At 41.1% G+C, this 51,705-nt stretch carries 60 protein-coding genes, 1 tRNA gene, 1 rRNA gene and 2 other annotated features (1 of these 64 cut by a window edge); of the genes, 3 read left to right on the top strand and 59 right to left on the bottom strand.

What is annotated here, in order from left to right; genetic code table 11:
* From rpsM to rpmG, 44 genes are all read right to left on the bottom strand, one after another.
* On the bottom strand, nucleotides 1–75 hold the 5' end (the start) of the coding sequence (gene rpsM / locus B6F02_RS10595; protein ID WP_080147310.1) for a 30S ribosomal protein S13. Its footprint begins 291 nt before the window's first position; only the first 75 of its 366 coding nucleotides appear in the window; the start codon lies at nucleotides 73–75; its stop codon lies off the left edge, out of view.
* Nucleotides 76–93: 18 nt separating this feature from the next.
* On the bottom strand, nucleotides 94–207 hold the full coding sequence (gene rpmJ / locus B6F02_RS10600; protein ID WP_034299928.1) for a 50S ribosomal protein L36: 114 nt from the start codon (nucleotides 205–207) through the stop codon (nucleotides 94–96).
* Nucleotides 208–241: 34 nt separating this feature from the next.
* Nucleotides 242–460: a translation initiation factor IF-1 gene (infA, locus tag B6F02_RS10605; RefSeq protein ID WP_080147311.1), complete on the bottom strand. Its 219-nt coding sequence runs from the start codon at nucleotides 458–460 to the stop codon at nucleotides 242–244.
* A 175-nt stretch (nucleotides 461–635) separates the two neighbouring features.
* Nucleotides 636–1,280 carry an adenylate kinase gene (locus tag B6F02_RS10610; protein ID WP_080147312.1) on the bottom strand — a complete coding sequence of 215 codons (645 nt, stop codon included), beginning with the start codon at nucleotides 1,278–1,280 and terminating at the stop codon, nucleotides 636–638.
* Nucleotides 1,281–1,412: 132 nt separating this feature from the next.
* On the bottom strand, nucleotides 1,413–2,708 hold the full coding sequence (secY, locus tag B6F02_RS10615) for a preprotein translocase subunit SecY (protein ID WP_080147313.1): 1,296 nt from the start codon (nucleotides 2,706–2,708) through the stop codon (nucleotides 1,413–1,415).
* 3 nt (nucleotides 2,709–2,711) lie between these two features.
* Nucleotides 2,712–3,152, bottom strand: a complete 441-nt coding sequence (rplO, locus tag B6F02_RS10620) for a 50S ribosomal protein L15 (RefSeq protein ID WP_080147314.1) — start codon at nucleotides 3,150–3,152, stop codon at nucleotides 2,712–2,714.
* A gap of 37 nt (nucleotides 3,153–3,189) precedes the next feature.
* Nucleotides 3,190–3,369 (bottom strand): 50S ribosomal protein L30, encoded by a 180-nt coding sequence (rpmD, locus tag B6F02_RS10625; RefSeq protein WP_080147315.1) that lies wholly within the window; start codon nucleotides 3,367–3,369, stop codon nucleotides 3,190–3,192.
* Between the two features lie 14 nt (nucleotides 3,370–3,383).
* Nucleotides 3,384–3,887 (bottom strand): 30S ribosomal protein S5, encoded by a 504-nt coding sequence (rpsE, locus tag B6F02_RS10630; RefSeq protein WP_080147316.1) that lies wholly within the window; start codon nucleotides 3,885–3,887, stop codon nucleotides 3,384–3,386.
* Between the two features lie 21 nt (nucleotides 3,888–3,908).
* On the bottom strand, nucleotides 3,909–4,274 hold the full coding sequence (gene rplR, locus B6F02_RS10635; protein ID WP_080147317.1) for a 50S ribosomal protein L18: 366 nt from the start codon (nucleotides 4,272–4,274) through the stop codon (nucleotides 3,909–3,911).
* Between the two features lie 207 nt (nucleotides 4,275–4,481).
* Nucleotides 4,482–5,018, bottom strand: coding sequence for a 50S ribosomal protein L6 (gene rplF / locus B6F02_RS10645; RefSeq protein WP_080147319.1), 537 nt, complete (start codon nucleotides 5,016–5,018; stop codon nucleotides 4,482–4,484).
* A gap of 31 nt (nucleotides 5,019–5,049) precedes the next feature.
* A complete protein-coding gene (gene rpsH, locus B6F02_RS10650) occupies nucleotides 5,050–5,448 on the bottom strand; it encodes a 30S ribosomal protein S8 (protein WP_080147320.1) in 399 nt (132 codons plus the stop codon).
* Nucleotides 5,449–5,484: 36 nt separating this feature from the next.
* Entirely contained in the window at nucleotides 5,485–5,670 is a 186-nt protein-coding gene (locus tag B6F02_RS10655) for a type Z 30S ribosomal protein S14 (protein ID WP_080147321.1), read from the bottom strand.
* A gap of 33 nt (nucleotides 5,671–5,703) precedes the next feature.
* On the bottom strand, nucleotides 5,704–6,243 hold the full coding sequence (rplE, locus tag B6F02_RS10660) for a 50S ribosomal protein L5 (RefSeq protein WP_080147322.1): 540 nt from the start codon (nucleotides 6,241–6,243) through the stop codon (nucleotides 5,704–5,706).
* A 27-nt stretch (nucleotides 6,244–6,270) separates the two neighbouring features.
* Nucleotides 6,271–6,576, bottom strand: coding sequence for a 50S ribosomal protein L24 (gene rplX, locus B6F02_RS10665; protein WP_080147323.1), 306 nt, complete (start codon nucleotides 6,574–6,576; stop codon nucleotides 6,271–6,273).
* A 34-nt stretch (nucleotides 6,577–6,610) separates the two neighbouring features.
* The gene (gene rplN / locus B6F02_RS10670) at nucleotides 6,611–6,979 is read right to left on the bottom strand and encodes a 50S ribosomal protein L14 (protein WP_080147324.1); all 369 of its coding nucleotides are present in this window, start codon (nucleotides 6,977–6,979) and stop codon (nucleotides 6,611–6,613) included.
* 74 nt (nucleotides 6,980–7,053) lie between these two features.
* On the bottom strand, nucleotides 7,054–7,317 hold the full coding sequence (gene rpsQ, locus B6F02_RS10675) for a 30S ribosomal protein S17 (protein ID WP_080147325.1): 264 nt from the start codon (nucleotides 7,315–7,317) through the stop codon (nucleotides 7,054–7,056).
* A gap of 35 nt (nucleotides 7,318–7,352) precedes the next feature.
* Nucleotides 7,353–7,547, bottom strand: coding sequence for a 50S ribosomal protein L29 (gene rpmC / locus B6F02_RS10680; RefSeq protein ID WP_080147326.1), 195 nt, complete (start codon nucleotides 7,545–7,547; stop codon nucleotides 7,353–7,355).
* Entirely contained in the window at nucleotides 7,537–7,968 is a 432-nt protein-coding gene (gene rplP, locus B6F02_RS10685; RefSeq protein WP_080147327.1) for a 50S ribosomal protein L16, read from the bottom strand. Before rplP ends, rpmC begins: the two co-directional genes overlap by 11 nt.
* Before the next feature lie 3 nt (nucleotides 7,969–7,971).
* Nucleotides 7,972–8,628, bottom strand: coding sequence for a 30S ribosomal protein S3 (gene rpsC / locus B6F02_RS10690; protein ID WP_080147328.1), 657 nt, complete (start codon nucleotides 8,626–8,628; stop codon nucleotides 7,972–7,974).
* A 3-nt stretch (nucleotides 8,629–8,631) separates the two neighbouring features.
* The gene (gene rplV / locus B6F02_RS10695; RefSeq protein ID WP_080147329.1) at nucleotides 8,632–8,988 is read right to left on the bottom strand and encodes a 50S ribosomal protein L22; all 357 of its coding nucleotides are present in this window, start codon (nucleotides 8,986–8,988) and stop codon (nucleotides 8,632–8,634) included.
* A 21-nt stretch (nucleotides 8,989–9,009) separates the two neighbouring features.
* The gene (rpsS, locus tag B6F02_RS10700) at nucleotides 9,010–9,285 is read right to left on the bottom strand and encodes a 30S ribosomal protein S19 (RefSeq protein WP_080147330.1); all 276 of its coding nucleotides are present in this window, start codon (nucleotides 9,283–9,285) and stop codon (nucleotides 9,010–9,012) included.
* 48 nt (nucleotides 9,286–9,333) lie between these two features.
* Nucleotides 9,334–10,170, bottom strand: coding sequence for a 50S ribosomal protein L2 (rplB, locus tag B6F02_RS10705; RefSeq protein WP_080147331.1), 837 nt, complete (start codon nucleotides 10,168–10,170; stop codon nucleotides 9,334–9,336).
* An 83-nt stretch (nucleotides 10,171–10,253) separates the two neighbouring features.
* Nucleotides 10,254–10,547, bottom strand: coding sequence for a 50S ribosomal protein L23 (gene rplW, locus B6F02_RS10710; protein ID WP_080147332.1), 294 nt, complete (start codon nucleotides 10,545–10,547; stop codon nucleotides 10,254–10,256).
* On the bottom strand, nucleotides 10,547–11,170 hold the full coding sequence (gene rplD, locus B6F02_RS10715; protein ID WP_080147333.1) for a 50S ribosomal protein L4: 624 nt from the start codon (nucleotides 11,168–11,170) through the stop codon (nucleotides 10,547–10,549). Before rplD ends, rplW begins: the two co-directional genes overlap by 1 nt.
* A gap of 26 nt (nucleotides 11,171–11,196) precedes the next feature.
* The gene (gene rplC / locus B6F02_RS10720) at nucleotides 11,197–11,835 is read right to left on the bottom strand and encodes a 50S ribosomal protein L3 (protein ID WP_080147334.1); all 639 of its coding nucleotides are present in this window, start codon (nucleotides 11,833–11,835) and stop codon (nucleotides 11,197–11,199) included.
* A 32-nt stretch (nucleotides 11,836–11,867) separates the two neighbouring features.
* The gene (gene rpsJ / locus B6F02_RS10725) at nucleotides 11,868–12,176 is read right to left on the bottom strand and encodes a 30S ribosomal protein S10 (RefSeq protein WP_080147335.1); all 309 of its coding nucleotides are present in this window, start codon (nucleotides 12,174–12,176) and stop codon (nucleotides 11,868–11,870) included.
* 611 nt (nucleotides 12,177–12,787) lie between these two features.
* A complete protein-coding gene (gene tuf, locus B6F02_RS10730; protein ID WP_080147336.1) occupies nucleotides 12,788–13,972 on the bottom strand; it encodes an elongation factor Tu in 1,185 nt (394 codons plus the stop codon).
* Between the two features lie 132 nt (nucleotides 13,973–14,104).
* Nucleotides 14,105–16,198, bottom strand: coding sequence for an elongation factor G (gene fusA / locus B6F02_RS10735; protein ID WP_080147337.1), 2,094 nt, complete (start codon nucleotides 16,196–16,198; stop codon nucleotides 14,105–14,107).
* A gap of 149 nt (nucleotides 16,199–16,347) precedes the next feature.
* Nucleotides 16,348–16,818 carry a 30S ribosomal protein S7 gene (gene rpsG / locus B6F02_RS10740; protein ID WP_080147338.1) on the bottom strand — a complete coding sequence of 157 codons (471 nt, stop codon included), beginning with the start codon at nucleotides 16,816–16,818 and terminating at the stop codon, nucleotides 16,348–16,350.
* A gap of 58 nt (nucleotides 16,819–16,876) precedes the next feature.
* Nucleotides 16,877–17,287 carry a 30S ribosomal protein S12 gene (rpsL, locus tag B6F02_RS10745; protein ID WP_080147339.1) on the bottom strand — a complete coding sequence of 137 codons (411 nt, stop codon included), beginning with the start codon at nucleotides 17,285–17,287 and terminating at the stop codon, nucleotides 16,877–16,879.
* Nucleotides 17,288–17,683: 396 nt separating this feature from the next.
* Complete coding sequence (gene rpoC, locus B6F02_RS10750; protein WP_080147340.1) at nucleotides 17,684–21,313, bottom strand: DNA-directed RNA polymerase subunit beta'; 3,630 nt, start codon at nucleotides 21,311–21,313, stop codon at nucleotides 17,684–17,686.
* 165 nt (nucleotides 21,314–21,478) lie between these two features.
* Nucleotides 21,479–25,075, bottom strand: a complete 3,597-nt coding sequence (gene rpoB, locus B6F02_RS10755) for a DNA-directed RNA polymerase subunit beta (RefSeq protein ID WP_080147341.1) — start codon at nucleotides 25,073–25,075, stop codon at nucleotides 21,479–21,481.
* A gap of 324 nt (nucleotides 25,076–25,399) precedes the next feature.
* The gene (locus B6F02_RS10760; protein WP_080147342.1) at nucleotides 25,400–26,008 is read right to left on the bottom strand and encodes a class I SAM-dependent methyltransferase; all 609 of its coding nucleotides are present in this window, start codon (nucleotides 26,006–26,008) and stop codon (nucleotides 25,400–25,402) included.
* Nucleotides 26,009–26,013: 5 nt separating this feature from the next.
* A complete protein-coding gene (gene fumC / locus B6F02_RS10765; RefSeq protein ID WP_306293718.1) occupies nucleotides 26,014–27,489 on the bottom strand; it encodes a class II fumarate hydratase in 1,476 nt (491 codons plus the stop codon).
* A gap of 93 nt (nucleotides 27,490–27,582) precedes the next feature.
* Nucleotides 27,583–28,875: a uracil-xanthine permease family protein gene (locus B6F02_RS10770; protein WP_080147343.1), complete on the bottom strand. Its 1,293-nt coding sequence runs from the start codon at nucleotides 28,873–28,875 to the stop codon at nucleotides 27,583–27,585.
* A gap of 336 nt (nucleotides 28,876–29,211) precedes the next feature.
* On the bottom strand, nucleotides 29,212–30,369 hold the full coding sequence (locus B6F02_RS10775) for an FtsW/RodA/SpoVE family cell cycle protein (RefSeq protein WP_080147344.1): 1,158 nt from the start codon (nucleotides 30,367–30,369) through the stop codon (nucleotides 29,212–29,214).
* 43 nt (nucleotides 30,370–30,412) lie between these two features.
* Nucleotides 30,413–31,603, bottom strand: a complete 1,191-nt coding sequence (locus B6F02_RS10780; RefSeq protein ID WP_080147345.1) for an FtsW/RodA/SpoVE family cell cycle protein — start codon at nucleotides 31,601–31,603, stop codon at nucleotides 30,413–30,415.
* Between the two features lie 264 nt (nucleotides 31,604–31,867).
* Nucleotides 31,868–32,233, bottom strand: a complete 366-nt coding sequence (gene rplL / locus B6F02_RS10785) for a 50S ribosomal protein L7/L12 (RefSeq protein WP_080147346.1) — start codon at nucleotides 32,231–32,233, stop codon at nucleotides 31,868–31,870.
* 88 nt (nucleotides 32,234–32,321) lie between these two features.
* Nucleotides 32,322–32,828, bottom strand: a complete 507-nt coding sequence (rplJ, locus tag B6F02_RS10790) for a 50S ribosomal protein L10 (protein ID WP_080147347.1) — start codon at nucleotides 32,826–32,828, stop codon at nucleotides 32,322–32,324.
* A gap of 28 nt (nucleotides 32,829–32,856) precedes the next feature.
* Nucleotides 32,857–32,991, bottom strand: a sequence feature (ribosomal protein L10 leader region).
* Between the two features lie 111 nt (nucleotides 32,992–33,102).
* Complete coding sequence (gene rplA, locus B6F02_RS10795) at nucleotides 33,103–33,795, bottom strand: 50S ribosomal protein L1 (protein WP_080147348.1); 693 nt, start codon at nucleotides 33,793–33,795, stop codon at nucleotides 33,103–33,105.
* Nucleotides 33,796–33,941: 146 nt separating this feature from the next.
* Nucleotides 33,942–34,367: a 50S ribosomal protein L11 gene (gene rplK / locus B6F02_RS10800; protein ID WP_143745290.1), complete on the bottom strand. Its 426-nt coding sequence runs from the start codon at nucleotides 34,365–34,367 to the stop codon at nucleotides 33,942–33,944.
* 169 nt (nucleotides 34,368–34,536) lie between these two features.
* Nucleotides 34,537–35,091, bottom strand: a complete 555-nt coding sequence (gene nusG, locus B6F02_RS10805; protein ID WP_080147350.1) for a transcription termination/antitermination protein NusG — start codon at nucleotides 35,089–35,091, stop codon at nucleotides 34,537–34,539.
* 145 nt (nucleotides 35,092–35,236) lie between these two features.
* Complete coding sequence (secE, locus tag B6F02_RS10810) at nucleotides 35,237–35,413, bottom strand: preprotein translocase subunit SecE (RefSeq protein ID WP_080147351.1); 177 nt, start codon at nucleotides 35,411–35,413, stop codon at nucleotides 35,237–35,239.
* 58 nt (nucleotides 35,414–35,471) lie between these two features.
* Nucleotides 35,472–35,621: a 50S ribosomal protein L33 gene (gene rpmG, locus B6F02_RS10815; protein WP_080147352.1), complete on the bottom strand. Its 150-nt coding sequence runs from the start codon at nucleotides 35,619–35,621 to the stop codon at nucleotides 35,472–35,474.
* A gap of 271 nt (nucleotides 35,622–35,892) precedes the next feature.
* Here rpmG and B6F02_RS10820 point away from each other — a divergent pair, with 271 nt between their 5' ends.
* Nucleotides 35,893–36,453, top strand: coding sequence for a Gx transporter family protein (locus tag B6F02_RS10820; RefSeq protein WP_080147353.1), 561 nt, complete (start codon nucleotides 35,893–35,895; stop codon nucleotides 36,451–36,453).
* 112 nt (nucleotides 36,454–36,565) lie between these two features.
* On the opposite strand, the gene B6F02_RS10825 is transcribed toward B6F02_RS10820, so the two are convergent.
* From B6F02_RS10825 to B6F02_RS10885, 13 genes are all read right to left on the bottom strand, one after another.
* The gene (locus tag B6F02_RS10825) at nucleotides 36,566–37,198 is read right to left on the bottom strand and encodes a sigma factor (protein WP_080147354.1); all 633 of its coding nucleotides are present in this window, start codon (nucleotides 37,196–37,198) and stop codon (nucleotides 36,566–36,568) included.
* A 272-nt stretch (nucleotides 37,199–37,470) separates the two neighbouring features.
* The gene (locus B6F02_RS10830; RefSeq protein ID WP_080147355.1) at nucleotides 37,471–38,034 is read right to left on the bottom strand and encodes an NYN domain-containing protein; all 564 of its coding nucleotides are present in this window, start codon (nucleotides 38,032–38,034) and stop codon (nucleotides 37,471–37,473) included.
* 31 nt (nucleotides 38,035–38,065) lie between these two features.
* Nucleotides 38,066–38,932 carry a 23S rRNA (guanosine(2251)-2'-O)-methyltransferase RlmB gene (gene rlmB, locus B6F02_RS10835; protein WP_080147356.1) on the bottom strand — a complete coding sequence of 289 codons (867 nt, stop codon included), beginning with the start codon at nucleotides 38,930–38,932 and terminating at the stop codon, nucleotides 38,066–38,068.
* Between the two features lie 28 nt (nucleotides 38,933–38,960).
* Nucleotides 38,961–39,371: a Mini-ribonuclease 3 gene (locus B6F02_RS10840; RefSeq protein ID WP_080147357.1), complete on the bottom strand. Its 411-nt coding sequence runs from the start codon at nucleotides 39,369–39,371 to the stop codon at nucleotides 38,961–38,963.
* Nucleotides 39,368–40,792, bottom strand: coding sequence for a cysteine--tRNA ligase (gene cysS / locus B6F02_RS10845; protein ID WP_080147358.1), 1,425 nt, complete (start codon nucleotides 40,790–40,792; stop codon nucleotides 39,368–39,370). Before cysS ends, B6F02_RS10840 begins: the two co-directional genes overlap by 4 nt.
* Before the next feature lie 58 nt (nucleotides 40,793–40,850).
* Nucleotides 40,851–41,077: a binding site (T-box leader), on the bottom strand.
* Nucleotides 41,078–41,082: 5 nt separating this feature from the next.
* Nucleotides 41,083–42,555, bottom strand: a complete 1,473-nt coding sequence (gltX, locus tag B6F02_RS10850; protein WP_080147359.1) for a glutamate--tRNA ligase — start codon at nucleotides 42,553–42,555, stop codon at nucleotides 41,083–41,085.
* Nucleotides 42,556–42,653: 98 nt separating this feature from the next.
* Nucleotides 42,654–43,352 (bottom strand): 2-C-methyl-D-erythritol 4-phosphate cytidylyltransferase, encoded by a 699-nt coding sequence (ispD, locus tag B6F02_RS10855; protein WP_179128578.1) that lies wholly within the window; start codon nucleotides 43,350–43,352, stop codon nucleotides 42,654–42,656.
* Nucleotides 43,349–44,470: a PIN/TRAM domain-containing protein gene (locus B6F02_RS10860; RefSeq protein ID WP_080147361.1), complete on the bottom strand. Its 1,122-nt coding sequence runs from the start codon at nucleotides 44,468–44,470 to the stop codon at nucleotides 43,349–43,351. Before B6F02_RS10860 ends, ispD begins: the two co-directional genes overlap by 4 nt.
* A 19-nt stretch (nucleotides 44,471–44,489) precedes the next feature.
* A complete protein-coding gene (gene radA, locus B6F02_RS10865) occupies nucleotides 44,490–45,860 on the bottom strand; it encodes a DNA repair protein RadA (protein WP_080147362.1) in 1,371 nt (456 codons plus the stop codon).
* A gap of 173 nt (nucleotides 45,861–46,033) precedes the next feature.
* On the bottom strand, nucleotides 46,034–46,570 hold the full coding sequence (locus B6F02_RS10870; protein ID WP_080147363.1) for a dUTP diphosphatase: 537 nt from the start codon (nucleotides 46,568–46,570) through the stop codon (nucleotides 46,034–46,036).
* A gap of 375 nt (nucleotides 46,571–46,945) precedes the next feature.
* Complete coding sequence (locus B6F02_RS10875; RefSeq protein WP_080147364.1) at nucleotides 46,946–48,052, bottom strand: ABC transporter ATP-binding protein; 1,107 nt, start codon at nucleotides 48,050–48,052, stop codon at nucleotides 46,946–46,948.
* 146 nt (nucleotides 48,053–48,198) lie between these two features.
* Nucleotides 48,199–48,759, bottom strand: a complete 561-nt coding sequence (locus tag B6F02_RS10880; RefSeq protein WP_080147365.1) for a sugar O-acetyltransferase — start codon at nucleotides 48,757–48,759, stop codon at nucleotides 48,199–48,201.
* A 33-nt stretch (nucleotides 48,760–48,792) separates the two neighbouring features.
* Nucleotides 48,793–49,923 carry a glycerate kinase gene (locus B6F02_RS10885; protein ID WP_080147366.1) on the bottom strand — a complete coding sequence of 377 codons (1,131 nt, stop codon included), beginning with the start codon at nucleotides 49,921–49,923 and terminating at the stop codon, nucleotides 48,793–48,795.
* 157 nt (nucleotides 49,924–50,080) lie between these two features.
* Here B6F02_RS10885 and B6F02_RS10890 point away from each other — a divergent pair, with 157 nt between their 5' ends.
* Both B6F02_RS10890 and B6F02_RS10895 read left to right on the top strand, forming a co-directional pair.
* Nucleotides 50,081–50,938: an SDR family oxidoreductase gene (locus B6F02_RS10890; protein ID WP_080147367.1), complete on the top strand. Its 858-nt coding sequence runs from the start codon at nucleotides 50,081–50,083 to the stop codon at nucleotides 50,936–50,938.
* 62 nt (nucleotides 50,939–51,000) lie between these two features.
* Nucleotides 51,001–51,300, top strand: a complete 300-nt coding sequence (locus B6F02_RS10895) for a HesB/YadR/YfhF family protein (RefSeq protein ID WP_080147368.1) — start codon at nucleotides 51,001–51,003, stop codon at nucleotides 51,298–51,300.
* 82 nt (nucleotides 51,301–51,382) lie between these two features.
* Here the strand turns inward: B6F02_RS10895 and B6F02_RS10900 are convergent.
* Nucleotides 51,383–51,455 (bottom strand) — tRNA-Asn (locus tag B6F02_RS10900).
* A gap of 30 nt (nucleotides 51,456–51,485) precedes the next feature.
* Nucleotides 51,486–51,601 (bottom strand): 5S ribosomal RNA (gene rrf / locus B6F02_RS10905).
* Nucleotides 51,602–51,705 lie beyond the last annotated feature (104 nt).

A 51,705-nucleotide genomic window follows, 5' to 3' on the forward strand; every position in this document is an offset into this window, starting at 1 on the left:
GATACCATAGATGTATGTTAATGAAATTACCACATGTTTATCACGTGGAATATCTACTCCTGCTACACGAGCCATTAAAGCACCTCCTTCTTATTAGCCTTGACGTTGCTTATGCTTAGGATTCTCGCAGATAACCATTACACGGCCGTTACGACGAATCACTTTACATTTGTCACACATTTTTTTGACTGATGGTCTTACTTTCATGAACTTTCCCTCCTTGGTTGTACGGAGTCTTAAGTTATTTGAATCGATACGTAATGCGTCCACGAGTTAGATCGTATGGAGACATTTCAACTGTTACTTTATCTCCAGGCAGGATACGAATATAATTCATACGAATTTTACCCGATACATGTGCTAGAATTTCATGTCCATTTTCAAGTTCTACTTTGAACATTGCATTTGGAAGAGTTTCTAGTACTTTTCCTTCAATCTCAATAACATCGTCTTTTGCCACGTTGAGTTTCCTCCTTCGATGACTCTCTTTTGTACGCATGAAATTGCGAGGGCAGACTGCTCTCACATTTCTTTATAACATTTATTGAATGATTTAACCGTCATGCCAACACGACGCTCGAAATATTATACCATGCAAAGTTGATAAGCACAAGGCTTTTTCAAATATAAAATGGTTATTCTAAAATATTTCTTATATCTTCAAATACTGAGTCTGGATCTTGTTCTCCGTTGATTTCTTTTACGATTCCTTCTTCTTCGTAATATGCAGCCAGTTCTTTTGTCTGAGCTTCATTTACGTCGATACGTCTTTCAACTGTTTCCGGTTTATCGTCTTCTCTTTGATAGAAGTCGTGTCCGCCGCATTGATCACAAGTGCCCTCCACTTTAGGTGGGTTGAACAATTTATGATACGTTGCGCCGCATGTCGCACAAATGAAACGACCTGTAAGACGTTCCATCAAGATACTTTTATCGACTTTGATGTACAACACGCTGTCGAGTGAACGACCGTTGCTGCTTAACGCTTCTTTCAAAGCATTGGCTTGATTCAACGTACGAGGATATCCATCCAATAAGAATCCTTTTTGAGCATCGGCTTCTTCCAGACGCTCTTTCACGATTCCATTGGTTACTTCGTCAGGTACGAGATCTCCAGCATCTATATACTTTTTCGCTTCCTTGCCTAAGGGCGTTTCGTTTTTCATCGCTGCACGGAACATGTCACCTGTTGAGATATGCGGGATATCGTAGGTTTCAGTGATTCGTGAAGCTTGAGTTCCTTTCCCTGCTCCAGGAAGTCCTAAAAGAATAAGATTCATGTTTGCTTCCTCCTTGACTGATTCCCAATCATTTACGCTTAGGAAAAAAAGATCGATTTACCCATTGATGAGTATACAGCTGCATGCGGGGCAAATCGTCTATTTTTGTACAAAGGATAAGACTCATTCACTTTATCTTTGAATAAATCCTTGATAACTCTTCTTACTCAGCAATCCTTCAAGTTGTCTCATTGAATCAAGCGCAACACCAACTACGATTAGCAGACTGGTACCGCCTAATGCAAGAGAACTCGGAAGATTCCAGAGTCCAGAAGCGATAATCGGTAATACTGAAATGATCCCTAGATAAAGTGCACCGACAGTGCTTAAGCGGATCAACATGTAGCCAAGGTATTCTTCAGTCGGTTTCCCGGGACGAATACTTGGGATGTAGCCGTTTTGTTTTTGTAGATTCTCTGCCGCTTTTTCAGGGTTAACCTGAATGAATGCGTAGAAATACGTGAACACTACGATCAGCAGTACATAGAGTACAGCACCCGCAGGTTCTTGTAAGTTGAAAATACTATTCAAAACTTGATACCAGCCAGCATCTTGATTGCCTTGAGCAAAATATCCGAGAATAATTTGCGGGGTCATTAAGAATGAACTCGCAAAAATTACAGGGATAACACCTGCTGAGTTGACTTTAAGGGGTAAAACAGCATTATCTTTTGAAGTACTTGCACGCTTAGAATAGCGCACAGGTATATTGCGTTTTGCATTCTCCATATAAATAACGAATATGACCAGTGCGATCAGTGCAACAATTAGTCCAATCGTGAATAGTACACTTTGAACAATCTCGTCACCGGCATTGCGGATTTGAGTATTGTAGAACTGAATCATGTCTTGAGGCAGACGAGCAACGATTCCTGAGAAGATGATCAGTGACGTTCCGTTTCCGAAACCATGCACTGTAATCATTTCACCCAGCCACATTACCAGCATTGTACCTGCCGTCAAGAAGATCGCAATCATTATAAATGTTGCCGCTCCTGGGTTTCTGACAAGTCCTAACCCCGTTAAAGCATTAAAACCGACAGAAATTCCGATCGCTTGGAAGAATGCTAAAACGATCGTTAAATAACGAGTTGCCTGATTAAGCTTCTTTCTACCGACTTCACCTTGCTCCGCCCATTCCTTGAATTTAGGAAGGACGTCCATTTGCAAAAGTTGAACGACGATTGAAGCCGTAATATATGGCGAAACACCGAGAGCAAACACTGAGTAGCTTCCAAGTGCTCCACCACCGAATGTATCTAGAAGGTTAAACAACCCTGAAGTAGATAATTCGTCGAGTGCTTGAGCATTAACGCCCGGTACAGTGATCTGTGTACCTAAACGAAAAACAATTAAAATTCCGAGAGTGAATAACACTCTAGATCTTACATCTTTTTCTTTAATAGCACCTTTAATCAGCTCGATCATAAATTAGATCACCTCTACTGATCCACCGGCAGCTTCGATCGCTTCTTTAGCTGAAGCAGAAAACTTGTGTGCTTTGACAGTAAGTTTGCGATCAATGTTTCCTTTCGCTAATACTTTCACACCGGATTTTTGGTTTTTAACGACACCTGTTTCGATCAATAGTTCTGGAGTCACTACTGTTTCTGCGTCAAAACGATTCAATGAATCTAAGTTTACGACAGCAAATTCTTTACGGTTGTAGTTTGTAAAACCACGTTTTGGCAGAGTTTGGAACAATGGTGTTTGTCCACCCTCAAACCCTAAACGAGTTCCGCCACCTGAACGAGCTTTTTGTCCTTTTTGACCACGACCTGATGTTTTACCATTACCAGAAGATGAGCCGCGTCCTACACGATTGCGTGTTTTACGAGATCCTTCTGCAGGTTTTAATTCATGAAGTTTCATAAATCCTGGCACCTCCTTTAGTTAGACTATAGACTTACTAAACTTCTTTTACATCGACTAAATGAGCGATTTTTTTAATTGCGCCTCTTACTGCGTCATTATCTGGTCTCACAACAGAAGAGTTTGTTTTTCTAAGACCTAATGATTTGACTACTTGGTGTTGATTTTGAGGACGACCAATTAAACTACGCTTTAAAGTAATTTCAAGATTTGCCATTGTGTCATCCCTCCTTATCCAAGTAATTCTTCTACAGATTTTCCACGAAGTTTTGCAACTTCCTCAGCGCGTTTTAGTTTGCTGATACCATCGATTGTTGCACGAACCATGTTGATTGGTGAGCTAGATCCAACTGACTTAGAAGAAACGTCTTGTACGCCAGCTAATTCTAGTACGGCACGAACAGGTCCACCAGCAGAAATACCAGAACCGGCAACAGCTGGTTTCATGATGATGTTTCCTCCACCATGGCGTCCGATGATTTCATGCGGTAATGTTGTTCCAACCATTGGTACTTCTACCAGGTTAGTTTTTGCTGCTTCGATTGCTTTACGGATTGCTTCAGGAACTTCCTGAGCTTTACCAGTACCGAAACCTACATGTCCGTTTCTGTCTCCAACAACAACTAGTGCTGCGAAACGAAGACGACGTCCACCTTTAACAACTTTCGTTACACGGTTAATTTCGACTACGCGATCTTCAATGTCTAATTTTGATGCATCAATATGAGTTGTCATGTACCTTATTCCTCCTTTACTCTAGAATGTTAGTCCGTTTTCACGTGCTGCGTCAGCTAATGCTTTAACACGGCCATGATATTGGTATCCACCACGGTCAAATACTACTTCAGTAATACCTTTTTCGCTTGCACGTTTAGCAACTAAAGCACCAACAGCTGCAGCTTGATCAACTTTAGAGTCACCTGAAACATCAGTATCTAAGGTAGATGCACTTGCGAGCGTTACACCCTCTACATCATCAATTACTTGAGCGTAGATGTTTTTATTAGAACGGAATACGTTCAAACGCGGGCGCTCTGCAGTACCAGAAAGATTTCTACGGACACGTTTATGTCTCTTTTGACGTAATTTGTTTTTATCTGGTTTTGAAATCACAATTGTCACCTCTTTATCATTTTATTACTCAAATCTTGTTGAGTATAACTTAATTGTTTATTTAACGCAAAGTGAAGTCGAACACAGTATTTCTGAAACGACTGATCGTTCAGGAATGGTAAGAAAAGCGTACGGCAGACAGCTGAGATCTTATCAGTGATAAGCGCTCGGTTCTGCAGCAAAGCTATTTTCATTAAGTTCGACTTGAATGCATTATTATTTACCTGTTTTACCTTCTTTACGGCGAACGTGTTCACCTTGGTAACGAACTCCTTTACCTTTGTAAGGCTCAGGTGGGCGGATCGCTCTGATGTTGGCAGCTAAAGCGCCAACTTTTTCTTTGCTTGCCCCTTTAACAGTAACGACTGTATTAGATGGTACTTCAACAGTCAATCCTTCGATTGGTTCGAATTCTACTGGGTGAGAAAGACCAACGTTCATGACCAATTTGTTACCTTGCAATTGTGCACGGTAACCAACACCGATCAATTCAAGTGTTTTTTGGAATCCTTCAGTAACTCCAACCACCATGTTGTTTACAACAGCGCGTGTTGTTCCATGGATAGTACGGCTAGCTTTTGATTCGTCAGGTCTAGTAAACGTCATTTCATTATCTTCAATATTGATTTTGATTACTGGGCTCAATGTACGAGTTAATTCGCCATTTTTCCCTTTAACTGTAATTTCTGTTCCGTTAAGGTTAACTTCTACACCTTCTGGAATAGTAATAGGTTTATTTCCGATACGGCTCACAGTACGGCACCTCCTTCATCTTTATCATTGATTACCAAACGTAAGCGAGGACTTCTCCTCCGATATTTTTAGAACGAGCAACTTTATCTGTTACAACACCTTCAGATGTTGAAACAAGCGCGATTCCTAATCCGTTCAATACTTTAGGCATTTCTTCTGCTTTAGCATAAACACGCAATCCTGGTTTAGAGATACGTTTAACGCCAGTAATGACACGTTCGTCATTTTGACCGTATTTCAAGAAAATACGAACGATTCCTTGTTTGTCGTCTTCTACGAATTCGACATCTTTAACGAATCCTTCACTTTTCAGGATTTCGGCCATACCTTTTTTTAAATTTGAAGCAGGGATTTCTACTTTAGTGTGACGAGCGTTGTTTGCATTACGCACACGAGTTAGAAAATCTGCGATAGGATCTGTCATGACCATTCGATATATCCTCCTTTATGGCAAGTTTTCTGTTTTTTACCAGCTTGCTTTTTTCAAGCCTGGGATTTGCCCTTTATAAGCTAGCTCACGCAAGCAGATACGGCATAATTTAAATTGTTGATATACTGAATGCGGGCGTCCACAACGTTCACAGCGAGTATACTCTTGAGTTGAAAACTTGGCTGGTTTTTTGTTTTTTTCAATCATTGCTTTTTTAGCCATTTCTACATTTTCCCTCCTAATAAGGTGTCAAGGTTATTTTTGGAACGGCATTCCCAATTGTCCAAGTAATTCACGTGCTTCTTCATCAGTATTCGCAGTTGTTACGATAACGATGTCCATTCCGCGAACTTTATCTACATCATCATAGTCGATCTCAGGGAAGATTAGCTGCTCTTTAACACCTAACGTATAGTTGCCGCGTCCGTCGAAAGCATTTTTGCTGACTCCACGGAAGTCACGTACACGAGGTAGTGAAACAGTTACTAATTTGTCTAAGAAATCATACATACGATCACCGCGTAACGTTACTTTAGTACCAATTGGCATACCTTCACGTAAACGGAAGCTTGCGATAGATTTTTTAGCACGAGTGACAACAGGTTTTTGTCCCGAAATCATTGTTAATTCTTCTACTGCTTTATCAAGGTTTTTAGTGTTTGATACAGCGTCACCAACACCCATGTTCAAGACGATCTTGTCCACTTTTGGTGCTTGCATAACTGAACTGTACTCAAATTTTTCTACTAATGATGGTTGAACATCATTTAGATATTTTTCTTTAAGGCGTGTCATTTATGAATGCCCTCCTTTCCTACTTTATTAAAGTGTTTCGCCAGATTTCTTAGCGTAACGTACTTTTTTACCATCTTCGAATTTATAGCCTACTCTTGTAGGTTCATCTGTTTTAGGATCAATCAATTGAACGTTAGAAACGTGAATAGGTGCTTCAGTTTCTACGATTCCGCCTTCTTGGCCCATACCTGTAGGACGGGTATGTTTTTTCATGATGTTGATGCCTTCAACGACTACTTTATTTTGTTTAGGTAAAGCTTTCAAGATCGTACCTTGTTTCCCTTTGTCTTTACCAGCTAATACTTTAACTTTATCTCCTGTTTTTACAAACATTCTCTAGCGCACCTCCTTATGACATTTGTCGGAATTAAAGAACTTCCGGAGCTAACGAAACAATTCTCATAAAGTCATTCTCACGTAATTCACGAGCAACTGGTCCGAAGATACGTGTTCCACGTGGTGCTTTGTCTTCACGAATAATAACACAAGCATTTTCGTCAAATTTAATATATGAACCGTCTACACGACGAGCTCCTGATTTTGTACGTACAATAACCGCACGAACAACTTCACCTTTTTTAACAACGCCGCCTGGTGTTGCTTGTTTAACTGTAACAACCACTTCATCACCGATGTTTGCAGTCTTAGCACCTGATCCGCCTAATACTTTGATAACAAGTACTTCACGCGCACCAGAGTTGTCAGCGACTTTCATTCGACTTTCTGTTTGAATCACGTTAGGATCCTCCTTTCAACCTCACGAAGAGATGTCTCTTCGCTGTGCAGCCTTTGGCTTACACATATTTTCTTTTATAAGATTACTGCTTCTTCAACCACTTCAAGCAAACGGAATCGTTTGTCTTTAGATAATGGACGAGTTTCCATGATTCTAACGACATCACCTGTTTTAGCAACATTGTTTTCGTCATGAGCTTTGAATTTTGTTGAGTATTTCATACGTTTTTGGTATTTACGGTGTTGTCTTTGAGTCGCGATTTCGACAACGATTGTCTTATCCATCTTGTCAGAAACAACTTTCCCTTGATACACTTTACGTTCGTTACGTTCAGCCATTTTCCAGCCTCCTTTGAATACAGATCAGCACGGTCTTACTTAACGAGTTCAGCTTGACGCAAAACTGTTTTCACACGTGCAATATTTTTACGGACTTCTTTAATACGCGCTGTATTTTCTAGTTGTCCTGTAGCTAACTGAAAGCGCAAGTTAAATAGTTCTTCTTTGTATTCTGCTTCTTTTCCTAATAATTCAGTAGTGGATAAGCCTTTTAATTCATTAGCCTTCATGTGAGTCACCACTTTCTTCACGAGTTACTACCTTAGTTTTAACAGGCAGTTTGTGTGAAGCCAAACGCAATGCTTCGCGAGCTACTTCCTCAGATACGCCGCCGATTTCAAACATGATTTTACCACGTTTAACCGGTGCTACCCAGCTCTCAGGAGCTCCTTTACCAGAACCCATACGAACACCAATTGCTTTAGCTGACACAGGTTTGTGCGGGAAGATTTTAATCCATACTTTCCCACCACGTTTCATGTAACGTGTCATAGCGATACGAGCAGATTCGATTTGACGACTTGTGATCCATACAGAATCAACTGCTTGCAAGCCATATTGACCGTAAGCAATTTCTTTTCCACCTTTCGCTTCGCCTCGCATTTTACCACGGAACTCACGACGGTGTTTTACACGTTTTGGTACTAACATCGATTATTTTCCTCCTTTCTTGTTCTCTGTTACTGTTGGAAGAACTTCTCCTTTGTAGATCCATACTTTAACGCCGATTTTACCGTAAGTTGTGTTAGCTTCTTCGTTTGCAAAATCGATATCAGCACGGATAGTGTGCAATGGAACTGTTCCTTCAGAAAAACTTTCGTTACGGGCCATGTCTGCTCCGTTTAAACGACCTGAAACCATCGTACGGATTCCTTTAGCGCCAGAACGCATTGTGCGTTGGATTGCTTGTTTCTGAGCACGACGGAATGAAATACGGTTTTCAAGTTGTTCAGCGATACTTTTAGCTACTAATGTAGCATCCATATCTGGTCTCTTAACTTCAACAATATTGACGTGAACACGTTTGCCAGTCATACTGTTCAATTTATTTCTTAGTGCATCAACTTCTGATCCACCTTTACCAATAACCATTCCTGGTTTAGCAGTATGAATAGATAAGTTGATTCTGTTTGCTGCACGTTCGATTTCAACACGTGAAACTGAAGCTGTGCTTAATCTGTCTGCAATAAATTCGCGGACTGCGATGTCTTCAAGCAATGTATCTGCAAAGTCTTTATCTGCATACCATTTAGCGTCCCAATCGCGGATAACGCCGACACGCATTCCATTAGGGTTTATTTTTTGTCCCACAGATTACCCCTCCTTCTTCTCTGATACCACTACAGTGATGTGGCTTGTACGTTTGTTGATTCTTGAAGCTGCACCTTTCGCACGAGGACGGAATCTTTTCAGAGTTGCTCCTTCGTTGACATAGGCTTCGCTTACAACTAATTCTTCAATATCCATATCATAGTTATGTTCAGCGTTCGCAATTGCTGACATTAAAACTTTTTCTACCGCTTCTGATGCGCCTCTGTTCGTGAAGCGAAGGATAGAAATAGCTTCTGCAGCGCTTTTTCCTCGAATCGTATCAACGACTAATCTAGCCTTACGAGGAGCAATACGAACTGTACGAGCAGTTGCTTTTGCAGCTGTTACTGTTTCTGCCATTGTAATTTCCTCCCTTCGCTACTAACGTCTAGTTGTGCGGTCGTCTTTACCGTGTCCACGGTATGTTCTTGTTGGTGCAAACTCACCTAGTTTGTGACCAACCATGTCTTCTTGAACAAAGACTGGTACGTGTTTTCTTCCATCATATACGGCAATGGTGTGACCTACAAAGTTCGGGAAGATCGTTGAGCGACGTGACCATGTTTTGATAACACGTTTGTTGTCTTCACCAAGTTCACGAACTTTTTTCATCAAATGAGCATCGACAAAAGGTCCCTTTTTCAAACTACGGCTCATGTATTGCCCTCCTTCCAGGGAAATCCTGTGTTTTTACATTTTTAGTGTTTATTTTTTATTTTTACGGCTACGAACGATAAGTTTATCTGAACGATTCTTACCTTTACGTGTTTTCTTACCAAGAGTTGGTTTACCCCATGGTGTCATTGGACTTGGACGTCCGATTGGAGCTCTACCTTCACCACCACCGTGTGGGTGATCGTTCGGGTTCATTACAGATCCACGTACAGTTGGGCGTTTACCTTTCCAACGGCTGCGTCCTGCTTTACCAACGTTGATCAATTCGTGTTGTTCATTACCAACAGAACCGATTGTTGCGCGGCAGCTAGCTAGGATCAAACGGCTTTCTCCTGATCTTAGGCGTACTAATACGTACTTGCCTTCTTTACCAAGGATCTGAGCTGATGTACCAGCTGAACGAGCTAATTGTCCACCTTTACCAGGTTTCAATTCAATATTGTGGATTACTGTACCGACAGGAATGTTTGCTAGTGGAAGTGCATTACCAGTTTTGATATCTGCATCTTCACCTGACATAATGTCTTGTCCTACTGTAATACCTTTAGGAGCTAAAATATAAGTTTTAATTCCATCTTCATATTGGATTAGTGCAATGTTTGCTGAGCGGTTCGGATCATACTCAACTGTTTTTACAATACCGCGAACGCCGTCTTTTTGACGTTTGAAATCGATGATACGGTATCTTTGCTTGTGGCCTCCGCCTTGATGACGGACTGTGATTCTACCTTTGTTGTTACGTCCCGCACGTTTAGGGCTTGGAGCAAGCAAACTCTTTTCAGGTGTACTTGTTGTAATTTCTGCGAAATCTGACGCAGTCATATTACGACGTCCGTTTGAGGTAGGTTTGTACTTTTTAATCGCCACGTTATTTCCCTCCTTGTGATAGTCATGTAATAAGTCCGCTCCTGCGGACTAAGAGAAACTCACTTTTCTAGAAAGTGAGCAGATTATTCGTCGTCTTCTCCGAAGATTGTAATGTCGTTCGAATCAGCTGTTAAAGTAACGATCGCTTTACGGCGTTTTTTAGTGTATCCCATGTAACGACCCATACGTTTTGGTTTACGAGCAGTGTTAAGGATGTTTACTTTTTTAACTTTAACGTCGAAGATTTCTTCGATTGCTTGTTTAACTGTAGTTTTTTTGGCGCGAACATCAACTTCGAATGTATACTTTTTGTCGTCCATTGCATACATAGAAGCTTCAGTGATGATCGGGCGTAAAATTACGTCACGTGCATTCATTATTGAAGTGCCTCCTCTACTTTTTCCAGAGCAGCCTTCGTTACGATTAGCTTGTCATGAGCAACGACGTCCAGTACAGAAACGTTGTTTGGTGCAACAACTTTTACGCCTGGAAGGTTGCGTGCTGACAACGCTGCAAATTCATTCTCGTTTTCTAACACGACTAAGACTTTGTTACCAGCGTCTAAGTTTGTTAAAACAGCTCTGAACTCTTTAGTTTTTGGTGATTCAAAGTTCAAACCATCTACTACGACCAATTCTTGATCTATCACTTTAGTTGATAGTACAGATTTGATTGCTAAACGACGAACTTTTTTCGGTAATTTATAGCTGTATGAACGTGGTGTCGGTCCGAAGACTGTACCACCTCCACGCCATTGTGGTGAACGGATAGACCCTTGACGAGCACGTCCAGTTCCTTTTTGACGCCACGGTTTACGTCCTCCGCCGCGTACTGCACTACGGTTTTTAACCGCGTGTGTTCCTTGTCTTAAAGAAGCGCGTTGCATAGTGATCGCATCAAACACGACACTTTCATTTGGTTCAATACCAAAGATTGCATCATTTAATGTTACTTCACCATTTTGCGTTCCATCTTGTTTGTATAACGCTACAGTTGGCATTCTGCTTGTCCTCCCTTCCTACTCTATTATTTGTTGCCTGCTTTAAGCGCAGATTGGATTTGGATCAATGATTTTTTAGCGCCTGGAACATTACCTTTAATCAAGATTACGTTACGCTCAGCGTCAACGCGTACGATTTCAAGGTTTTGTACAGTCACTTGGTCTCCACCCATACGTCCAGCAAGTTTTTTACCTGGGAATACACGTGAAGGATCAGATGCGCCACCCATTGAACCAGGACGACGGTGATAACGAGATCCGTGAGTTTCTGGCCCACGAGATTGTCCATGGCGTTTAATAACACCCTGGAATCCTTTACCTTTTGAAGTCCCTGTTACATCTACAATGTCGCCTTCTGCAAATGTATCTACTTTAATTTCGTTTCCAACTTCGACATCTCCAAGCTCAGCATCTCGTATTTCTTTAATGAAGCGCTTAGGAGTCGTGTTAGCTTTCTTAACATGACCTTGTGCGGGTTTGTTTGACAATACTTCGCGTTTGTCATCGAATCCTACTTGAACTGCGTTATAGCCGTCAGTTTCAACTGTTTTAACTTGTAAAACAACGTTAGGAGCTGCTTCGATTACTGTTACAGGAATTAATTCTCCTGTTTCGCTGAAGATTTGAGTCATTCCGACTTTTCTTCCTAAGATTCCTTTGGTCATGAGTACACCTCCGTTATATGATTTTTTTAGTATTATAATTTAATTTCAATGTCTACACCTGATGGTAAGTCAAGCTTAGTTAAAGCATCAACTGTTTTAGGTGTTGGATTCACAATGTCAACTAGACGTTTGTGTGTACGCATTTCAAATTGCTCACGTGAATCTTTGTATTTATGTGGTGAACGAATAATTGTGTATAATTTACGTTCAGTAGGTAGCGGGATCGGACCTGAAACAGTTGCCCCAGTTCTTTTTGCCGTTTCTACGATTTTGTCAGCAGATTGATCAAGCACACGGTGTTCATATGCTTTCAAACGAATACGAATCTTTTGTTTTGCCATGATTTTCCCTCCTTCGCTTATTTAAGAAATAAACCTAGCTCCACGAAAATTTAACCAACTCACCCTCCATGGCAATGCATCCGGGTGTGTCGCAACCTCTCGCTTCAACGCCTTGGATCTGAAGTTGCCGCTCTCTATGCACTGCAATTATGCTCGCACACAAAGAGAATGCCTCTCGCAGACACTTTTACAAGTATACAGACAATCCATATAAATTTCAAGTGTTTTTAGATTTATTTTCCAAAAAAGTTGTATCTTTTTTACTTATCCTTTTGTCGCCTTACATACTTGGTATTTTATTGATAGATCAAGCTTCTATATATAAATCTAGGAATTGATAATCGAGTTTCTTCTATATTAATATACTTCATTTTTTAACCTTTTTCTATAAGTGACCTATTCACTGCTTACTCGTTTGTCTTTCTAATCAGTTTGCCTTTTCAGCACTCAGATCATCAATCTAGATTATCAATGAAGTAATAGTATTTTATAATCAGATTCAGTTCATAAAGGATTTTCTTATATTTCAACATAAAAAAAAGCGCAACTTCGAGAGAGACTCTCAAAGTTGCGCTTGAAATTTTATAAGGGTTGTTTAGTTAAGAATAAGATTATTCTATAACTTTAGTTACAACGCCAGCTCCTACAGTACGGCCACCTTCACGGATAGTGAATTTAGTTCCGTCTTCAACAGCGATTGGTGCAATAAGGCTAACTGTCATAGTAGTGTTGTCGCCAGGCATAACCATTTCAGTACCTTCGTTCAATTCGATTACTCCAGTAACATCAGTTGTACGGAAGAAGAATTGAGGACGGTAGTTTGAGAAGAATGGAGTGTGACGTCCACCCTCTTCTTTTGAAAGAACATATACTTCTGCATCAAATTTAGTATGCGGAGTAATTGAACCTGGTTTAGCTAGAACTTGTCCACGCTCGATGTCATCACGTGACATACCACGTAAAAGAGCTCCAATGTTATCTCCCGCTTCAGCGTAGTCTAACAATTTACGGAACATTTCAACACCAGTTACAGTTGTTTTAGCAGTATCTTTGATACCGATAACTTCAACTTCGTCTCCAACTGATACTTGACCAGCTTCAACACGACCAGTTGCAACCGTACCACGACCAGTGATTGAGAATACGTCCTCAACTGGCATCATGAATGGTTTGTCTGAGCTGCGTTCTGGAGCTGGGATGTAGTTATCAACTTCATCCATTAAGTCTAGAATTTTTTGCTCGTAAGCTTCGTCGCCTTCTAGAGCTTTAAGTGCAGATCCAGCAACTACAGGAATGTCGTCACCTGGGAATTCGTATTCTGATAATAGATCACGAACTTCCATTTCAACTAATTCTAGTAATTCTTCATCATCGACCATATCAACTTTGTTTAGGAAAACAACGATGTATGGAACACCTACTTGACGTGAAAGCAAGATGTGCTCACGAGTTTGAGGCATTGGGCCGTCAGCAGCAGAAACTACCAAGATAGCTCCGTCCATTTGAGCAGCACCAGTGATCATGTTTTTAACGTAGTCCGCGTGTCCTGGGCAGTCCACGTGAGCGTAGTGACGAGTGTCAGTTTCGTACTCAACGTGAGAAGTAGAGATTGTGATTCCACGTTCTTTTTCTTCTGCAGCGCCATCGATTGAATCGTAAGCTTGTGCTTCTGCATAACCTTTTTTAGATAATACAGTAGTGATTGCAGCAGTTAAAGTTGTTTTACCGTGGTCAACGTGTCCGATAGTACCAATGTTCATGTGTTGTTTTGAACGGTCAAATTTTTGTTTAGCCATTTTAAACATTTCCTCCTTAGGTTGTGTTCGTTTAATTGGAATAAAAACTCAGTTTCCATTCCATTATATCACAGTTAATTATACCGGCTTGCTGGCTATTAATCAATTATTTTAAGCGAAACCGCAGAAAAATTATTCTGCGTCAGATCCGCCGTTTTTCTTGATAATTTCTTCAGCAATGCTCTTAGGCACTTGATCGTAATGATCAAATTGCATTGTAAATGTTCCGCGACCTTGAGTTGCAGAACGTAGAGTTGTTGCATAACCAAACATCTCTGACAATGGAATTGTACCTCTGATTACCATAGTGTTGCCGCGTTGTTCTGAACCTTCGATGTTACCTCTACGAGCAGAGATGTGACCCATGATATCACCCATGTAGTCTTCTGGTACTGTAACTTCTACAGCCATCATCGGTTCAAGAATAACAGCACCTGCTTTTTTAGCAGCATTTTTCAATGCAAGTGAAGCAGCTACTTTAAATGCCGTTTCATTTGAGTCGACATCGTGGTAAGAACCATCGTAAAGTTTAGCTTTAACATCCACTAATGGATAACCAGCTAATACTCCGTTTTCTAGAGAAGCTTCTAGTCCAGCTTTTACTGCAGGAATGTATTCACGTGGAACAACCCCACCAACGATAGCATCTTCAAATTCGAAACCTGCTCCTTCTTCGTTTGGTGTAAATTCGACCCATACGTGACCGTATTGTCCTTTACCACCAGACTGACGAACAAATTTACCTTCTGATTGTACTTGTTTAGTGAATGTTTCACGGTAAGATACTTGAGGAGCTCCTACGTTAGCTTCAACTTTGAATTCACGTTTCATACGATCAACGATGATATCTAAGTGCAATTCACCCATTCCGGCAATTAAAGTCTCACCAGTTTCGTGGTCAGTTTCAGCACGGAAAGTAGGATCTTCTTCAGCTAGTTTTTGCAGTGCAATACTCATTTTATCTTGGTCTGCTTTTGATTTAGGCTCAATTGCAACTTGGATAACTGGTTCAGGGAATTCCATTGATTCAAGGATTACCGGGCTGTCCATGGCACATAGTGTGTCACCAGTTGTTGTATCTTTCAATCCAACAGCAGCTGCGATATCACCAGAGAATACTTCTGGAATCTCTTCACGAGAGTTTGCGTGCATTTGCAGAATACGACCTACACGTTCACGCGAGTCTTTTGTTGCATTCAAGATGTATGATCCAGACTCAAGCGTTCCAGAGTATACACGGAAGAATGTCAGACGTCCAACATAAGGGTCAGTCGCAACTTTAAATGCTAATGCAGCAAATGGATTCTCATCTCCTGCAGAACGAGTGATGATTTCATCTGCATTGTCTTTAGTGTGTCCCTGGATTGCAGGTACATCAAGTGGAGACGGCAGATAATCAACAACTGCATCAAGAAGTAATTGAACACCTTTGTTCTTGAAGGCAGAACCAACAAGTACAGGGTAGAATTCAACACTCAATGTTGCTTTACGGATACCTTCTTTTAGTTGCTCTTGAGAGATTTCTTCTCCTTCAAGGTATTGCATCATTAGATCTTCATCCATTTCAGCAACAGCTTCAACTAATTTAGTGTGCCATTCATCAGCTAATTCTTGGTAATCTGCTGGAATCTCTTCTTCTGTGATTTCAGTTCCCAAGTCATTACCATACATGAAAGCTTTCATTTTAACTAAGTCGATGATTCCAACGAAGTCATCTTCTGAACCGATCGGTAATTGGATCGGATGAGCGTTAGCTTGTAAGCGGTCATGTAAAGTGTGGTTAGCGTTAAGGAAGTCAGCACCTAATTTGTCTTGTTTGTTAACAAAAACAATACGAGGTACACCATAAGTTGTAGCTTGACGCCAAACTGTTTCTGTCTGAGGTTCTACACCAGATTGTGCATCAAGTACTGCAACAGCTCCATCTAATACACGTAATGAACGTTCTACCTCAACGGTAAAATCCACGTGTCCAGGTGTATCGATGATGTTTACTCGGTGGTTATTCCACTGAGCAGTTGTTGCCGCAGATGTAATCGTGATTCCACGTTCTTGTTCCTGTTCCATCCAGTCCATTTGTGAAGCACCTTCGTGCGTTTCACCAATTTTGTGGATACGTCCAGTATAATAAAGAATACGTTCAGTAGTAGTCGTTTTACCCGCATCGATGTGGGCCATGATACCAATGTTACGTGTTCTTTTTAGAGGGAACTTTCTTTTAGCCACTTGTCTCTACACCTCTCTATGATTATTTCGGTCCATACAGATGTATGAATCGTCAGGGTTGTTGATAACAGCATAAAAGAATGAATCAGCAGAGGATGTTTCTACAATCAAATAGAAACAAACGCTTCTGATCACATTCCTTAAGTTGATTACCAGCGATAGTGAGCGAATGCTTTGTTGGCTTCAGCCATACGGTGCATTTCTTCACGTTTACGTACAGATGCACCAGTGTTGTTAGCCGCATCCATAATTTCTTTAGCTAGACGGTCTTCCATGGTTTTTTCACCACGTAGACGAGCATAACTTACTAACCAGCGCAATGCTAGAGTCGTACGACGATCAGGACGCACCTCTACTGGTACTTGGTAGTTAGAACCCCCAACACGGCGAGCTTTAACTTCAAGAACTGGCATGATGTTTTTAAGCGCTTGTTCAAACACTTCAATTGGATCATTTCCAGTTTGTTCTTTAATTGAATCAAATGCATCATATAAGATTGTAGATGCTTTTCCACGTTTTCCGTCAACCATCAAGCGGTTGATCAAACGAGAAACCAATTTAGAATTGTAAATCGGATCTGGTAAAACGTCACGTTTTGTAACAGGACCTTTACGAGGCATGTAAATTCCTCCTTTCACAGGGAATTGTTTCAAAGTTTATTTTTTCATTCAGCTAGCTTTAGCTAGGTTTTTTAGTACCGTATTTAGAACGGCCTTGTTTACGATCAGTAACGCCAGCAGTATCTAACGCACCACGTACGATGTGGTAACGAACTCCCGGTAAATCTTTCACACGTCCACCACGAAGCAAGACAACACTGTGTTCTTGCAGGTTGTGTCCTTCTCCTGGGATGTATGCAGTTACTTCGATCATGTTTGATAAACGAACACGTGCATATTTACGTAACGCAGAGTTAGGTTTTTTAGGAGTCATTGTCCCTACACGAGTACAAACACCACGTTTTTGTGGAGAGTATACAGTTGTTTGTTTACGTTTTTGAGTGTTGTAACCTCTGTTCAATGCTGGTGATTCTGATTTCTCAACTTTTGATTTACGAGGTTTACGGATCAATTGATTAATAGTAGGCATCTTTTTGTTTCCTCCTTCCGTATTTTGTTGTATTTATTGGTTTTTCTAGACCCACACATCCAGGTGGTTCATCTTTAGGCAAAAGAAAGGATCGCTTCTGCAAGCGACTCTATTTACCTTTTATAACAACTTCCCCTTGCGGTTCTGCTCTTATAAACGTCCACCCGCTATCTGCGGTAGATTAATGGCTCTTGTATTCCAGTCAGAACGACTGTTGACTCTAGTGAGCTTAACGATCTAGAACAGGAATCTGTACACAAAAGCACCTATAGCATAGTACCACGTCTAATCAGGAGTGTCAACATTCCTCACAAAACTTTTTTATAAAAAGATGAACCTGAGCAGAACAGTTGCCCGCTCTGCTCAGCCATCTATTTTTAATGCTTTATCTCTTTATTAATTTTCTGTTGATGGTGTTACTTCGTCATTGATACTGTAAACATTCTCGCTGACTACTCCAACACTTTTCGGCTTCATTTTGTTATAGACCTGCATACCTGTTCCGGCTGGAATAGATTTACCGATAATAACATTTTCTTTCAATCCGATCAGCTGATCGTTCTTACCGCGGATCGCAGCATCTGTCAGTACTCGAGTCGTTTCTTGGAATGAAGCAGCAGATAAGAAACTGTTCGTTTCTAATGATGCTTTTGTAATTCCCAGAAGAACTGGTCGAGCTGTTGCTGGCAGGCCGCCAGACATTAGAGTAGAAACATTTTGCTCTTTAAAGTCGTGGATGTCCATCAGACTTCCTGGAAGAATGCTTGTGTCACCTGGGTCAAGAATACGGACTTTGCGCAGCATTTGACGAACCATTACTTCGATATGCTTATCGCCGATTTCTACCCCTTGGCTTCGGTATGCATACTGCACTTCTTGAAGCATGTAGTTTTGAAGTTTGATGACGTTACTTACAGACAGCAATTCTTTCGGATCAATAGACCCTTCATTGAAAGCATCTCCACGTTCGATAAAGCTTCCGACTTTAACACGTAAGCGAGCATTGATAGGAAGTGTATAGGTACGTGTATCTGTTGCACCTTTTACGACAATATCTTTTGTACGCTCAGCAGGTGTTTCATCGATTGATACGATTTCTCCGGCAACTTCAGAGATCATTGCTTGCCCTTTAGGGTGACGAGCTTCGAAGATCTCTTGTACACGAGGAAGACCTTGTGTAATATCGTCTCCGGCAACCCCACCCGTATGGAATGTACGCATGGTCAACTGAGTACCAGGTTCTCCGATTGATTGAGCTGCAATGGTACCAACAGCTTCTCCGACTTCAACTTCGCGACCAGTCGCCAAGTTTCGGCCGTAACATTTCTTACATACACCGTGGTTGGTGTTACAGTTGAATACGGAGCGAATCGTGATTTCTTCAATCCCCGCTTCAATAATTTCTTTAGCAATATCTTCAGTGATCAAGGCATTTTCTGCAACGATTACAGCTGCTGTTTCTGGATGCTTAACTGTTTTACGTGCATAACGTCCGATGATACGGTCTTCAAACGGTTCGATTTCTTCGTTGCCGTCTTTGATTGCTGAAACCAGCAGTCCACGTTTCGTTCCACAATCTTCTTCGCGAATGATAACATCTTGTGCAACGTCTACCAGACGACGAGTCAAGTAACCTGAATCGGCTGTTTTAAGGGCCGTATCTGTCATTCCTTTACGGGCACCGTGAGTAGAGATAAACATCTCTAGTACGGATAGTCCTTCACGGAAGTTGGAAGTGATCGGCAATTCCATGATACGTCCACTTGGAGCGGCCATCAATCCACGCATACCTGCAAGCTGCGTAAAGTTTGAGATGTTACCACGAGCTCCAGAGTCACTCATCATGAAGATATTGTTTTGTGCATCTAGTGAAGTCATCAGATGTTCTTGGATGACGTCTTTTGTCTTCGTCCAGACATCGATTACTGCTGTATAACGTTCTTCTTCAGTAATCAGACCACGTCTGTGGGAAGCGTTGATACGGTCAACTTGTTGATGCGCTTTATCCAGGATTTCTTCTTTTTCTTTCAAGTTAGAAATATCTGCAATCCCTACTGTAATCCCAGATTTAGTTGAGTACTTGTAACCCAAGTTTTTCATTAAATCCAGCATTTTAGATGTTTCAGTTACATGGAATCGTTTAAAGACTTCCGCAATAACATTTCCTAAGTTTTTCTTCTTGAACGGCTGGATGGTTTCCATTTCTTTAATATGAGCCGGAATATCTGTTCCGTAAGCTACGAAATACTTATCTGGAGTTTGTTTTTCAAGGTTCACTTGAGTTGGTTCATTTAAATATGGGAATTCAGCCGGCATAATTTCGTTAAAAATCAATTTCCCAACTGTTGTGATCAGATATTTATCTTTTTGCCATTCAGTAAATGGTTTGTTTGATAAAGCTGATGCATGAATTCCTACACGTGAATGCAAGTGAACATAGCCGCTTTGGTAAGCTTGGATTGCTTCTGAAGTGCTTGAGAAGATCATGCCTTCTCCTTCACGTCCAGCTTCTTCCATTGTCAGGTAATAGTTCCCTAAAACCATATCTTGAGATGGTGTAACAACTGGTTTACCATCTTTAGGGTTCAAGATGTTTTGTGCACCCAGCATCAAGATACGTGCTTCTGCTTGCGCTTCGTCACTTAGTGGAACGTGGACCGCCATTTGGTCCCCATCGAAATCGGCATTGTACGCTTCACAGACTAGCGGGTGAAGACGAATTGCTTTCCCTTCAACTAGGATAGGCTCAAATGCTTGGATCCCCAAACGGTGTAATGTAGGTGCTCGGTTAAGAAGTACCGGGTGTTCACGGATAACGTCTTCTAGAACTCCCCAAATCTCTTCATCCATGCGCTCTACTTTGCGTTTTGCGTTTTTGATGTTATTGGCAATGTCTCTTGCTACAAGTTCTCTCATAACGAAAGGCTTGAATAGTTCGATGGCCATTTCTTTTGGAAGACCGCATTGATACATTTTCAGTGTCGGTCCAACTACGATAACGGAACGTCCTGAGTAGTCAACACGTTTACCCAGCAAGTTCTGACGGAAACGACCTTGTTTCCCTTTCAGCATGTGAGAAAGTGATTTTAACGGACGGTTACCTGGTCCTGTAACAGCACGACCGCGGCGACCATTGTCTACTAATGCGTCTACCGCTTCTTGCAGCATACGTTTTTCGTTTTGAACGATGATATGCGGTGCATTTAAGTCTAGTAAACGTTTCAGACGGTTGTTACGGTTGATGACACGTCTGTATAAGTCATTCAAGTCACTTGTTGCAAAACGTCCGCCTTCTAATTGAACCATTGGTCTAAGTTCAGGAGGAATAACCGGCACAACGTCCATGACCATCCATGAAGGATTGTTTCCAGAGTTGCGGAACGCTTCAAGGATATCTAAACGACGAACGGCTCTTGTACGTTTTTGTCCAGTAGCGGATTGTAACAATTCTTTTAATTCTGCTACTTCTTCTTCTAAGTCAACATCATTGAGTAATGTCTTGATAGCTTCTGCTCCGATTTCAGCGCGGAAGTTATTGCCATACTGTGCACGACGTTCGCGGTATTCGCGTTCTGTCATAAGCTGTTTCTTCTCAAGAGGTGTATCTCCCGCATCTGTTACAACGTAAGAAGCGAAGTAGATGATTTCTTCTAGTGCACGCGGGCTCATGTCTAAGACAAGTCCCATACGGCTTGGAATACCTTTGAAGTACCAGATATGTGTAACTGGTGCAGCTAATTCCAAGTGACCCATACGTTCACGACGAACTTTTGATTTAGTCACTTCTACGCCACAGCGGTCACAAACGATCCCTTTATAGTGAACACGTTTGTATTTTCCGCATGAACATTCATAATCTTTTGTTGGTCCAAAGATTCTTTCGCAGAACAGTCCGTCTTTTTCTGGTTTTAAAGTACGGTAATTAATGGTTTCTGGTTTCTTAACTTCTCCAAATGACCAGCTGCGGATTTTATCCGGTGAAGCTAAGCCGATTTGAATACTTTCAAAATTATTTACATCGATCAAAGGGGCTACCTCCCTTTAGTTAGATTGTCGAGCTGCCCTAAAGCTCCCACACAAGGCAGAACTGAGCAGTCTAGAGAAATGGATTTACATAAAAGTCTATCCGGATTTCTCTTGACTGTTCAGCTTGCGTTGCATGCTGATTGTTTGTTTCAGTAAGGTCTATGCTTACTCTGTGTCTTGATCTTGTACTTCAATCAACGCTGCTTCTTCTGTGCGCTGTCTTGCTTCCTCAGCACGTTTCAAGTCTTGTTCCTTTTTCATTTCTTCTAAAGAATCGACATTGCCATAGTCATCATCTTCATCTGTATCTTGAAGATCGATCGGCATGCTTTCTTTATCCAGAACTTTAAGGTCTAATCCTAGTGACTGTAGTTCTTTCACTAATACTCGGAAGGATTCTGGTACACCAGGACGTGGAATCGGCTCACCTTTAACGATCGCTTCGTATGTTTTCACACGACCTACGACGTCATCTGACTTGTATGTCAAGATTTCTTGCAAGGTATAAGCAGCACCGTATGCTTCCAGTGCCCAAACTTCCATCTCTCCAAAACGTTGTCCACCGAACTGAGCTTTACCACCCAGCGGCTGTTGCGTTACTAGAGAGTAAGGACCTGTTGAGCGAGCATGCAGTTTGTCATCGACCATGTGGGCAAGTTTGATATAGTACATAACCCCTACGGATACTTTGTTATCAAACGGCTCACCTGTACGGCCATCATATAAAACTGTCTTGGCATCGTCGTCCATTCCTGCTTCTTTGATGGTTTCCCAGATATCTTCTTCATGCGCTCCATCGAATACTGGTGTAGCGATGTGGATACCTAATTTGCGGGCAGCCATTCCCATATGCAACTCAATAACTTGTCCGATATTCATACGTGATGGTACACCCAGCGGGTTCAACATGATATCGACTGGCGTTCCGTCCGGCATAAACGGCATGTCTTCTTCCGGAAGGATCAAAGAGACAACCCCTTTGTTTCCGTGACGTCCGGCCATTTTATCCCCAACGTTGATTTTACGTTTTTGAACAACGAATACACGAACCAGGAAGTTTACCCCTGGAGATAACTCGTCGCCTGCTTCACGCGTAAAGATCTTAACGTCGTGTACGATTCCGCCGCCGCCGTGTGGTACGCGTAGAGAAGTGTCACGTACTTCACGTGCTTTTTCTCCAAAGATTGCATGCAGCAGTTTTTCTTCTGCAGACAATTCTGATACACCTTTTGGCGTTACTTTACCAACTAGGATGTCGCCATCTTGAACTTCTGCACCGACACGGATAATTCCGCGGTCGTCCAAATGTTTTAATGCGTCTTCCCCTACGTTAGGCAATTCACGGGTGATTTCTTCAGGTCCTAGTTTCGTGTCGCGTGCTTCAGATTCAAATTCTTCAATATGAATAGAGGTATACACGTCATCTTTAACTAGACGTTCGCTCATGATGATGGCATCTTCAAAGTTATAACCGTCAAAAGTTGTAAAGGCGATCAGCGGGTTGCGGCCTAATGCCATTTCTCCGTTTTCCATAGACGGTCCATCAGCAAGGATGTCCCCTTTGTCTACTTTTTCGTCTTTGCTGACTAATGCACGCTGGTTATATGAAGTACCGGCATTTGAACGTTTGAATTTAGCAATGTTGTATTGATCCAAGGTTCCGTCTTCTCTGCGGACACGAACTTGTTTTGCATCAACGTATTCTACAACTCCATCATGTTTTGCAATGATTGCAGCTCCAGAGTCACGCGCAGCAAGGTGTTCGATACCTGTTCCGACTAATGGTGCTTCCGGCTGCATCAACGGTACAGCTTGTCGCTGCATGTTGGCACCCATCAAGGCACGGTTCGAGTCATCGTTTTCTAAAAAAGGAATACTTGCAGTCGCTACAGAAACAACTTGTTTAGGAGAAACGTCCATGTAGTCAACTTTCGCTACATCGATCTCTTCGTTATTGTTTTTTGTACGCGCAAGCACGATATCATTTGTAAATGTACCGTCTGGATTAAGCGGGGCATTCGCTTGTGCAACGACATATAGATCCTCTTCGTCAGCAGTCAGATAGCTGATCTCATCTGTTACACGCAAGTTTTCACGATCTACTTTACGGTAAGGTGTTTCAATGAATCCATATTCATTGATCTTAGCGTAGGTAGACAAACTGTTGATCAATCCGATATTCGGTCCCTCAGGCGTTTCGATCGGGCACATACGGCCATAGTGAGAATAGTGAACATCTCGAACTTCATATCCAGCACGATCACGAGTCAAACCACCGGGTCCAAGTGCAGATAGACGACGTTTATGCGTCAACTCACCCAGCGGGTTTGTCTGATCCATGAATTGCGATAGTTGCGATGAACCAAAGAATTCTTTGATTGATGCAACAACTGGACGAATATTGACAAGTTGTTGAGGTGTAGTTGTTGACGTATCCTGGATAGACATACGTTCACGAACGACACGTTCCATACGGGAAAGACCAATACGGAATTGATTTTGCAGCAACTCGCCAACTGAACGAATACGACGATTACCCAAGTGATCGATATCATCTGTTTCGCCGATACCTTCTTGAAGGTTAAAGAAGTAGCTCATTGAAGCGATCATATCTGCCGGAAGTATATATTTCACTTCACGGTCTGGAGTGGCATTACCAATCACGTTGACAATACGATCTGAATCAGATGGAGCGTATACTTTAATGACTTGCAAGTCGATTGGTTCAGGAACAACCCCTTCATCTGAAGGGTGAATCGTGATGCCGCCTAGACCGTTGTCTAGATGAGGACCTAAATGATCCATTACGTCTCGTGTAACTTCTGTTCCTTCTTTTGCCAACAATTCTCCTGTTTCCGGGTCAACCAGTGTTTCAGCTAATGTTAATCCCATCAAACGGATTTTCAAATCTAGTTTTTTGTTGATTTTATAGCGGCCGACGCGTGCTAAGTCATAACGCTTAGGATCAAAGAAACGAGTCGTTAACAGACTTCTTGAAGAATCTGCTGTTTTCGGCTCGCCCGGACGCAGACGTTCGTAAACGTCTTTCAGCGCTTCTTCTACACGAGAGTCCGCAGTATTTTTGTGGATATCTTTTTCAAGGGTTGCTCTTAAGCTTTCATTTGCACCAAACAATTCAAGAATTTCATCGTCTGATCCAAAGCCCAATGCACGAACAAGTACACTTAACGGAATTTTACGCGTACGGTCAATACGTACGTTTGAAAGACCTTTTGAGTCTGTTTCATATTCCAACCAAGCTCCGCGGTTCGGGATTACTGTAGAACCGAAACCTTCCATACCATTTTTTTCAACTTTAGGGCTGAAATAAACACCAGGTGAACGGACTAGCTGAGAAACGATAACACGTTCAGCACCATTGATAATGAAGGTACCTTGTTCAGTCATCAGAGGGAAGTCTCCAAAGAACACTTCTTGCTCTTTCACTTCTCCTGTTTCTTTGTTGATTAAACGCAATTTTACATATAATGGTGCAGAGTAGTTTGCATCATGTTGTCTTGCTTCGTCAACAGTATATTTAGGTTCTTGCAATTGGTAGTCTGTAAACTCCAGAGAAAGATTTCCAGAAAAGTCCTCAATCGGAGAAATGTCTTTAAACATATCTCTAAGTCCATCTTCTAAAAACCATGTATATGAATTTGTTTGTATCTCTGTCAAATTCGGGAGTTCCAGCACTTCGTTGATTCGTGAATAACTTCTTCTTACACGGTGTTTACCGTAGTTCACATTATGGCCTGCCAACCTTTTTCACCCCTCGTTAATATTCAATGTATGGATCCGCTCGTTTTATCCGATCATCAACATTACGTTTAGATTACAATTATGACATTTCGTTTAAACCGCAACCTATTTTGCTGTTTTAGACCAAAAAAAATACAAAAGATTAGTGAAAAATCGACTGATTCATTCTCACATTCTTTTGTTTATCCTTCAGAATCCCGTACGGACAATATTTCGCACAGTTTTCCATTACATACATTGTTTAGCGTCTACTTAGTTTACACTAGAAGAAAAAGCATGTCAAGAGATTCTGAAACTTTTCTCCGACATACTTTTCTATCTCATTTATTGTGCTTTTTTTGATTGAAGAATCCAGTATCCTCTATCCAATGCAATCCGTTCTACATTTCCGAATACGGATTCCATTTTCTTCTGTGCACTGGGCGCTCCTTGCTTTTTCTGAATTACAATCGTTAGTAAGCCGCCGGGTTTCAAATAATCAACAGCCTCTTCCAAAATACGATGGACTGTCTGCTTGCCCGCTCTGATTGGAGGATTTGAAAAAATCCCAGCAAAGGCTTTATGCTGAACAGCTTCATATAGAGACGAAGGATAGATAGAAACATTGCTGACGGCATTGTCCGCTGCATTTTTTCTCGCTAATCCGATGGCCCGTTCATTGATATCGACCATTTCGACTGTCCGTTTTGGATCCAGCTTTGCCAATGTCAGCCCAATCGGTCCATAGCCGCAGCCGACATCCAGCAGGGGACCTTCCGGAAAAACCGTTAGATCTGCTGCATTCAATAAAACTGTTGAACCGTAGTCCACCTTCTCTTTCGAAAATACGCCAGAGTCTGTAGTGAATGTAAAATCCATTCCTCTTAGTTCTGCTGACCATGATTGCTGCTGACTTTTGGACTGCGGAGTGTTTGTATAATAGTGATCGCTCATAAATGTTATACCATCTTTCTAGGATCAGTGTAGTGATCAAAGTCTGTTTCGGAAAGTACCCCTGCAGACATCACCACTTCTTTTAATGTTTTTTCTTCTTCGTAAGCCTGTTTCGCTAACCGACTGGCTTTATCATATCCAATAACAGGTGTCAGTGCTGTTACCAGCATCAGCGACTGATCAACGTAATGCTGCATCCGGCTTTCGTTTGCCTGCAGATCGGTTAAGCAGCGCTGGTTGAAACTTTCAAGACCATCCGCCAGCAGTGTAATGGACTGAATCACATTATAAATAATGACTGGCATATAGACATTCAATTCAAAATTGCCTTGCGATGCAGCAATTCCGATTGCGGTATCATTCCCCATGACCTGTACACAGACCATAGTCAATGCTTCCGCTTGTGTGGGATTTACTTTTCCCGGCATGATCGAACTACCCGGTTCGTTAGCTGGAATCGTAATTTCTGCAAACCCTGTTCGAGGTCCGCTGGCCAGCCATCTAATATCGTTGGCCATCTTCATGGCATTCGCAGCCAGCGACTTCAATGCCCCGTGAAAGTATACAAAAGAATCTTTGCTGGATAAACCATGAAATTTATTTTCTTTCTGAGTAAAAGGCTCTTTCGTCCAGCGGTTCATTTTCTGAATCGCCCGCTCTGAAAACTCCGAAGCTGCATTTAACCCTGTACCAACTGCCGTACCGCCTAATGGCAAGGCATAAAGAGACTCCAGTGCAGTGCGCAGCATATACTGGTTTTGTTGAATCATTCCCAACCAACCATCAATTTCCTGTCCAAAGGTCAATGGCGTAGCATCCTGAAGATGGGTCCGCCCAATTTTAATGGTGTCCTTATACCGATCTTTCAATTCAATCAGTGTCTCTTCTACTTTTGCTAGTACGGGCAGCAATCTCTCATTCACTTTTAAAATTGCAGCGATCTGCATCGCCGTCGGGAAAGTGTCGTTTGAACTTTGTCCTTTATTCACATCATCATTAGGATGGATCCAGTTGTCCGGCTGCCCCTGTTCTTCGTTTGCGATGTGAGCAATCACTTCGTTCAAATTCATATTAGTCTGTGTTCCGCTGCCGGTCTGCCAGACAGATAATGGAAACTCAGTATTTAATATCCCCCATAGCAACTCATCGCATACTCCAGAAATAGCTTCTGCTTTCTCTTCCTCTAAAAGATCCAGTTCTGCATTTGTCAGCGCTGCTGCTTTTTTGATTAAGCTCAAGGCTTGGATAACTTCAGTCGGCATCTTCTCTTGTCCGATCGGAAAATTTTCTAAACTTCTCTGCGTTTGCGCGCCCCATTTTTTAGAAGCGTCAATCCGGACAGTTCCCATAGCATCTGATTCGATTCTTTCTTTCATTATTTGCACACTTTCTAAGTTGGTAGTCTTTTTATTCGTCTCATCTGTTTTTTCATCAATACTTGACTGAAAATAATTTATTTTATTTTCATGATCCTTATTCATTTTACCGTATTGCTTAAAAATATCAAAAAATATCCTAAAAAAATCTTACTAATAAAAAAAGAGGTGCTCAAGCACCCCTTTAAAAGATTTTATTTAAAGTTCAGAGTCGAATACTTCTTCCCTTGGAAGGATCTGGTTCAAAATCACTCCGGTAATGGCACTAAGAGCTGTTCCAGAAAGCGTTACTACGCCTGCCAGGTCAAATACCGCTCCGCCCAACCCTATGACGAGCATGGAGCTGGCAATGATCAGATTCCGCGACTGATTGAAGTCAACTTTGTCTTCGATCATGACTTTCAATCCATTGCTGGCAATAACACCGTAAAGCAGGATCGACATACCGCCTAGGACCGCATTAGGCACTGTAGAGATCAATGCGGTGAATTTCCCTAGGAAACTCAACCCAATCGCAATAAATGCGGCATTTCTAATGACTGAGACAGAAGCGATACGGGTAATGCCGATAACCCCAGTGTTTTCACCATAGGTAGTATTTGCCGGTCCACCGAAAAATGCTGAAACGGCCGTCGCTGCTCCATCGCCAATCAACGTTCTAGACAGTCCCGGATTTTTTAAGAATGGTCGATCTACGATTTTTCCTAAAACAGTGTGGTCTCCAATATGCTCTGATATCGTCACTAAAGCAATCGGCAGGATCGCCCAAGTTTCAGGCCCTAAATAAAAATCATAAGAATTAAAATGTTCTGTTTGAAACGGCAGGTAAAGTTCAGGTAGCGCCAGCCAGTTTGCTTCTAAAACCGGTGTGAAATCTACGATTCCAAGAAGCAAGGCAATCAGGTATCCAGCGACAATCCCCGTTAAAAACGGAATGACTTTGAACAACCCTTTTGCTTTGGTATTAATAAACGCCGTAATTAAGAACGTTGCTACGGCTACGATGACATTCCGCCAGTCGCCATCTGCTACTAATCCCGCGTTTTGCACTGCATTCCCTGCCAATCCAAGACCAATTACCATAATCATCGGACCGATGACAATCGGCGGCAGCAGTTTATCAATCCAGCTTGTTCCCACTACTTTTACCACACCTGAAACAATGATATACAGCAGTCCAACCAGCACAACGCCGGTTTGAGCTGCGCTGATATCACCACCCATTTGCTCAATGGCAATCTGCATGGCTGCAATATATGCAAAAGAAGAACCTAGATAAACGGGTACTTTTGCTTTCGTCGCAATCTGATAGATCAGCGTACCTACTCCACTTGCTAACAACGCAACAGAGACAGGAAGCCCTAATAAGATCGGCACCAAGATCGTTGCACCAAACATTGCAAACACATGCTGCAAGCTTAAAAACAATCCGGTCGCTAATGCCGGTTTATCCTCCACATCTAATATCAATGGTTGTTTGTGTACTGCCATAGTTGATCTCCCTTTCTGGTTTTAAGTGATTTTCTGTATTTTGCGCAAAAAAATACCCTTTGCTTTTTAAGCAAAAGGACCTTAAAATCAGATGGATATCTTTTTCTCCTTCACCAAACTTCTTACTCTTCACCTTTTTATACTAGGCGTCGTCAGAAACTTCATCTAAAGAGAAAATGATTATGTAGCGCTTCTCCATCCTTTTTTACCTCACAGGATAAAATTTAAAGGAATTTTGCTTTTGTAATTGTAGCAATTTCTGCAGGAAGTTGCAACTGTAAATTACAAAAAAACGCTCTGAGTATCCTCAGAACGTTTTTCTTCAAAAGCCGCTGATCATTTCTTTCGGCTTCTTTCTATATTATCTCTAGCTGATATATTCAGTACTAACCCGACAGCAGCCGACAAGATCAACATACTGGATCCTCCGTAACTTAATAACGGAAACGTCATACCAGAGATCGGCATCAATCCGACAACACCGCCGACATTGATCGCTGCTTGAATTAGAAACAGTGTTGCAATTCCAATACACATCATGGATTCGAAACTTTTCTTCGAGCGGATTCCGATTAAATACATACGAGAAATAATTAGTGTCGAAAGAATCAGAACAAGCAAGATTCCAAACAAGCCTAACTCTTCCCCTGTAATCGACAGGATGAAATCCGTATAGGGCTCTGGCAAATATCCTGTCTTCTGTACGCTATTGCCGATTCCTACTCCAAACAGCCCTCCCCGACTCAAAGCATAATAAGATTGCACTAGTTGCAACCCGGCGCCTTCAGCCAATGCAAAAGGATCCCAAAACGCCAAGAACCGCTGATACTGATAATGCGGAAGGAAAGGCAAGTGTTCTCCGTAAGTTCGGACCAGTAATAATATTCCCGAAACAACTGCTGCTCCAATAGCACTGATCTTTAATCCGAATTTAGCTGAAACTCCACTGGCCATAAGCAGCACACAGCTGACCGCCGAGATCACAATCGCTGCCCCAGTATCCGGCTGGATAAAAATCAGTGCAACAATAAAGCCGACCAATAAACCAGGCGCTAATATAGAATTTAAAAATTCGTTTGTAATGACCTTTTGTCTTTTAGACAGCATGTATGATAAATACCAAATGACGACCAGCTTGGCAAATTCAGCAGGTTGGATATTGAATAGAGGGGTTTCGATCCAACCTTTTGCACCATTGATCTCTCTCCCGAAAAACAGGAGAACCAATAATGTAAAAGCCGTTCCGATCGTCACCAGCATAACTAACCTTTTCTTTTTCAATACCCTGAAAGGGAACAAGAATCCCAAGAACGCTAGAATCATGCCGATCGTTACAAATATCGATTGACGAATCAAGTAATACTGGGGATCATCAAAATCTTGAAGCGCCACATAACTGCTGGCACTATATACCATAACCACACTGAATAAAGACAAAATCAAATAAGGAATAGCAAGGTATTTATCTGCATGTTTGATTCTTTCTTTAACCATTCTCGGCTTCCTCTCCTTTATCCGTTATTTTACCGACCAGCCTTTACGCACCCGGATAGAAGTCTTCTCCATCTCCAGAGAAGAAGTACGATTTATGGTGATAACGCATGGACATGATCAAGCCGATTCCCATCATGTTTCCTAAAAGAGAGGATCCACCTTGAGAAATAAACGGCAGTGGAATTCCTGTCATAGGAAGCAAGCCAATACTCATACCGATATTTTCTAAAACGTGGAAGGCGATCATCATAATGACACCTGTCGCAATATAAGCATAAAATTCATTTTTAGTATCATAAACGATTTTTACCATATGATAAATTAAAACAAAATAGATGAAGATCAAAAAAGCTCCACCGATAAATCCAAAATTTTCTCCTATAGTTGAAAAAATCATATCAGATTCTCTAACCGGGATGTGGACTTCAGTAGTACCAAGACCTTTACCAAATATGCCGCCAGATCCTATTGCTTTAAACACTTGCGTTACCTGATATGATGTATCGGATGTCCCTTGATAAGGATTAAGCCATGTATCGATACGGGCGAACTGATAGTTGCTGAATCCAAGCTGTAGTAAAAAGTCACGATTATAGACAACTAATAAAATCAACGTAGTTCCTAATCCGGCTACTGCTAAAAAAGCCGGTAATAAAATTTGCCACTTAATCCCTGACAACAGAACCACTCCAATAAAGACTGCCAAATACACCAGGGTGGTTCCCAAATCGTTCTGCAATAAAACAAGTGCGGTCGGAATAGCAGAAAACAAGGCTAGCTTTCCAATTAATTTAAAGTCACTAGCATAATCGCGATTCTGATAGTGACTGTTATGGCGGGTAACAAGCCTTGCCAACATTAGGATGTATGGAATCTTTACAAATTCTGAAGGTTGGATCGTACCGATCGGACCCAAACGAATCCAAGAACGAGCTCCTGTAGCTGTTTCTAAATTTCTATCATAAAATAAACTGGTAAGAATGAGTAGTAGAATGCCGCCTATATAGAGATAGGTAGTCATTTTCCAAAGCTGCTCTGAATCAAATTGCATAATTACACAGACTGCAATGGCACCTAGTCCATACCAAACAGCTTGCATAATGGTCGGCGCAAGTCCCGCTCCACCCATTAAAGCAGTGGTCGAATAAATCATACTGATACTGATCAACGCTAATAGCATGACGGTTAGTATGATTCCATAGTCAATTTTTTGATTTTCTTTATTGTTGCTCATGTTATTTCTCCTTTAAACGATTCTAATCCTGGTAAGCTTTTGTTTGTCGTTAAAGACAGGGGTTCTCTTCAAAAAAACATTTTAACAGATTCATTCCGGTATTGATAGGTTTATAGGAGATTTAGCAAGAATTCGCCACATAATCGCAAAGGTTTCTTAATGTTTGCGAACGAAAAAACATCCGCTTTCTGATCAAGGATTGACCAGAAAGGGATGCTTTAATGTAAGCTATTATTGTTCGCTTACAGATGTGTCAGAACAAAATTACTTAAGTTCTACAGATCCGCCAGCTTCTTCGATTTTAGCTTTAAGTTCTTCAGCTTCTTCTTTAGAAACGCCTTCTTTAACTGCTGAAGGAGCTCCGTCAACTAATGCTTTAGCTTCTTTCAAGCCAAGACCAGTAGCTTCACGAACCGCTTTGATTACTTTGATTTTAGCTGAACCAGCACTTGTTAATTCAACAGTGAATTCAGTTTGTTCAGCTGCTCCGCCTTCTGCAGCTCCTGCTGCTGCAACTGGTGCTGCAGCTTCAACGCCGAACTCTTCTTCAATTGCGCTTACTAAATCGTTTAATTCAACGATTGTAGATTCTTTTAAATCAGCAATGATTTTTTCGATATCTAATGCCATTTTATATTTTCCTCCAATTTGATTGTTGTTTTTTTAGTTAAATGATAGTGCATGATGATACTCAAGGAACGCGTTTCCGAATCGGAAGTTACGCTGCTTCCTCTTCTTTTTTCTCTGCAACAGCTTTGATTGCCAATGCAGTGTTTCGAACTGGTGCTTGAAGTACAGATAGCAACATAGAAAGTAACCCTTCGCGGCTTGGCAGTTTCGCAATTTTGTTGATTTCTTCAACGCTTGCTACTCGACCTTCTAAGACGCCGCCTTTAATTTCTAAAGCTTCTGCGTCTCCAGCGAAGTCCGCAATGATTTTTGCAGGTGCTACAACCTCTTCATTACTGAACGCTACAGCTGTAGGTCCTTTGAAGACGTCATCTAGCCCTTCTAAACCTGCTGCTGCTGCTGCACGACGAAGCATTGTATTTTTCAATACACGCATTTCGATTCCAGCGTCACGTAATTGTTTACGCAACTCAGTTACTTGCTCAACTGTCAATCCACGGTAGTCTACTACGACTACTGCAGCTGCATCTTCGAATTTTTTCGTAATATCTTGTACTAATTCTTCTTTTTGTGCTAAAACACTTGCTTTGCTCATTGATGTTTCACCTCCTGATAGTTGGTAAAGGGCAATAAAAAAACCCCATGTCTCCGCAGACAAAGAGGGATTGTGTGTTAGTATGGTTATACATCACAATTATCCTCGGTATGATATTAAGGCCGACGCCACATACTGTCTTCGGTATAATTTAACAGTTTCTGATAGACATCTTCTACTGTTTAGTCATCAATGTTCAGTTAATTGCTTAACCTGCATAAGTATAGCAAGCTGCACTCTGCAGGTCAAGAATTAATTGTAAAATTTCAAAAAATTATTTAACTGTTGAAGAATCAACTTTGACACCAGGGCCAAATGTGCTGGCAACAGCCATATTTTTGATATAAACACCTTTTGAGCTTGAAGGTTTTGCTTTTACGATCACATCGTGAAGCGCAGCAAGGTTTTCTTGCAGTTTGTTTACGTCAAAAGAAACTTTTCCGATTGGAACGTGAATGTTTGATTGACGGTCAACACGGTAAGTGACTTGTCCAGCTTTGATGTCGTTAACAGCTTTCGCTACATCTGGAGTAACTGTACCAGTTTTAGGGTTTGGCATTAGGCCTTTTGGTCCTAAGATACGTCCTAGTTTACCTACTTCAGCCATCATGTCCGGCGCTGCAACAACAACGTCGAACTCTAACCATCCACCTTGTACTTTTGCAACCAGGTCGCTGTCGCCTACAAAGTCAGCTCCAGCTTCTTCTGCAGCTTTCGCAGCGTCTCCTTTTGCGAAAACAACAACAGTTGATGTTTTACCAGTTCCGTGCGGCAATACCATTGCGCCACGGATTTGCTGGTCAGCTTGTTTAGGGTCTACACCTAGACGGTATGCAACTTCAATTGTTGCATCGAATCCAGCGTAGTCGATTTCTTTTACTAATTCTAGTGCTTCAGCAGCATCATAAAGTTGTTCTCTATTGACTTTCTCTAAAGCAGCTAAAAACTTTTTACTTTTCTTCGCCATGATTATTTCCTCCTTGTTGTGGTATTAACGGTTTAACCTCCCACTTGTTCTCCTCAGTACGCCAAGATCTTATCCGCTAGTCTATAGAGACTTCAGGCAGATCAAGCGACTAGGGAGACAGCAAGAGCTTAGAGTCTCGGGTTTAATTAACCTTCGACAGTGAAGCCCATGCTACGAGCTGTTCCTTCAACCATACGCATAGCAGCTTCTACAGATGCAGCGTTTAAATCTTCCATTTTTGTTTCAGCGATTTCTCTAACTTGATCACGTGTTACAGATGCCACTTTTTTAGTGTTTGGTTCGCCTGAACCAGACTCAACGCCGGCAGCTTTTTTAAGCAATACAGCAGCTGGTGGTGTTTTAGTGATAAATGTAAATGAACGGTCTTCGTATACTGAGATAACAACCGGAATGATCATTCCTGCTTGATCAGCAGTACGAGCGTTAAATTCTTTACAGAATCCCATGATATTTACTTGTGCTTGTCCTAGTGCTGGTCCTACTGGAGGAGCTGGATTAGCTTTCCCTGCAGGAATCTGCAATTTGACTACGTTTACGACTTTCTTTGCCACGAGACATACCTCCTTGATTTGTTTCGCGAGTGGTTAAATGAGGTTATAGTTTTCCTCTCCCACTATTTAACTGCATGCCAAATATGCATACCGCATATTAGACGTACTGATGTATTCTATAACAATCATATCTATTTGTCAACAACTAATTCAATTTATTTGAACTGAATCAGTCTTTGATTTGTGCGATCTGGTCATACTCAAGTTCTGCGTTTGTTTCACGACCAAACATCTCTACTAAAGCTTTTACCTTGCCTTTTTCTGATTCGATTTCTGTAATCGTACCTTCCATACCGGCAAAAGCTCCGGCGATAATTTTGATGCGTTCGCCGATTTCTGCATCGATGTTGACCTTACGAGGGTTAATACCCATGCTGCGCAAGATTTGATCTACTTCCTCAGGCAATAGAGGAGACGGCTTGCTTCCTGCACCGTGAGATCCGACAAACCCTGTTACACCCGGGGTATTTCGTACAATATACCAAGCATCATCAGACATAATCATTTCTACTAATACGTATCCGGGAAACACTTTGCTTGTAGATACTTTTGTTTCCCCATTTTTTTCTTCATACGTCTGTTCTTCAGGAATCAGCACTTGCAGGATATTGTCTTCCATCCCCATACTTGTAGCTCGTGATTCCAGGTTTTGTTTCACTTTGTTTTCGTATCCTGAATAGGTGTGCAGCACATACCAGGCTTTTGATAATTCTAATTCGTTCATAATAATCTCCTTTATAAGTGTTTTTTTCTCATAATAAAAAACCTTCTGCATCTTTAAAGTCTGAGAAGGTTTTTTGCGTTTGTTTTATACTTAGTTGTCTTGTACCCTTATCATACTGCATTTCCTCTGATTTCTCAAATGAATTTTACAGTAAACTCAATAAAAATGACAGAAGTGAGTCTGTTCCATAAAAGAACACACTGAAGAAAGCAACTACTCCAAATACGGTTAAAATATTTTTGCGCATGTCCTTCGCTGAAGGCCAAGTCGTTTCTTTCAACTCATGCTTAACTTCTCCAAAAAACGTTTTAATTTTACCCATGTTCGTTCCCTCCTACTAACTTTATTCATTGACCATTTAGGACCGGTATCATTCAGGATTACTTTGTTTCTCTATGCAGTGTGTGTTTTCCGCAGTAACTACAGTATTTTTTAACTTCTAATCGCTCTGTACGGACTTTAGCTCCGCCATCTTTTGTATAGTTTCTAGAGCCGCACTCTGTACAGGCTAAAATGATTTTCTTTTTCATTAGATTGATTTCCTCGTTTCTTGGTGGTGCCTGTCGAATTGACTTTTTATTGCATACCAATCTAAATAATACTGTTTACGGTTAAGATAGTCAACCTGAATTCAAAGATCCTTTTAGAAAATGTGTCAGGTTTCGTCGATTCATTCGATAAACTGCTGTTATCGTTTGTGAAATTTGTAAACCCTATACACTTCTTGGCAAAATACTGATAAAATTAGTGGACTAGTATGTAATATCTACGAGAATGAATCAAGCTTAAAGGAAGTCGAATATGACTAAAACGCAGAAAATGATTTATATTGCTTTGCTATCTGCTCAGGCAGTCATTCTAGGATTAGTAGAACGGAGTATTCCATTCCCTTTTGCCTTTGCGCCTGGAGCTAAGTTGGGTATCGCTAATTTAATTACGATTGTTGCACTGTATACACTGCCGTTCAAAGACAGTATGAAAGTGGTGGGAATGAGACTGATTATGACCACTCTGCTGGGTGGAACACTCTCAACGTTTATGTACAGTGCAGCAGGTGCTGTATTGAGTTATCTAGGTATGCTGGTCGTTAAGATAATCGGCAAGCAAAAAGTCAGCATTATCGGGGTCAGTGCAACAGGAGGAATCTTGCATAATTTAGGACAGCTTTTTGTGGCCAGCAGCATCGCCAGGACTTGGACCGTCCTGCTTTACCTGCCGGTATTATCATTTATGGGCATCCTATCTGGAATCGCAATCGGAATAGCTGCAAATTTTTTAATGGATAAAACAGCTGTCATGCGTCGGTTCCGGATTCAATACGAAGCGAAGTCTGAATCGTCTGACTCCAAGGAACATCTCTGAGCTGCGAATCGTTCGCAGCTATTCTTTTTGCGCTTTTATTAGCCTAAGATCACTTGAACAAATAGAACGGTTTCATTCTAATTCGTTCAAAACTTGGCTTATTGTCTCTCAGTTACCCATTATCTTTTTCCGGAAAAAACAATCTTCTATACTTCTGAGCACTGCGGTGTTTGGCATTCATAACTTTTTCTCTGGAACTTTGCGTTGTTTCGGCAATTTCATCGTAGCTAAGCCCAAACATAAACAACATACTGACTGTTCTCTCAAACTTTGATAAGTTCAGTTTATACTCTATCATCGCTTCTTTAATAATCACTTTTTCTGAAGGCGTCAGCTCTTTTGAAATGCCCATTACATGCTGTCCAGCCTGCTCAACAATGCCGTCTAACGATAGTGCTTCTACATTTGATTTTCTTTTTAGTGCAGTCGTCCACCGAATTAACCGGCTGAAATGATTGTCTAAACTTAAAGCTAAGTACTCGTTAAAGCTCATCCCGCGAGTAGAGTCATATTTTTTTGTTGCCTCAACAAAACATTCACTCGCTTCCTGCCACAGATCTTCTTGTTCATATCCTTTTATGTACCGCCAACTCAACGCTCTCTTCAGTATTGGATTGCAGCTTTCGTAGAGATCGCTCAATTTGCTGTCATCACCATTTTGAATCATCTCAATCAACTCCTGATTGACCTTTTCCTCCCCCTCCCAATTGTGATATGCTGACTCTTCATTAAATGCTAAAGTCATTTTTTTCTGCTCCTTTCACTTCTGTATTTTTGTTCACTCTTTCACTTTAATTGCGAAAAAAAGAGATCCCATATATATATACTGCCATAACAGAACTAAATGTCACGATTTTTTTTGTGATTTTATTAACTTTTCTGCTCAACACATTAGATTTATCGAATAGTCCAGCATAGATAATATTGTTCAAAAAAACTATTATCAAGCGTTTTCAATATGCTTTCCAAAGTAAAAAAAGAGCACTTTAAAAGCACTCTTTTTCGTTCACATTTTGTTCACTTTTCAGTGTTTTTGTCTGCACGATTATTTCCGGCATCCGACTGGATCATTTTCTGATATAAGTCTTTTAACCGTTGTTCATCCTGGGATTTTAGAGGAGAGTTGCGCCGATATTGCTGCATTCGGTATAACGTTGCATCAAGCGAGATATTTTTCTTTACCCGCTTGATATCTCGATACAATTCATTCGCTGACTGTCTGGAAGCACCTTTTTGAAAGATAATCCACTGCTCAGCCAAGTCTGAAGTCGCAACAGAAACATTCGTCAGCAGAAAGTTTTCTTCGCCAACTGAGCGCTCAATATAACTGTCAGCTGTCTCACCCTCTTGGGTAAAAATGACCACAACATCGTATTTATCATACCTTTGCTGGATACCAGGAACTAGCTGGGCATCAAACACAATTCTGACTTCCATTTCCTGATATTTGGCATAATTACTGAGTTCGTGCAGCAGCAAATCTCTAGCATCTGCCATTTTATCCATCTTTTTCAGCTTGACTAGTTCCGGCCAAGCACCAATCATATTATAACCGTCTACATATAAGAGTTCCTTTTTCATTGCTCTCCTCCTTTCCTGTATTTTAAAACGATTATAGTGCGTTTCGCTTCCGGAAAACTTCGTACATCAACAGTCCCGATGCTACACTTGCGTTCAGACTTTGTACATTTCCTGTCATTGGAATGGTCAGGGTTTCGTCAACCTTTTCTTTTACTAAACGTGACAAGCCTTTACCTTCATTGCCAATCACTAATCCGATCGGTGAATCCACAGACCACTGGCGGTAATCTTTCCCATCCATATCTGTCCCAAAAATCCATAGGCCCCGTTCTTTCAATTCATCTATTGTCTGTGCCAAGTTCGTTACGCGCACCACTGGAACATATTCGATTGCTCCTGTAGAGGCTTTGGCTACAGTAGAAGTCAATCCAACTGCTCGACGTTTTGGAATAATGATTCCATGCACGCCTGATGCATCGGCTGTTCTCATAATCGAGCCCAAATTGTGCGGATCTTCTATACTGTCCAGCAGCAAGAAAAACGGCGCTTCTGACTTAGCCTCTGCAGCTGCAAACAAGTCTTCCAACTCTGCATACGCAACCGGACTGGCAGCAACAAGTACTCCCTGATGATTTTCACCGTCGCTTAATAAATCAAGTTTGCTTTTAGGAACAAAACTGATTTGAATCTTGCGTTTTTTCGCTTCATCTTGGATGTTTTTAAGTTTGCCGCCAGATAAGCCTTCTTGTATAAATACTTTATTGATGTCTCTTTCTGATTTCAAAGTTTCCAGAGCAGGGATTCTGCCGATCACCATTTCATCTTGAGTAATATTTTGCTCCTGTGTCTGATCTTGTTCAGGTTTTGTTTGAATGCGATTGTTTGAACGCTTCGGACGATGATTGCTGTGTTTATTTTTCGCATTTCCTGATTTGCGCTGGTTGGGTCTTTTCGCCATATTCTGTTCCTCCTTTCAATGATTTAATTTACTGGTCGTTCTGTTGTCTCTGCTCTATTTTTTCAGCACAGTATTGCATGACAGCTGCTACTCTCTCTGACTGTTCGGTTAAATAAAGATAGCCGATAACCGCTTCGAACCCTGAGGACTTATTATACGTAGGCCCATCCGTGTTTTTTGCTTTTGTATAGCTTTTTGCATTTCGACCACGCTTGAAGTAGTTCAGCTCCGTTTCAGTCAAGACTTCTTCTGTCATCATTTCATCCATCAGCCAGGCTTGCGCTTTTGCAGAAACATATTTTGTTGCCAGACGGTGCAGCTGATTCGGTTTTGTCTGCCCTTTTGTCAGTAATCGTTCGCGAATAAATCGTTCATAGACTGCATCTCCCATATAAGCGAGCGCAAGTCCATTCAGCAGTTCGGCATCTTTAGGACTCATACGCTATCCTTTCTTTTCCAGCGAATCCCTTGCGGTGTATCTTCCAGCAAAATTCCCTGTTCTTGAAGGATATCTCTAATTTCATCTGCTCTCGGGAAATTTTTCTCGCTTCTAGCCTGATTCCGCTCTTCAATCAGCGCCTCGATTTCTTCATCTAATAATTCAGTATCCACCGCTGATTCCAGGTCAATGCCAAAAATCGCCATGATTGCTGTTAATTCATTCATCGCATATTGCAGTACGATTTGAGATGCCTCTGAAGCATCCAAGTATCGATTCAGCATTCTGACCATTTCATAGACATCAGTGATCCCGTTTTGCGCTTGGAAGTCATCATCCATGTGCTGTTTGAAGCGACCAATCATTTCATCCCACAAGTGTAATTGACGGTCATCATCTTCCAGTGAAGCTGAAGCGTCACTTAAACGATGATATGCATTAGCATAAGCAGTCTGAATTTTAGTCAGATTCGTCTTTGCTTCTTGTATCGTCTCTTCTGTATAGTTGATCGGACGACGGTAATGGACCGTAGATAGGAGAAAGCGCAACACTTGTGGATCATGAGCCTTTCTCAATTCATTGACGAGCACAACATTCCCGAGTGACTTGCTCATTTTTTCATTTTCCATATTGACGAATCCATTGTGCATCCAATAGTGTGCAAATGGTTCTCCCGTCTTTGCTTCGGACTGCGCAATTTCATTTTCATGATGCGGGAACGTCAAGTCATGCCCACCAGCGTGGATATCAATGGTGTCACCCAAATACTTCGTTGCCATGACAGAGCATTCAATATGCCAGCCTGGACGTCCTTCTCCCCAAGGGGATGTCCAACTGATTTCGTCTCTCTTGGCCGATTTCCATAAAGCAAAGTCCAGTGGGTCCTCTTTCTTCTCATTCTCGATTTCTTCTAAACGATTGCTGGCACCTGTTTCCAGATCGTCTACTGAAATCCCGCTGAGCTTACCATAACCTTGAAATTTGCGCGTTCGATAATACACATCTCCGTCAACTGCATAAGCATATTCTTTTTCAATCAACACTTCAATAAATTGAATAATCTCTTGAATGTTTTCCATCACTCTTGGTGAATGCGTCGGTCTCTTTACATGGAGCGCCTCCGTATCTTCATAATACGCTTCAATAAACCGATCTGCGACTTCTGGCGCTTCAATCTCCAATTCTTTTGCTGCTCTGATAATTTTATCGTCGACATCCGTAAAGTTAGAAACGTAATTCACTTCGTATCCGCGATATTCAAAATATTTTCTGACGGTATCAAACGCTACTGCACTTCTTGCATTTCCAATATGAATGTAGTTATACACCGTTGGACCGCAGACGTACATTCTTACCTTTCCTTCTTCGATAGGCTTAAAAGATTCTTTTTGATTCGTCAGCGTGTTATACAGTTCAATCATCGATCAATCTCCTTTCTCAGCATCCATTTCTATTGAAAAAACCACGTACTCAGCCTCTATAAAAGACGCTGAATACGTGGTTCCACTTTTTTTCAGAACGACAAACATTACAATGCCGGCGTTCCCTTTTCATCTGCTAACGGTGATGAACCGAGACCACCTACTGTATTCATTCAGCAATCTAATTCAAAGAGGCATTTCGTTTAATCGCAAGCCGCCTGTTCTCATCTGCTCAGGCTTTCTGAAGACTGCACTTAAACTACTTTTTCTTATCCTAATATTTGTCGGTATTATACTAATTGTTTTTTGGCTTTTTCTAAGTGTTCTAGTGTTCGTTCTCTGCCAAGCAGTTCAATCGCATCATTTAATTGCGGTCCATGTTGTTGTCCAGTCGCTGCTACTCGGATCGGCATAAACAAGTTTTTCCCTTTTATGCCCGTTTCTTTTTGAACGGCTTTGATTGCTTTTTTGATTTCACCAGCTTCAAACGGTTCAACCTCTTTTAACTGAGCTGTGAAAGCTTCCAAAACTTGAGGAACTGTTTCACCTTTTAAGACTTCTAGTGAATCTGCATCCCACTCAATATCTTCTTCAAAGAATAATGTAGCCAGTTTAGTAATTTCAGCCGCATAACTCATCTGTTCTTGGTAAAGACCCACCAGTTTTTTCACCCATTCGCTCTTTTCAGGGGTCGGGTTAGCTTCCAGATGACCTGCCTCTACTAGATGCGGCACAGCTTTCAGTGTCAATTCGTCTAAGTCTAGTTGTTTCAAGTACTGGTTGCTGATCCATTCCAGTTTTTTTGCATCAAAAGCAGCCGGTGAAGTTCCTAGGCGCTTATGATCAAACATTTCGATAAACGCTTCACGTGAAAACAGTTCATCTTCCCCGACCGGAGACCAACCAAGAAGCGTAATAAAGTTGAATAATGCTTCTGGAAGATACCCTAACTCGCGATACTGCTCAATATACTGTAAAATCGTCTGGTCTCGTTTACTTAATTTTTTACCTGTTTCGCTATTGATGATCAGTGTCATATGACCAAATTTAGGCATGTCCCATCCAAAAGCGTTGTAGATCATCATTTGTTTAGGTGTATTGGCAATATGGTCATCGCCTCTCAAGACATGCGAGATTTCCATATAATGGTCATCGACCGCAACAGCAAAGTTATAAGTCGGCATTCCGTCGCGTTTGCGGATTACCCAGTCTCCTCCAAGAGAATCTGCTTCAAATATGATATCGCCTTTGACCATGTCGTCAAATTTGTAAGTGCTGCCTTCAGGAACTCGGAAACGAACAACCGGCACTAGTCCTTGCGCTTCTTTTTCTTGCTGCTCTTCTGCGGTCAGATGAGCGTGTTTCCCGCTATAATGCGGCATCTCTCCGCGAGCGCGCTGTGCTTCACGTTCTTCTTCAAGTTCTTCCGGTGTCATGTAGCATTTATACGCTTTATCTTCAGCCAGCAGCTGTTCGATCAGCGGATCATAGATGTCTTTACGTTCAGATTGACGGTAAGGACCGTATTGTCCGCCTACATCAGAGCTTTCATCCCAATCGATCCCTAACCATTTCAAGTTGTTCAGCTGGCTTTGTTCACCATTTTCAACATTTCTTTTGATATCTGTATCTTCAATTCTGATGATAAACTCGCCACCATGATGGCGGGCAAATAAATAATTAAATAATGCTGTTCGTGCATTCCCGATATGCAAGTGTCCCGTCGGGCTTGGTGCGTATCTTACACGGACTTTGTTTTCCATAACGATTCTCCTTTTATAACTTAACGATTCTCTTTAAATTTACCATGATTACAAGTGAAATGCTACTTTATCCAGCTGATTGTCTGATAATCCGGAGATTATTTTGCTTTACCCATTAAAGCTTCTGCAATCATGAAATCTGTTGCCGTCGTAATTTTAAAGTTCAACTCTTTCCCAGTCACTACTTTGACCGGATGATTCAATCGTTCTACCAATTCTCCTTCTTCATTTCCAACGAACTCTTCTTGATCTGCTCGTTCATAAGCCTGGATCAACAAGCGGCTTTTGAATGCCTGAGGTGTCTGTACTTGCCAGATTACTGGTCTGTGCAACGTTTGATGGACTTCTTGATTACGCACAACTTTAATGGTATCTCTAGCAGGAATCGCAAAAATAACCGCTTCTTCCACTTTGACGGCATCTAATAAGGTATTTACCATTTCTTGATCTATAAACGGTCTGGCTGCATCATGAACCATTACCTGACCATTTTCCGGATCGTTTAAAGCGGCCAGTCCATTTTTCACACTGTATTGTCTTTCACTGCCGCCAGCAACGAAAGTCAGCTTTTCTGGGAGTGAGCCATATAAGTTTCTAACCTGATGCTGAATCTGCAGACGTTCCATTTCTTGAACAACAAACACGACTTGTTCACACTGCTGATCATTTAAAAAAACACTTAATGCATAATCATATAACGGACGCTGATTCAACTCCAGCAGTATTTTATTTTCTTTAGCACCAAAACGGATGCCGGCACCGGCACCTAAAAGGATCACTTCGTACGTATCTTTCACGATTTTCCCTTCCTATCGTTTTGGTTATCGATCGCCTTTTGACTATGTGCCATTTTAGCAAAAATCATACGTCCGGCATTGGTTTGCAGTGCACTAGTTACAACGACTTTTACTGACTGGTTCATATAGTGTTGTCCTTCTTCTACAACAACCATTGTTCCATCATCCAGATACGCCACACCCTGGCTTCTCTCCGTACCGTTCTTGACGATCATGACCTGCATGTTTTCTCCTGGGATGACGACTGGTTTGACAGCGTTCGCTAACTCATTGATATTTAAAACCGGAACACGCTGGAACTCCGCTACTTTATTTAAATTGTAATCATTTGTAACGACGACACCATCCATTTTCTTCGCAAGATAGACTAGCTTCATGTCTACTTCTTCAGATTCAGTCTGTTCACTGTCATCCATAATCACTTCAATATTATCTTCTTTCTGCAAAGCATTCAGTATATCCAATCCGCGACGTCCTCGAACACGTTTCAAGCTGTCTGAAGAATCTGCAATATACTGCAATTCCTGCAAGACGTGTTGAGAAACGACAAGTACCCCTTCCAGGAAACCTGCTTTCGTGACATCCAGAATACGACCGTCGATTATGGCACTTGTATCTACGATTTTATACTTTTTGAAGGTGTCCCCTTCTTTTCTTTCCAGCACGCCGCTTTCATCAGGTTTTGACGTTCTAGAAGTCAGTAAACGGCGAATCTCTTCGCGTCTTGACGTTGCAAACTGGAAAAAAGTATAAGCTAATACAACCGCTAAAATCAATGGAACAATATCTTTAAGAATCATAATGTTGAGAGCGATAAACGGTATACTAACCAGAATAGCTATAATAAGTCCAATAATCGCACCGACGCTCCCGAATAATAAATAGGAAACACTTTGTTCGCTGAAAAACTTTTCAATCCGGTTGATAACCTTTTGGATCGGTCTGACCGCCTGGAACGAAATCAGATAGAACAAGACCGCGCCAAGCAGCAAACCAACGACCGGGTGAGAAATCCATCCCGGGACAGAAGGGATAAAGTTCATCAATTCTGGAAAGAAATTATACCCCAAACTTCCCCCTACTAGAACAAATGTAAAAATAATCAACTTTTTAATCATCAAATCCTCCTTCCTTGTGCTAGTTAAATGCTTTTTTAATGACTTCTGAAATGGTGGAGCATCCTATAATGTCAATCTCTTTAGGAAATGTCCATCCAGACAGATTGTTTTTTGGAACGAAGATTCTCTTAAATCCGAGTTTTGCGGCTTCATTAACCCTTTGTTCGATTTTAGAGACTCTTCTGACTTCTCCCGTCAATCCAATTTCTCCGATAAAACAGTCGGTTGCTCGCGTTTCTTTTTCTTTATAACTGGATGCAATACTGACAGCAATCGATAAGTCGATCGCTGGTTCATCCAAACGAACACCTCCGGCGGCTTTTAGATAAGCATCCTGATTCTGCAGCAGCAGACCCGCTCTTTTTTCTAGAACAGCCATAATTAATGATACTCTGGAATAGTCTAATCCGCTAGCCGTTCTTTTAGCATTTCCGAAAACCGTCGGTGATATCAGTGATTGAATTTCCACAAGCACAGGCCGTGTCCCTTCCATTGCCGCAACAACTGAAGATCCAGTAGCGCCTGCCAGTCTTTCTTCCAGGAATAATTGAGAAGGATTCAATACTTCCTCCAGTCCACCGTTTCTCATTTCGAAAATACCAATCTCATTTGTTGATCCGAATCGATTTTTGACAGCTCTTAAAATTCTGAACGTATGGTGTCTTTCCCCTTCAAAATATAAAACGGTATCCACCATATGTTCCAACATTCTAGGACCAGCGATATTTCCTTCTTTTGTCACGTGACCGACGATGAAGATTGCGATGTTGTTCATTTTTGCTAATCGCATCAATGTGGCTGTTGATTCACGAACTTGTGAGACACTGCCCGAAGCACTGTCGATTTCCGGATGATGCATCGTCTGAATTGAATCAATGATTACATAATCTGGTTTAATACTTTCAATTGTTTCTTGAATTAAGCTCAGATCCGTTTCTGCATATAAATAAAAATCTGTTCCGCGGAGTTCCAGTCGTTCCGCACGCATTTTGATTTGGCTGGCGCTTTCTTCACCAGAGACATATAAAACTGTCCCGCCGTCATTGTTCAGTTGTGCAGATACTTGCAGAAGCAAGGTGGATTTTCCGATCCCAGGATCTCCTCCGATCAGTACAAGTGATCCGGGTACCACCCCTCCGCCTAATACTCTGTTAAATTCTACTAATTTGGTTTTAACTCGCTCTTCTTTTTCAATGGTAATATCAGTAATCGGTTCTGCTTTTGAAGCTTTCCCGCTGATGGTTACTCGACTTCTGCTGTCGCTTTTCGGTTGAACCCTTTCTTCAACCATTTGGTTCCAGGTTCCGCAGCTTGGGCATTTACCTAAATACTTAGGAGATTCATACCCGCAGTGCTGACAAACAAATACTGTTGGTTTCTTTTTTGCCAATCAAGTTACCTCTTTTGCTGTTTAATTTTAGAAAGACTACCTAATATTAGATAGTCTTTCAAGTTTATAATTCATCTATTCATTATATCATATCAAGGCAAGAAACGAGTTATCTTCACATTATATACATAGAAGGTTCTTCAATCTTTCTCATAATTTATCGAAACGATTCATTATTCTCCAGATGAACCAAAACCACCGATTCGAGTCTGAAATTCTGCTATTTCATTATCAACAATTTCATATGGAGTGAAAATCCCTTGAGCGATACGGTCGCCCTTCTTAACTAGTACATCTTCAATTCCATAATTGATAAACTGAACAAAAATCTCGCCTTCATTATTTTCATTTCCATAATAATCCGCATCAATTACACCAATTCCATTCGGTAAAGCTAATTGTTTTTTCATTGGATTGCTTGAACGATTCGCCAGCATCAGATATTCATTTTCAGGCATATAAGCTTTAATGCCGGTAGGAACTAATGTTGAAGAAAAAACGTTTTGATTTTCTGCAGAAACAGCTTTCCCTTCCATCATGTTTTTTAGCCCATTCTCTGCCAACAACGCTTTCCAGAAAGAAGGCACTACTGTATCTTCTGCCGCTTTAATGTCATATCCTGCCGAACCTCTTGTTGCTCTTTTTGGCAGTTCAATATTCTGTTCTTCATATTTTGATACTACTTCAAATCCACGTAATCGTTCGTTCATTATACTTTATCTCCTCTAAAATCATATGACACTATTTTACATGAAAATACATTCGCTTAAAACCTCTTTTGTGTTACATTCCCCCTATGTATATATTGTGATTTTATAAAATATATTACGAACAGTTATACTAAATGATTTGTTTTATATGGACTGATTCTCCCTTGTTATTTTAAGCCGTCAAGTAACGGGAAATAACGATAAAGAAGATAAGACCACAGATTCAAATATGAAGTAAAATAAATATACCTGAATAGCTTTAACAATGAAATCATTAAAACTGTTCAGGTATTTAGTGCAAAAAAACCTCTCTAATACGAGTAATATTAGAGAGGAAAAGGGATAACAATATTAGGTCTTCTCTGACCGATTTAATCAGCGAATGACATTTGTTGTTTCAGGATCAAAGAAATGTGATTTACCCATATCGAAAGCTAAATCTACATTTTCACCTGGCGAGTGGTAATCACGCGCATCTACACGAGCTATAAATTCTACACCGCCGACTTCAGAATACAGCATTGTTTCTGCACCTAGAAGTTCTGATACGGCAACTTTGGAAGTAATAACAGTATTCGGCGAAGCATCCAATGCTACTTGTTCACTGTGAATATCTTCTGGACGGATACCAAATACTAATTTAGCACCATCAGTGTACCCTTTTTCACGCAGCATTTTCAATTTTCCTTCTGGAACTTCAATAGTCATTCCATTATCATTTGTAATTTTATTTCCATTCAATGTTACGTTGAAGAAGTTCATAGCAGGAGAGCCAATGAACCCCCCTACGAAAACATTTACAGGAAAATCGTATACTTCTTTAGGTGTTCCGATTTGTTGAATGAACCCATCTTTCAAGATAACGATTCGATCAGCCATCGTCATCGCTTCTGTCTGGTCATGGGTTACGTAGATAGAAGTTGTATTCAAACGTCTATGCAGTTTAGCAATTTCAGCACGCATCGCTACACGTAATTTCGCATCCAAGTTGGATAACGGTTCATCCATTAAGAATACTTTTGCATCACGAACGATAGCACGTCCTAAGGCAACACGCTGACGCTGTCCACCAGAAAGTGCTGCTGGTTTACGGTTCAATAACTCTGTCAGTCCTAAAATGTCAGCCGCGTTATCTACACGCTTTTTGATTTCATCTTTTTTATATTTACGTAATTTCAAACCGAAAGCCATATTGTCAAATACAGTCATATGCGGGTACAAAGCGTAGTTTTGGAATACCATTGCGATATCGCGATCTTTTGGTGCAACATCATTCATCATTGTATCGCCGATCCACAATTCGCCGTCAGTAATTTCTTCTAGCCCGGCAATCATTCTAAGTGTTGTAGACTTTCCACAACCTGAAGGTCCTACAAAGACGATAAATTCGCGGTCTTTGATTTTCATGTCGAAGTCTGAGACGGCATAGTCATCAGAGTTATCATAACTTTTATAAATATTCTTCAAAGCGATTTCTACCATTACATCCACCAATCCTTTTCTGTTCTGAATTAAAGTTGTTTATCCTGTGCTTTACACTTATTATATTATTGTAAACGGTTTTATTATTCTACGTAAACGTGCACAAAAATATTCAAGTGTTTTGTGCACGTTGACTAAATCAGATTTTATTTACTTTCAGGAATCGTTTTGATGACGCGAGCTGGATTGCCTGCAATCACAACATTATCCCCAAAAGATTTTGTAACGACGGAACCTGCACCCACCACAACATTATCTCCCAGCGTTACGCCTCCGATAATAGTAGCGTCAGATCCAACCCAGCAATTATCACCTATTTTAATTGGACGTCCAAACTCCAAACCAGAATTTCGTTCGATTGGATCTAGAGGATGTTCCGGTGTTACTAGACTGACACGCGGTCCAAGCATTGCGTTATCGCCAATTGTTATCGGACAAACATCCAGCATCACAGCATCAAAATTTGCATAAAATCTTTCTCCGACAGAGATATTTTCTCCATAATCGATTCTCAGTCCTGGCTCGACATGAATCTTTTCTCCTGTTGCACCAAAAATCTCTTTGATCAGGTTTGACCGTTCTTGTTCCACTTCCAACTGACTGTAAGTATGCGCTAATTTGTGTGCTCTAATACGAGCTTTGATCAGCTCTTCATCTGATGGGTCATAAAAATCTCCGTTGATCATTTTTTCGCGTTCTGTCTTCATTATCGATTCCCTCTACTTCTTGATTAGTATTTTTTACTTTCTTAGTCGGAAAGCTCTATACGCTGTTTCTCCCGCCTCTGCTGCCAATTCTTCCACTTCAGAGATAGCCTCCTCCAAAGTCATTGGTCGATTGACCAGATCAATAATCAAATCGATTCCAGCCTGATATACTTTCTGCATATTATTTTCTCTTCCACCGACGATGGCTATCACCGGTAAGTTATATCTTTTAGCTGCTTTTGCGATACCTACAGGTGCTTTTCCTTGGATAGATTGACCATCCATTTTACCTTCACCAGTAATGACAAGATCCGCTTCAGCAAGTGCTCGATCTAACTGGATCAGTTTCAGCACCTCATCGATTCCGCTTTTCATTTCCGCATTGCAGAAGGCCATTAACCCAAATCCAAGACCACCGGCCGCTCCAGCTCCACTAATTGACTTCCATTCTCCCTGCAATTCAGTTTCTACTAAATCTGCATAGTGCTCTAAGGCGCCATCATAGTCTTCGATGTCAGAAGCTGCTACTCCTTTTTGCGGTCCAAATACTTCAGTCGCTCCATTGACACCAGTTAATGGATTGGTTACATCTGATAAAATCGTAAAAGTACAAGCAGCCAGTCTAGAATCCAAAGAAGAAATATCTACTGAGCTGAGCGTCTTCAGTCCTTCTATTCCAGGTGCGATTTCGTTTCCATTACTATCCAGAAGTTTTGCACCTAATGCCTGCGCCATTCCGGCACCTCCATCATTCGTTGCACTTCCGCCAAGACCAATAAATAATTCTGTTGCCCCTTTATCTAACGCCGCCTTGATTAACTCCCCGGTTCCATATGTAGTCGCTTTGACAGGAGAATCATTTAATTCTTTTAAATGAAGGCCAGAAGCTTCTGCCATTTCTACTACTGCCTTTGTCTCACTCAACATGCCGAATCGAGCAGCCACTTGAGCATTATAAGGACCTTGAACATTTACCTCATGATAAACACCATCCAAGTTTTCAACTAGTGCCTTAACAGTCCCTTCTCCCCCATCTGCAATTGAGAATATTTCCGTTTCAACGGCATCGTCGATTCTTAGAATACCTTTTTCTATACATTCACCGATTCTTTTAGAATCTGCGCTTCCTTTGAATGAATCAGAAGCGATTACAATCCTTGTCATTGTCTTATCCCTCCAATCAAAATTTAAATTTATCATACCAGATTCTTTACTAGTATGCACAGTCGATGGAATTGACTTTGTTCACGAATACTCTTAAAATTGAAACCAGAATAGAACAAATCCACTTAATTGAACGGTAGAATTGGAGGAACATTGCATGAAAATAGCCATCACAGGTGCAACTGGCCATTTGGGGAATACGGTCATTCAGGAACTGCTCGACAAAAAAGGTAATGACACTATTATTGCAGTTGTCCGCAACAAAGAAAAGGCAGACAAGCAATTTCCTGCAGCAATAAATATTCGCTATGGCAATTATAATGATTATGCTTCGCTGCTTAAGGCTTTTTCAGAAGTAGATAAACTTTTGTTTATTTCCAGCCCTAGCAATGATGATATGGAAAGGGTTGTACAACATGCAACCGTCATTAAGGCTGCTCGTGATGCTTCGGTAGGTCAAATATATTATACAAGCTTTTCGCATGCTGATCATTCAACCATTTCGCTGGCAAAATTACATCTGGCTACGGAAGCAGCGATAAAAGTCTCGAATTTAGATTATACTTTTATTCGCAATCCTTTATATTCAGAAGTCTTTATCAACGCTTCATTAAAAGAGTCTGTTGCTTCTGGAGAGTTGGTTACTAACACCGGTAAAGGAACACTGAATACAGCTAGTCGTGATGATCTTGCTAAAGCTGCTGCAACGCTCTTATGTACAGATGGTTATCGTAATGAAATCGTTGATCTCGCTTCATCACATCTGTGGAGTTTCGATGATCTTGCTGAAACCTTGACTGAAGCCAGCGGGAAAAAGGTCATCCATCGCGCAGTATCTCAACCTGAAGCTATTCAACACTTTGTTGCATCTGGAATGCCGGAACCGGCTGCTGAATTTACAGCAGAAATGTACCAGGCGATTTCCGATGGAGATATTTCGCAAACAGAACCTCATCTAACCAAGCTGATTGGACAAGAAACTACTTTAAAAGAAATGGTTTTTCGTTCAATATAGCCTTAATAAGCGTATCAATGACATACACAATCTAAGTTTGCCCAAAACAAAGGAGCATATTCATGAAAATAGAAGTTACAGATAAAGCTGTCAACTGGTTCGAGGACGAACTAGCTTTAGACAAAGGCGACGCTATCCAGTTTTTTGGAAAGACATATGGGAATACTGAAGTGCATGAAGGATTCTCTGTAGGAATGAGAGTAGACCAACCAGATAAAGAGCCCATGGCACAAAAAGAAGTGAATGGGATCACTTATTATGCCGAAATAGAAGATGATTGGTTTTTTAGCGGATACAATTTAGAAGTAGATTTTGACCCTGAGCGCGAAGAACCGATTTATCATTTTCATGAAGATAAATAATCCTATTGAAAAAGAGCCATACGACTAATATTTGTTCAGTCGTATGGCTCTTTACTATAAATAAAAAAAGGGTATAAAAAAACTCCGCAAGCAGGGCTCGAACCTGCGACAACGCGATTAACAGTCGCGCGCTCTACCAACTGAGCTATTGCGGAATCAAAAATAAAAACTATAAAAAAAGAGCTGCACGGCAACGTCCTGCTTTCACAAGGGGAAACCCCTCACTATCCTCGGCGCTGGGAAGCTTAACGGCTGTGTTCGAAATGGGAACAGGTGGATCCTTCCCGCCATCATTACCGCACAATGACTCTTTTCTATTGTAAGAGAACCTTGTTCTCTGAAAACTAGATAGCTGATCTTGCTCACTCACATGTTTGACAACACCGCATACGCTTAGACCAACAT

It is taken from the genome of Marinilactibacillus piezotolerans (assembly GCF_900169305.1).
Classification (GTDB): Bacteria; Bacillota; Bacilli; order Lactobacillales; family Carnobacteriaceae_A; genus Marinilactibacillus; species Marinilactibacillus piezotolerans_A.

What these genes read in the sequence shown, in the direction of transcription:
- rpmJ (WP_034299928.1), bottom strand. Translation starts at nt 207, where the DNA reads ATGAAAGTAAGACCATCAGTCAAAAAAATGTGTGACAAATGTAAAGTG.
- B6F02_RS10610 (WP_080147312.1), bottom strand. Translation starts at nt 1,280, where the DNA reads ATGAATCTTATTCTTTTAGGACTTCCTGGAGCAGGGAAAGGAACTCAA.
- secY (WP_080147313.1), bottom strand. Translation starts at nt 2,708, where the DNA reads ATGATCGAGCTGATTAAAGGTGCTATTAAAGAAAAAGATGTAAGATCT.
- rplO (WP_080147314.1), bottom strand. Translation starts at nt 3,152, where the DNA reads ATGAAACTTCATGAATTAAAACCTGCAGAAGGATCTCGTAAAACACGC.
- rpmD (WP_080147315.1), bottom strand. Translation starts at nt 3,369, where the DNA reads ATGGCAAATCTTGAAATTACTTTAAAGCGTAGTTTAATTGGTCGTCCT.
- rpsE (WP_080147316.1), bottom strand. Translation starts at nt 3,887, where the DNA reads ATGACAACTCATATTGATGCATCAAAATTAGACATTGAAGATCGCGTA.
- rpsH (WP_080147320.1), bottom strand. Translation starts at nt 5,448, where the DNA reads ATGGTCATGACAGATCCTATCGCAGATTTTCTAACTCGTGTGCGTAAT.
- B6F02_RS10655 (WP_080147321.1), bottom strand. Translation starts at nt 5,670, where the DNA reads ATGGCTAAAAAAGCAATGATTGAAAAAAACAAAAAACCAGCCAAGTTT.
- rplE (WP_080147322.1), bottom strand. Translation starts at nt 6,243, where the DNA reads ATGACACGCCTTAAAGAAAAATATCTAAATGATGTTCAACCATCATTA.
- rplX (WP_080147323.1), bottom strand. Translation starts at nt 6,576, where the DNA reads ATGTTTGTAAAAACAGGAGATAAAGTTAAAGTATTAGCTGGTAAAGAC.
- rpsQ (WP_080147325.1), bottom strand. Translation starts at nt 7,317, where the DNA reads ATGGCTGAACGTAACGAACGTAAAGTGTATCAAGGGAAAGTTGTTTCT.
- rpmC (WP_080147326.1), bottom strand. Translation starts at nt 7,547, where the DNA reads ATGAAGGCTAATGAATTAAAAGGCTTATCCACTACTGAATTATTAGGA.
- rplP (WP_080147327.1), bottom strand. Translation starts at nt 7,968, where the DNA reads ATGTTAGTACCAAAACGTGTAAAACACCGTCGTGAGTTCCGTGGTAAA.
- rplV (WP_080147329.1), bottom strand. Translation starts at nt 8,988, where the DNA reads ATGGCAGAAACAGTAACAGCTGCAAAAGCAACTGCTCGTACAGTTCGT.
- rpsS (WP_080147330.1), bottom strand. Translation starts at nt 9,285, where the DNA reads ATGAGCCGTAGTTTGAAAAAGGGACCTTTTGTCGATGCTCATTTGATG.
- rplW (WP_080147332.1), bottom strand. Translation starts at nt 10,547, where the DNA reads ATGAATGCACGTGACGTAATTTTACGCCCGATCATCACTGAAGCTTCT.
- rplD (WP_080147333.1), bottom strand. Translation starts at nt 11,170, where the DNA reads ATGCCAACTGTAGCGTTATACAAACAAGATGGAACGCAAAATGGTGAA.
- rplC (WP_080147334.1), bottom strand. Translation starts at nt 11,835, where the DNA reads ATGACCAAAGGAATCTTAGGAAGAAAAGTCGGAATGACTCAAATCTTC.
- rpsJ (WP_080147335.1), bottom strand. Translation starts at nt 12,176, where the DNA reads ATGGCAAAACAAAAGATTCGTATTCGTTTGAAAGCATATGAACACCGT.
- tuf (WP_080147336.1), bottom strand. Translation starts at nt 13,972, where the DNA reads ATGGCTAAACAAAAATTTGACCGTTCAAAACAACACATGAACATTGGT.
- rpsG (WP_080147338.1), bottom strand. Translation starts at nt 16,818, where the DNA reads ATGCCTCGTAAAGGTCCTGTTACAAAACGTGACGTTTTACCAGATCCG.
- rpsL (WP_080147339.1), bottom strand. Translation starts at nt 17,287, where the DNA reads ATGCCTACTATTAATCAATTGATCCGTAAACCTCGTAAATCAAAAGTT.
- B6F02_RS10760 (WP_080147342.1), bottom strand. Translation starts at nt 26,008, where the DNA reads ATGAGCGATCACTATTATACAAACACTCCGCAGTCCAAAAGTCAGCAG.
- fumC (WP_306293718.1), bottom strand. Translation starts at nt 27,489, where the DNA reads ATGAATAAGGATCATGAAAATAAAATAAATTATTTTCAGTCAAGTATT.
- B6F02_RS10770 (WP_080147343.1), bottom strand. Translation starts at nt 28,875, where the DNA reads ATGGCAGTACACAAACAACCATTGATATTAGATGTGGAGGATAAACCG.
- B6F02_RS10775 (WP_080147344.1), bottom strand. Translation starts at nt 30,369, where the DNA reads ATGGTTAAAGAAAGAATCAAACATGCAGATAAATACCTTGCTATTCCT.
- B6F02_RS10780 (WP_080147345.1), bottom strand. Translation starts at nt 31,603, where the DNA reads ATGAGCAACAATAAAGAAAATCAAAAAATTGACTATGGAATCATACTA.
- rplL (WP_080147346.1), bottom strand. Translation starts at nt 32,233, where the DNA reads ATGGCATTAGATATCGAAAAAATCATTGCTGATTTAAAAGAATCTACA.
- rplJ (WP_080147347.1), bottom strand. Translation starts at nt 32,828, where the DNA reads ATGAGCAAAGCAAGTGTTTTAGCACAAAAAGAAGAATTAGTACAAGAT.
- rplA (WP_080147348.1), bottom strand. Translation starts at nt 33,795, where the DNA reads ATGGCGAAGAAAAGTAAAAAGTTTTTAGCTGCTTTAGAGAAAGTCAAT.
- nusG (WP_080147350.1), bottom strand. Translation starts at nt 35,091, where the DNA reads ATGAACGAATTAGAATTATCAAAAGCCTGGTATGTGCTGCACACCTAT.
- secE (WP_080147351.1), bottom strand. Translation starts at nt 35,413, where the DNA reads ATGGGTAAAATTAAAACGTTTTTTGGAGAAGTTAAGCATGAGTTGAAA.
- rpmG (WP_080147352.1), bottom strand. Translation starts at nt 35,621, where the DNA reads ATGAAAAAGAAAATCATTTTAGCCTGTACAGAGTGCGGCTCTAGAAAC.
- B6F02_RS10820 (WP_080147353.1), top strand. Translation starts at nt 35,893, where the DNA reads ATGACTAAAACGCAGAAAATGATTTATATTGCTTTGCTATCTGCTCAG.
- B6F02_RS10825 (WP_080147354.1), bottom strand. Translation starts at nt 37,198, where the DNA reads ATGACTTTAGCATTTAATGAAGAGTCAGCATATCACAATTGGGAGGGG.
- B6F02_RS10830 (WP_080147355.1), bottom strand. Translation starts at nt 38,034, where the DNA reads ATGAAAAAGGAACTCTTATATGTAGACGGTTATAATATGATTGGTGCT.
- rlmB (WP_080147356.1), bottom strand. Translation starts at nt 38,932, where the DNA reads ATGGCGAAAAGACCCAACCAGCGCAAATCAGGAAATGCGAAAAATAAA.
- B6F02_RS10840 (WP_080147357.1), bottom strand. Translation starts at nt 39,371, where the DNA reads ATGAGTCCTAAAGATGCCGAACTGCTGAATGGACTTGCGCTCGCTTAT.
- cysS (WP_080147358.1), bottom strand. Translation starts at nt 40,792, where the DNA reads ATGATTGAACTGTATAACACGCTGACGAATCAAAAAGAATCTTTTAAG.
- gltX (WP_080147359.1), bottom strand. Translation starts at nt 42,555, where the DNA reads ATGGAAAACAAAGTCCGTGTAAGATACGCACCAAGCCCGACGGGACAC.
- B6F02_RS10860 (WP_080147361.1), bottom strand. Translation starts at nt 44,470, where the DNA reads ATGATTAAAAAGTTGATTATTTTTACATTTGTTCTAGTAGGGGGAAGT.
- B6F02_RS10870 (WP_080147363.1), bottom strand. Translation starts at nt 46,570, where the DNA reads ATGAACGAACGATTACGTGGATTTGAAGTAGTATCAAAATATGAAGAA.
- B6F02_RS10875 (WP_080147364.1), bottom strand. Translation starts at nt 48,052, where the DNA reads ATGGTAGAAATCGCTTTGAAGAATATTTATAAAAGTTATGATAACTCT.
- B6F02_RS10880 (WP_080147365.1), bottom strand. Translation starts at nt 48,759, where the DNA reads ATGAAGACAGAACGCGAAAAAATGATCAACGGAGATTTTTATGACCCA.
- B6F02_RS10885 (WP_080147366.1), bottom strand. Translation starts at nt 49,923, where the DNA reads ATGACAAGGATTGTAATCGCTTCTGATTCATTCAAAGGAAGCGCAGAT.
- B6F02_RS10890 (WP_080147367.1), top strand. Translation starts at nt 50,081, where the DNA reads ATGAAAATAGCCATCACAGGTGCAACTGGCCATTTGGGGAATACGGTC.
- B6F02_RS10895 (WP_080147368.1), top strand. Translation starts at nt 51,001, where the DNA reads ATGAAAATAGAAGTTACAGATAAAGCTGTCAACTGGTTCGAGGACGAA.